The sequence below is a fragment of the Rhizobium giardinii bv. giardinii H152 genome, assembly GCF_000379605.1.
Classification (GTDB): Bacteria; Pseudomonadota; Alphaproteobacteria; order Rhizobiales; family Rhizobiaceae; genus Pararhizobium; species Pararhizobium giardinii.
In genome coordinates this window covers 307,511-365,181 of the sequence record NZ_KB902579.1, presented here as the reverse complement: position 1 = coordinate 365,181, position 57,671 = coordinate 307,511, and the positions used below count along the sequence as shown (strand labels likewise).

Annotated in this window: 46 protein-coding genes, 2 pseudogenes and 1 riboswitch (1 of these 49 cut by a window edge); of the genes and pseudogenes, 20 read left to right on the top strand and 28 right to left on the bottom strand. The window is 61.6% G+C overall.

The window, feature by feature from the left end; genetic code table 11:
* A protein-coding gene (hemF, locus tag A3AY_RS0105335; protein WP_018324657.1) for an oxygen-dependent coproporphyrinogen oxidase crosses the window boundary here: on the top strand, window positions 1-797 show its 3' portion. The gene continues 115 nt to the left of window position 1, outside the view; the window shows 797 of its 912 coding nt (coding positions 116-912); its start codon lies beyond the left edge, outside the window; it ends in the stop codon at window positions 795-797.
* A gap of 94 nt (window positions 798-891) precedes the next feature.
* Here hemF and A3AY_RS34505 read toward each other — a convergent pair whose 3' ends face one another.
* Complete coding sequence (locus A3AY_RS34505; RefSeq protein ID WP_018324656.1) at window positions 892-1,137, bottom strand: hypothetical protein; 246 nt, start codon at window positions 1,135-1,137, stop codon at window positions 892-894.
* A gap of 155 nt (window positions 1,138-1,292) precedes the next feature.
* On the opposite strand from A3AY_RS34505, the gene A3AY_RS0105325 reads away from it, so the two are divergent.
* Window positions 1,293-1,556: a BON domain-containing protein gene (locus A3AY_RS0105325; protein WP_018324655.1), complete on the top strand. Its 264-nt coding sequence runs from the start codon at window positions 1,293-1,295 to the stop codon at window positions 1,554-1,556.
* Here A3AY_RS0105325 and A3AY_RS0105320 read toward each other — a convergent pair whose 3' ends face one another.
* From A3AY_RS0105320 to A3AY_RS0105305, 4 genes are all read right to left on the bottom strand, one after another.
* Window positions 1,557-2,171: an ABC-type transport auxiliary lipoprotein family protein gene (locus A3AY_RS0105320; RefSeq protein ID WP_018324654.1), complete on the bottom strand. Its 615-nt coding sequence runs from the start codon at window positions 2,169-2,171 to the stop codon at window positions 1,557-1,559.
* Window positions 2,172-2,382: 211 nt separating this feature from the next.
* Window positions 2,383-3,753 (bottom strand): MlaD family protein, encoded by a 1,371-nt coding sequence (locus A3AY_RS0105315; RefSeq protein WP_018324653.1) that lies wholly within the window; start codon window positions 3,751-3,753, stop codon window positions 2,383-2,385.
* 70 nt (window positions 3,754-3,823) lie between these two features.
* A complete protein-coding gene (locus A3AY_RS0105310; protein ID WP_018324652.1) occupies window positions 3,824-4,636 on the bottom strand; it encodes an ABC transporter ATP-binding protein in 813 nt (270 codons plus the stop codon).
* A gap of 38 nt (window positions 4,637-4,674) precedes the next feature.
* Window positions 4,675-5,817 (bottom strand): ABC transporter permease, encoded by a 1,143-nt coding sequence (locus tag A3AY_RS0105305; RefSeq protein WP_026203133.1) that lies wholly within the window; start codon window positions 5,815-5,817, stop codon window positions 4,675-4,677.
* Window positions 5,818-5,957: 140 nt separating this feature from the next.
* On the opposite strand from A3AY_RS0105305, the gene dgcA reads away from it, so the two are divergent.
* A complete protein-coding gene (dgcA, locus tag A3AY_RS0105300; RefSeq protein ID WP_018324650.1) occupies window positions 5,958-6,941 on the top strand; it encodes an N-acetyl-D-Glu racemase DgcA in 984 nt (327 codons plus the stop codon).
* Here the strand turns inward: dgcA and A3AY_RS0105295 are convergent.
* A complete protein-coding gene (locus tag A3AY_RS0105295) occupies window positions 6,893-8,113 on the bottom strand; it encodes an MFS transporter (RefSeq protein WP_018324649.1) in 1,221 nt (406 codons plus the stop codon). The two genes, dgcA and A3AY_RS0105295, sit on opposite strands and share 49 nt — an antisense overlap.
* A 90-nt stretch (window positions 8,114-8,203) precedes the next feature.
* Window positions 8,204-9,043 (bottom strand): UDP-2,3-diacylglucosamine diphosphatase, encoded by an 840-nt coding sequence (locus A3AY_RS34500; protein ID WP_018324648.1) that lies wholly within the window; start codon window positions 9,041-9,043, stop codon window positions 8,204-8,206.
* Between the two features lie 202 nt (window positions 9,044-9,245).
* Between A3AY_RS34500 and A3AY_RS0105285 the strand changes: the two genes are divergently transcribed.
* The 4 genes from A3AY_RS0105285 to A3AY_RS0105270 all read left to right on the top strand — a co-directional run bounded on the left by A3AY_RS0105285 (window position 9,246) and on the right by A3AY_RS0105270 (window position 14,568).
* Window positions 9,246-11,558 carry an NADP-dependent malic enzyme gene (locus A3AY_RS0105285; RefSeq protein ID WP_018324647.1) on the top strand — a complete coding sequence of 771 codons (2,313 nt, stop codon included), beginning with the start codon at window positions 9,246-9,248 and terminating at the stop codon, window positions 11,556-11,558.
* Between the two features lie 174 nt (window positions 11,559-11,732).
* Complete coding sequence (locus A3AY_RS0105280; RefSeq protein ID WP_018324646.1) at window positions 11,733-12,470, top strand: LuxR C-terminal-related transcriptional regulator; 738 nt, start codon at window positions 11,733-11,735, stop codon at window positions 12,468-12,470.
* Window positions 12,471-12,666: 196 nt separating this feature from the next.
* Window positions 12,667-13,311: an acyl-homoserine-lactone synthase gene (locus A3AY_RS0105275; RefSeq protein WP_018324645.1), complete on the top strand. Its 645-nt coding sequence runs from the start codon at window positions 12,667-12,669 to the stop codon at window positions 13,309-13,311.
* 240 nt (window positions 13,312-13,551) lie between these two features.
* A complete protein-coding gene (locus A3AY_RS0105270) occupies window positions 13,552-14,568 on the top strand; it encodes a DUF2865 domain-containing protein (protein ID WP_210312485.1) in 1,017 nt (338 codons plus the stop codon).
* Here A3AY_RS0105270 and bluB read toward each other — a convergent pair whose 3' ends face one another.
* The 3 genes from bluB to A3AY_RS0105255 all read right to left on the bottom strand — a co-directional run bounded on the left by bluB (window position 14,569) and on the right by A3AY_RS0105255 (window position 17,664).
* Window positions 14,569-15,261 (bottom strand): 5,6-dimethylbenzimidazole synthase, encoded by a 693-nt coding sequence (gene bluB / locus A3AY_RS0105265; protein WP_018324643.1) that lies wholly within the window; start codon window positions 15,259-15,261, stop codon window positions 14,569-14,571.
* 44 nt (window positions 15,262-15,305) lie between these two features.
* Window positions 15,306-15,518, bottom strand: a riboswitch (cobalamin riboswitch).
* 41 nt (window positions 15,519-15,559) lie between these two features.
* Window positions 15,560-16,381 (bottom strand): SDR family oxidoreductase, encoded by an 822-nt coding sequence (locus A3AY_RS0105260; RefSeq protein ID WP_018324642.1) that lies wholly within the window; start codon window positions 16,379-16,381, stop codon window positions 15,560-15,562.
* A gap of 89 nt (window positions 16,382-16,470) precedes the next feature.
* Window positions 16,471-17,664: a phytanoyl-CoA dioxygenase family protein gene (locus tag A3AY_RS0105255; protein WP_018324641.1), complete on the bottom strand. Its 1,194-nt coding sequence runs from the start codon at window positions 17,662-17,664 to the stop codon at window positions 16,471-16,473.
* 101 nt (window positions 17,665-17,765) lie between these two features.
* On the opposite strand from A3AY_RS0105255, the gene A3AY_RS0105250 reads away from it, so the two are divergent.
* Window positions 17,766-18,794 carry a LacI family DNA-binding transcriptional regulator gene (locus A3AY_RS0105250; RefSeq protein WP_018324640.1) on the top strand — a complete coding sequence of 343 codons (1,029 nt, stop codon included), beginning with the start codon at window positions 17,766-17,768 and terminating at the stop codon, window positions 18,792-18,794.
* Window positions 18,795-18,895: 101 nt separating this feature from the next.
* On the opposite strand, the gene A3AY_RS36980 is transcribed toward A3AY_RS0105250, so the two are convergent.
* The 3 genes from A3AY_RS36980 to A3AY_RS0105235 all read right to left on the bottom strand — a co-directional run bounded on the left by A3AY_RS36980 (window position 18,896) and on the right by A3AY_RS0105235 (window position 22,276).
* Window positions 18,896-19,642 carry an NYN domain-containing protein gene (locus tag A3AY_RS36980; RefSeq protein ID WP_018324639.1) on the bottom strand — a complete coding sequence of 249 codons (747 nt, stop codon included), beginning with the start codon at window positions 19,640-19,642 and terminating at the stop codon, window positions 18,896-18,898.
* A 107-nt stretch (window positions 19,643-19,749) separates the two neighbouring features.
* Entirely contained in the window at window positions 19,750-20,574 is an 825-nt protein-coding gene (locus tag A3AY_RS0105240; protein WP_018324638.1) for a TolB family protein, read from the bottom strand.
* Between the two features lie 22 nt (window positions 20,575-20,596).
* Entirely contained in the window at window positions 20,597-22,276 is a 1,680-nt protein-coding gene (locus A3AY_RS0105235; protein ID WP_018324637.1) for an NAD+ synthase, read from the bottom strand.
* Window positions 22,277-22,565: 289 nt separating this feature from the next.
* Between A3AY_RS0105235 and A3AY_RS0105230 the strand changes: the two genes are divergently transcribed.
* Window positions 22,566-24,506 carry an LTA synthase family protein gene (locus tag A3AY_RS0105230; protein WP_018324636.1) on the top strand — a complete coding sequence of 647 codons (1,941 nt, stop codon included), beginning with the start codon at window positions 22,566-22,568 and terminating at the stop codon, window positions 24,504-24,506.
* 146 nt (window positions 24,507-24,652) lie between these two features.
* Here the strand turns inward: A3AY_RS0105230 and A3AY_RS0105225 are convergent, their stop codons facing one another.
* The 3 genes and pseudogenes from A3AY_RS0105225 to A3AY_RS41650 all read right to left on the bottom strand — a co-directional run.
* Entirely contained in the window at window positions 24,653-24,937 is a 285-nt protein-coding gene (locus tag A3AY_RS0105225; protein WP_018324635.1) for a hypothetical protein, read from the bottom strand.
* A gap of 51 nt (window positions 24,938-24,988) precedes the next feature.
* Window positions 24,989-29,805: pseudogene (locus A3AY_RS37380) on the bottom strand (DUF4082 domain-containing protein).
* Between the two features lie 52 nt (window positions 29,806-29,857).
* A pseudogene (locus tag A3AY_RS41650) lies at window positions 29,858-32,308 on the bottom strand (DUF4347 domain-containing protein); the annotation flags it as partial.
* Window positions 32,309-32,804: 496 nt separating this feature from the next.
* On the opposite strand from A3AY_RS41650, the gene A3AY_RS0105215 reads away from it, so the two are divergent.
* Window positions 32,805-33,767 (top strand): hypothetical protein, encoded by a 963-nt coding sequence (locus A3AY_RS0105215; protein WP_018324633.1) that lies wholly within the window; start codon window positions 32,805-32,807, stop codon window positions 33,765-33,767.
* Here the strand turns inward: A3AY_RS0105215 and A3AY_RS0105210 are convergent.
* From A3AY_RS0105210 to rpiA, 5 genes are all read right to left on the bottom strand, one after another.
* Complete coding sequence (locus A3AY_RS0105210) at window positions 33,756-34,154, bottom strand: GFA family protein (RefSeq protein ID WP_026203131.1); 399 nt, start codon at window positions 34,152-34,154, stop codon at window positions 33,756-33,758. The two genes, A3AY_RS0105215 and A3AY_RS0105210, sit on opposite strands and share 12 nt — an antisense overlap.
* A 118-nt stretch (window positions 34,155-34,272) precedes the next feature.
* Window positions 34,273-35,646 carry a class II 3-deoxy-7-phosphoheptulonate synthase gene (locus tag A3AY_RS0105205; RefSeq protein ID WP_026203130.1) on the bottom strand — a complete coding sequence of 458 codons (1,374 nt, stop codon included), beginning with the start codon at window positions 35,644-35,646 and terminating at the stop codon, window positions 34,273-34,275.
* A gap of 270 nt (window positions 35,647-35,916) precedes the next feature.
* On the bottom strand, window positions 35,917-37,308 hold the full coding sequence (gor, locus tag A3AY_RS0105200) for a glutathione-disulfide reductase (RefSeq protein ID WP_018324630.1): 1,392 nt from the start codon (window positions 37,306-37,308) through the stop codon (window positions 35,917-35,919).
* Window positions 37,309-37,504: 196 nt separating this feature from the next.
* Entirely contained in the window at window positions 37,505-38,050 is a 546-nt protein-coding gene (locus A3AY_RS0105195; protein WP_018324629.1) for a DUF2059 domain-containing protein, read from the bottom strand.
* 201 nt (window positions 38,051-38,251) lie between these two features.
* Entirely contained in the window at window positions 38,252-38,944 is a 693-nt protein-coding gene (gene rpiA, locus A3AY_RS0105190; protein ID WP_018324628.1) for a ribose-5-phosphate isomerase RpiA, read from the bottom strand.
* Between the two features lie 221 nt (window positions 38,945-39,165).
* Between rpiA and A3AY_RS0105185 the strand changes: the two genes are divergently transcribed.
* Window positions 39,166-39,843 (top strand): HAD family hydrolase, encoded by a 678-nt coding sequence (locus tag A3AY_RS0105185; protein ID WP_026203129.1) that lies wholly within the window; start codon window positions 39,166-39,168, stop codon window positions 39,841-39,843.
* A 48-nt stretch (window positions 39,844-39,891) separates the two neighbouring features.
* Here the strand turns inward: A3AY_RS0105185 and A3AY_RS0105180 are convergent, their stop codons facing one another.
* Window positions 39,892-41,769, bottom strand: a complete 1,878-nt coding sequence (locus A3AY_RS0105180; RefSeq protein ID WP_018324626.1) for a L,D-transpeptidase family protein — start codon at window positions 41,767-41,769, stop codon at window positions 39,892-39,894.
* A gap of 507 nt (window positions 41,770-42,276) precedes the next feature.
* On the opposite strand from A3AY_RS0105180, the gene fumC reads away from it, so the two are divergent.
* From fumC to A3AY_RS0105165, 3 genes are all read left to right on the top strand, one after another.
* Window positions 42,277-43,689, top strand: a complete 1,413-nt coding sequence (fumC, locus tag A3AY_RS0105175; protein ID WP_085995006.1) for a class II fumarate hydratase — start codon at window positions 42,277-42,279, stop codon at window positions 43,687-43,689.
* A gap of 185 nt (window positions 43,690-43,874) precedes the next feature.
* The gene (locus A3AY_RS0105170) at window positions 43,875-44,942 is read left to right on the top strand and encodes a GGDEF domain-containing protein (protein WP_018324624.1); all 1,068 of its coding nucleotides are present in this window, start codon (window positions 43,875-43,877) and stop codon (window positions 44,940-44,942) included.
* A 156-nt stretch (window positions 44,943-45,098) separates the two neighbouring features.
* Window positions 45,099-45,740, top strand: coding sequence for a L,D-transpeptidase (locus A3AY_RS0105165; protein ID WP_018324623.1), 642 nt, complete (start codon window positions 45,099-45,101; stop codon window positions 45,738-45,740).
* Here A3AY_RS0105165 and A3AY_RS0105160 read toward each other — a convergent pair.
* From A3AY_RS0105160 to A3AY_RS0105150, 3 genes are all read right to left on the bottom strand, one after another.
* On the bottom strand, window positions 45,724-46,566 hold the full coding sequence (locus A3AY_RS0105160; protein ID WP_420864889.1) for a M15 family metallopeptidase: 843 nt from the start codon (window positions 46,564-46,566) through the stop codon (window positions 45,724-45,726). The two genes, A3AY_RS0105165 and A3AY_RS0105160, sit on opposite strands and share 17 nt — an antisense overlap.
* A gap of 68 nt (window positions 46,567-46,634) precedes the next feature.
* A complete protein-coding gene (locus A3AY_RS0105155) occupies window positions 46,635-47,243 on the bottom strand; it encodes a pyridoxamine 5'-phosphate oxidase family protein (RefSeq protein WP_018324621.1) in 609 nt (202 codons plus the stop codon).
* Between the two features lie 76 nt (window positions 47,244-47,319).
* Window positions 47,320-48,225, bottom strand: coding sequence for an alpha/beta fold hydrolase (locus A3AY_RS0105150; protein WP_018324620.1), 906 nt, complete (start codon window positions 48,223-48,225; stop codon window positions 47,320-47,322).
* 48 nt (window positions 48,226-48,273) lie between these two features.
* On the opposite strand from A3AY_RS0105150, the gene A3AY_RS0105145 reads away from it, so the two are divergent.
* Window positions 48,274-48,759, top strand: a complete 486-nt coding sequence (locus A3AY_RS0105145) for a MarR family winged helix-turn-helix transcriptional regulator (protein ID WP_026203128.1) — start codon at window positions 48,274-48,276, stop codon at window positions 48,757-48,759.
* A 12-nt stretch (window positions 48,760-48,771) separates the two neighbouring features.
* Here A3AY_RS0105145 and A3AY_RS0105140 read toward each other — a convergent pair whose 3' ends face one another.
* Entirely contained in the window at window positions 48,772-49,146 is a 375-nt protein-coding gene (locus A3AY_RS0105140; protein ID WP_018324618.1) for a gamma-butyrobetaine hydroxylase family protein, read from the bottom strand.
* A 176-nt stretch (window positions 49,147-49,322) separates the two neighbouring features.
* On the opposite strand from A3AY_RS0105140, the gene moaA reads away from it, so the two are divergent.
* Window positions 49,323-50,372, top strand: coding sequence for a GTP 3',8-cyclase MoaA (gene moaA / locus A3AY_RS0105135; protein WP_018324617.1), 1,050 nt, complete (start codon window positions 49,323-49,325; stop codon window positions 50,370-50,372).
* A gap of 139 nt (window positions 50,373-50,511) precedes the next feature.
* Window positions 50,512-50,874, top strand: coding sequence for a nuclear transport factor 2-like protein (locus A3AY_RS40295; RefSeq protein WP_018324616.1), 363 nt, complete (start codon window positions 50,512-50,514; stop codon window positions 50,872-50,874).
* Between the two features lie 53 nt (window positions 50,875-50,927).
* On the opposite strand, the gene A3AY_RS34490 is transcribed toward A3AY_RS40295, so the two are convergent.
* Window positions 50,928-53,480, bottom strand: a complete 2,553-nt coding sequence (locus A3AY_RS34490) for a methyl-accepting chemotaxis protein (RefSeq protein ID WP_018324615.1) — start codon at window positions 53,478-53,480, stop codon at window positions 50,928-50,930.
* A gap of 451 nt (window positions 53,481-53,931) precedes the next feature.
* On the opposite strand from A3AY_RS34490, the gene A3AY_RS0105120 reads away from it, so the two are divergent.
* Genes A3AY_RS0105120 through mobB form a run of 3 tightly spaced genes read left to right on the top strand, consistent with a single transcriptional unit; the run spans window position 53,932 to window position 56,031 of the window.
* Entirely contained in the window at window positions 53,932-54,840 is a 909-nt protein-coding gene (locus tag A3AY_RS0105120; protein ID WP_018324614.1) for a DMT family transporter, read from the top strand.
* A gap of 25 nt (window positions 54,841-54,865) precedes the next feature.
* Window positions 54,866-55,513: a molybdenum cofactor guanylyltransferase MobA gene (gene mobA, locus A3AY_RS0105115; RefSeq protein ID WP_018324613.1), complete on the top strand. Its 648-nt coding sequence runs from the start codon at window positions 54,866-54,868 to the stop codon at window positions 55,511-55,513.
* Window positions 55,510-56,031, top strand: a complete 522-nt coding sequence (mobB, locus tag A3AY_RS0105110) for a molybdopterin-guanine dinucleotide biosynthesis protein B (RefSeq protein ID WP_018324612.1) — start codon at window positions 55,510-55,512, stop codon at window positions 56,029-56,031. The genes mobA and mobB overlap by 4 nt, the downstream gene beginning before the upstream one ends.
* A gap of 122 nt (window positions 56,032-56,153) precedes the next feature.
* Here the strand turns inward: mobB and A3AY_RS34485 are convergent.
* Window positions 56,154-57,671 (bottom strand): OmpA family protein (locus tag A3AY_RS34485; RefSeq protein WP_018324611.1); only part of this gene is annotated, 1,518 nt, incomplete at its 5' end.

Here is a 57,671-nt window from a genome sequence, read left to right as displayed (position 1 = left end):
TCGAGGACGAACTCACCGGTCCCTTGTCCGACCGCGAACCCGGCCGCTTCATCGGCAAGGACTGGCTGCGAGACGAAGGGTCAGGCGGTGGCGGCCGCATGTCGATGATGGAAGGCCGCGTTTTCGAAAAGGTCGGTGTTCACACCTCGACCGTCCATGGCGAATTCTCGCCGGAATTCCGCAGCCAGATTCCAGGCGCGAACGAAGATCCGCGGTTCTGGGCGTCCGGCATCTCGCTGATCGCCCATCCGGTCAATCCGAACGTGCCGGCCGTCCATATGAATACCCGCATGGTCGTCACCACCAGCCACTGGTTCGGCGGCGGCGCCGACCTGACGCCGGTGCTTGATCGCCGCCGAACACAGACCGATCCGGACACGATGCTGTTTCACAAGGGCATGGAAATCGCCTGCAAGCGCCATCCGGTTGCCGACTATCCGCGCTTCAAACAATGGTGCGACGAGTATTTCTTCCTGAAGCACCGCAACGAACCGCGCGGCATCGGCGGCATCTTCTATGACTGGCTGCATTCGGATGACGAGAAAGGCGGCTGGGATGACGACTTCGCCTTCACCCAGGACGTCGGCAAGGCCTTCAGCCTGATTTACCCGAAGATCGTGCGGACGAACTTCAACAAGCCATGGACGGAGGAGGACCGCGACGAGCAACTCGTGCGCCGCGGCCGCTACGTCGAGTTCAACCTGCTCTACGACCGGGGAACGATCTTCGGCCTGAAGACCGGAGGCAATGTCGAGTCGATCCTCTCATCGCTACCGCCGGTAGTGCGCTGGCCCTGACATACGTCCTGTTCTCCAAACGTACTGTTCTGCGAACGAATAACCCGGCCGCGCAAACGGCCGGGTTATTCGTTGGTGGGAACGCCCGCGTATTCTAGTCGCAGATTCTGATCCGCTTGATGCGCAGGTTGCCCCAGCGGTCCCAGCGCTTCACTTTCTTGATGTAGCAGGACGGCTCGTAGTAACCGCCATAGTAGCCGCCGTCATAGAAGCCGATCGAGAAGCCGCCATGATAGCCGTGGTGATGACGATGGTGGCCATAGTGGCCGGCGTAGGACGGCGCGGCGAACGAGATGGCGGCGATTGCGGCGACGGTGGCGGAAATGATGAACTTGCGCATGATGTTCTCCTCTGTTGGTTGCTGATGAGTGCGTCTCATCCAGTGACACAACATTCTCATGCGGCCCGCATTTGCGCTGTTTCGAATGGAACAGGGCCGAACAAAAGCCCGGCTGGCGCGTTGTCTTGCAAGCCCTGTTTCGGAGGATTGGCGCGATGGTGTTCAAGGAGCGGACGTTTTACGGCGAAACGCCGGAAGAGTTTTTTCCGCAGGACCAGGCGGACCTGGAGACACGCGTCGCCAATTGCCTGGCAACGGTTGACGGGCTCGACGCCTCGGATGTCTCCGTGATCTCCAAGGGAAACACGATCCTTCTGACGGGCAGTGTTTCGACCATCGAAGAGGTGGAAAGAGCTGAAGAGGCCGCGCGCACCGTCGAGGGCGTCGCCGAAATCGTCAACAGGATCTCGGTCGCCTGATCAGATCGCCGTCAGCGTCCAGGAGACGATATCGGCGGCGACCTGCGCAAAAGCGCCGTCCAGCGCAGCGACGAAAGCGAGTTGCCCGCTGCCACGCACCGGAACCGTCGCGCGAAACGCCTTTTGCCTGCTCACCGTACCGTTGCGGTCGTTGAGGAGCTTGGCGAAGATCTCGACGACGGCCGTGTCGGCGCCCTCTGTCGATATTTCGAACGACCGGATATCCGTGATCAACTGGTAATCGATGGCAAGCCCTTGGCCCGGCTTGCCGACGCCGGCGATCTTGCCGGTATTTTCGAAGGTCTGGAGCAGCTTCGCCTGAACCATCTTTGGCAGCCTGTCGCTCCATTGCGATTTGGCCAGATACTGGATTTCGGAGCCGGACAGCCGGATAACGATCTGATCGCCGTCGAGCGCCTTCAGTGCGGACGGCTCGGGAACGAGGATCTGCTTGCCGGTGGACGCCGGCCCCTCGATGACCGGCGTGGAAGAAAGGCTAAAGGTGTCGTTGCTGGGTTTTCCGGCGCAGGCTGAGATCATGGCGGCCAGGAAAAAAGCGGTGCAGGCCCGGATCAATCCTGCCTTTCGACCAAACAGCGCGTCCGGAAAATTCATTTTCAAACACTATCCTTCGCCAATCAGCAGCAACTTAAAGGCTCATCTGGTCAAAACAAGCCAAATTACTGCCAAGCCTCCGCAGGTACGGCAGAATTCCGGCAAGGCTTGCAGCCTTGCCACGCACAATCGACGTGTAGGAAGCCATACGCGATTCGCGGGCTAAGTCAGCGGGAAATATCGAAGCAAAAACAGAAACGACATGCGGAGATCAGCGGCGTGTGCGGCCGTCATATTGTTTGACGGTCTCGCCTCCGAACAACAGCCGCTGCGGATCCCTGTCGAAGGTCGAGATCGTGGTATCGAGGTTCTGGACCGTCCGGCGCGTCTCGGTGACCAGCGCCTCGACATCCCGCAACCCCGAGCTGGAGAACCGTTTCAGATTGTCGGCGATCGGACCGATCTGAGCGTTCAGATTGTCCGCCATCTTGCGGAAGGAGGCGAGCGTTGCACGGGCATCGGCCGACAGGGACGGCGCGTCGGCATCGCCGAGGAAACCGTCGAGCTTGACCAGAATGCCATCGACGCGGCTCGATGCGGCATTCAGCTTGTTGGCCATCTGGGTCACGTCGGTGATCGTCTGGTCGATGTCGTTCTGGCGGCCCTTGATCCGGTCGGCGAAGTCGCTGATGGAGGCGGCCGTCTTGCGGACATCGGCGCTTGCGGCCGACACGTCGTTGACGACGCCATTCACCTTCTGGCTGTCGACCGCCGCAAGCAGCGTATCGACGCGGCTCAGCGTCGTTGTGGCATTCTGGCCAAGGCGCTCGTAGGTCTCTGCGGTCTTGCGGAAGCTGGCGATCGTATCGGCCACGCCGCCGGAGGCCGCGCGCAGGTCGTCGCTCATCTTCTCGACGTTGCTGACGATATGATCGATTTTTTTCGTATCGACGGCTTTCACCAGTGCATCGGCTGACGTCAGCGTCGAATCGAGCTTGCCGGCTGCCGCCGTGATCGATGTCGACAAGGCGCTGACGCTCTTCAGGAACGCATCGATGCCGTCCGAGTTGTCGGCCAGGGCTCTGGAAAAGCGGTCGGCATTGGAGATCGTGCTGGTCAGCGGCCCGCGCACATCCTTGACGAATCCCTGGATATCGCCGATCGCAGCGTTCGCCCGGTCCATGATCTTGTCGGCTGTCGCCAGGAGGCTCGTGACACTGGACTGGTCGGCGGTCATCTGCGCCGACCTGCCCTCTTCCAGCGCCTTCCGCAGGATGTTTTCCTCACCCTTGTTACCACCGCTGAGCTCGATATAGGCCGCACCGGTCAGGCCCTGGATTTCAAGGGTCGCGGTCGTTGATTTGAGAACGGGTGCGTCCGCAGAGACTTCGGTCACGGCAACGGAATAGCGGGGATCGTTGGAATTGATTGCCAGACTGCGGACCGAACCGACGGGAATACCGTTGAACCGCACCGGGGAACCGACGCTCAATCCATTGGCCGAGCCAGGAATGCTGATCACCAGTTCCACCATCTCACCGCTGCGCCCATATTGCGACATCCAGTAGACGAAGCCGAAGGCCGCGAAGATGACCATGACGGTGAAAAAACCGACGATGGCGTAGTTGGCTTTTGTTTCCATTGCTACCGGTATCCTTCAGGGAGGCCGCAAGCGCGGTTCCTTGCTTCAATCAAAATCATGAACGGCGCACTCAGGAGGCCTTCTTGTCGCCGCCGCGGACAATCGAGCGCGCACGCTTGCCGCGGAAATAGGACTTCACCCAATCGTCGTCACAGGTCAGCATATCCTCGATCGTGCCTTCGACGAGAACCCGCTTCTGCCCGAGCACCGCGATCCGGTCGCAGACCGAGAACAGGCTGTCGAGATCGTGAGTCACCATATACACGGTCAATCCCAGGGTGTCGCGCAGTTTGGCGATCAGGTTGTCGAACTCGGCGGCGCCGATGGGGTCGAGGCCGGAGGTCGGCTCATCGAGGAAAACCAGGTCCGGATCGAGCGCCAGGGCCCGCGCCAGCGCTGCACGCTTGATCATGCCGCCGGAGAGCTCCGAAGGAAACTTGTCCGCAGCCTCCGGCGCCAGGCCCACCATGTCGATCTTCAGCCGCGCCAGTTCGTCCATCAGATCCTGCGGCAGGTTCAGATATTCCCGCATCGGCACCTGGATGTTTTCCATGACCGTCAGCGAGGAAAACAGCGCGCCGTGCTGGAAGAGCACGCCGAGGCGCATGTCGAGTTCCATGCGCTCCTCTTCACTGACCTCGTCATATTCTACACCGAGGATCTTGATCGAGCCGGAGCGGCGCGGGAGCAGGCGCAGGACGGTGCGCATCAGAACCGATTTGCCGGTACCCGAAGCACCGACGAAGCCGAGGATTTCACCGCGATAGATGTCGAGATTGAGCTTGTCGAGCACGATATTGGAACCGAACCCGACCGTCAGATCTCTAACGGACAGAACGATTTCCGCACCGTCTCCGCCGCGCACCTCTTTCTCGTCCATCATTGCGTCGTCTATCGGCTCCACCGGCCAAACCTCTTCCATCAGAAATCGATCGATGCGTAGAACATCGCAAACAGGCCGTCGACCAGGATAACCACGAAGATCGACTTCACCACCGATTGCGTCACGTGCCTGCCGAGCGATTCGGCACTGCCGCCGACTTTCAAGCCTTCCACGGCAGCGACAACGCCGATGATCAATGCCATGAACGGCGCCTTGATCATGCCGGCCAGCACGGAGGAGAAATCGACCGCCTCCTGCAACCGCGCCAGGAAGGTCGCGAAGGTGATGCCGGAGTAACCCCAGGCAACGACGGCAGCCCCCGTCAACGCGGAGAAATTGGCGACGATGGTCAACAGCGGCAATGCCACCGTCAGCGCCACCAGTCGCGGGAATACGAGTACCCCGATAGGGCTCAGCCCCATCACCTTCAGCGCATCGATCTCCTCGCGCATCTTCATCGAGCCGATTTCGGCCGTGATGGCGCTGCCGGACCGTCCGGCGATCATGATTGCCGTCAACAGAACGCCAATTTCGCGAAGCTGCAAGATGCCGACCAGATCGACGACGAACAGTTCGGCGCCGAAATAGCGAAGCTGGAATGCGCCCTGCTGGGCGATGATCGCGCCGATCAGAAACGACATCAGCATGATGATCGGAACGGCCTGCACACCCATCCGGTCGACCTGGTTGACGATCGCAGCCGGAGACAGGCCGCTGTGACGTCCCAACTTCAGTTGCGCGCCGCGAACGGCGGAGCCGAGAATGAACATCGCCGCCACGGTATCTTCCCAGGCAGACAGGACAGCCTCGCCAATAGGGGCGAAGAAGCGCGCGAAACGGGAGGTGAATTGCTTCGGCTCGGCGCCCGGCTCCGGCAATTCGTCAGGCAAGGCACCCAGAAGCTCCAGATAACGTGGATTGTTGCTGGTCAGCTTGACGTCCCCGATCTTGGACATAAAGCGGCTGATGATCCATGCGCCGGCCGTATCCATCGCCGTGATGTCACTCAGATCGACTTCGGCCGCTTTACCGTCTTTGGAAGCAAGCTCGCTCAACCGCGACATGATCGTATGCACGGATGCGCTGCGCCAATCACCGCTGAATCGGTAGATCCGGGTTCCGCTCTTGCCCGCCTCGTCCAGTTGCACGTCGGTGCCGGTTTTCATTTGCGAACGCGTCACGTCTGTTGGCTCTTTCGGAGATGGCTGCATTTGATAAAACGTCAGCGACTCATAGCCGCTCGAGCCCCATCTGTCACCGATTGAAACGTTTCTGAAACAAACGGTTGGTCGCTGCGCTATGGATACCACAGGAGATACCGATGACCCGTTTGCTTGCCACAGCCGTCGAGCACTTCCCGATCGCCGGAAGCTTCACCATTTCGCGCGGCAGCAAGACAACGGCCTCTGTGGTCACTTGCCGCATTTCACACGACGGCTTTGCCGGCATCGGCGAATGCGTGCCTTATGGTCGCTACGGCGAGACCATCGACAGCGTGATCGCCGAAATCGAAGCGATCCGTTCGGAAATCGAGGCGGACGTTGACCGTGAAGGGTTGCTGAGCGCGATGAAGGCCGGCGCGGCACGCAATGCCGTCGATTGCGCGCTCTGGGACCTTGAAGCGAAATCCTCCGGCAAACGCGCCTTTGTCCTTGCAAATCTCGCCGAACCGGCGCCGCTCACCACCGCCTATACCATCTCGCTCGGCGAGCCTCAGGCAATGGCAGCCCAGGCCGCGCAACACGCCCATCGGGCGCTGCTCAAGATCAAGGTGGGAACCGCCGACGATGCCTCCCGCATTCGTGCGGTGCGAGCAGCAGCCCCCGACAGCGCCATCATTCTCGATGCCAATGAGGGTTGGACGGAAGCCAATCTGGCCTATCATTTCGGCGTCTGCGCCGGAGAGGGCGTCGCTCTGATCGAACAGCCCCTTCCCGCCGGTCAGGATAGCCTGCTGGCGTCCGTCTCCCGTCCCGTTCCGGTCTGCGCCGACGAAAGCGTGCACAAGACCGAAGACCTGTCGAAACTGGCCGGGCTCTACGATGCCGTGAACATCAAACTCGACAAGACCGGCGGCCTGACGGAAGCGCTGCGCATGCGGGACGCGGCGCGCGCCCTGAACCTGAAGATCATGGTCGGCTGCATGGTCGGCACTTCGCTGGCGATGGCGCCGGCCGTTCTGCTGGCGCAAGGAGCCGAATTCGTCGATCTCGACGGCGCGCTGCTTCTTTCCCGCGACCGGGAGCCTGGCCTGCGCTACGAGGCCTCCAAGGTCTTTCCGCCGCTCGCCGCCCTCTGGGGCTGAAGAGACCAGGCCGCCAACACCGAGCCGCACCCGACAAGAGCGACCGCAGACATCGAATAGAAACCCTGGACGCCGAACCAGCTGTAAAAATAGCCGGAGGCAAAGGTGAAGATCGCCGTAAACACGCCGGTATAGAAGAAATACAGCCCCTGCGCAGAAGCCTCCTGCTCCTCCGGCACCCGCCGGACCAGCATGATCTGCATGCCCGTATGCATGATCGCATAGGTGAAGGCGTGAAAACACTGCAGCACGAAATAGCCCCAGAAGCCGAGATCCATCGGGAAGATGATCCATCGCACGACCGCAAGGCCGCAGCCGGAAAAGATCATCGTCCACAGGCTGAAGCGCCGGATGATCGCCTTGGCGCAGGCAAACATCACCACTTCCGCTGCGACGCCGGCACTCCACAACAGGCCGATCTGCGTGCCGCTGAAGCCGATATGCTGCCAATAGATCGCCGAGAAGGCAAACAGCATCGCATGGCTGCCGTTGACCAAGGTCACGCCGATCAGAAGCATCTGCAGGTCGAGTTTACGCAATGCCTTTGGCGGCGGCTCCGTCAGCGTCGTCAGCGTCGAGGGACGCCGCGGCCGGCCGACGCGCGGCGCAATGAGGGTCAACAGGATCATCAGCAGGAAAGCGCAGGCCATGGCCGGCAACACCATGGCGCCGCCATAGAGACCGATCATCACGCCCCCGAACATCGTCGCGCCGATGAAGGCAACGGAACCCCAGAGGCGCATGCTGGCGTAGTCGAATCCCCAGCGCCGCACGCCGGTCAGGGCGATCGCCTCGACGATTGGCAGATAGGGCGAATAGACCCCGCCCTGCAATGCGTAGATGACCAGCACGAACCAGAAACTGTGCGACACGAACAGCGCCAGCGCCGTCAGCAGCGACAGCACCGCCGACCAGATCAGCACGCGGGCTCGCTCGCCGATCCTGTCCGCCAGAAGCCCGGCCAGCGGCGCCGTAATGACGCGTATGAACATCGGCACCGCGAGAACGATGCCGATCTCGAAATCGCTGAGCGACAGCGTGCTGAGCCACACCGGAAAATACGGCATGGCAAAACCATTGACGATCAATGGCGCGCAGAACAGCAAGGCGATGCGCGGCACGAAATAGGCCGGCGCATCCTCTCGGTAAGGAGGCGGGGACGAGGGAATCATGGAGGGACCTGATTTATACGTCCATGATTTATCACAGCCGCCAAGCGAAGCTAGAAGCTAGATTTCCCTACAGCCGTTGCGCGGTCGTTTTTAAGCCGCCTGTTGCGAAAGTGCCCGCGCCATCATCGCTTCGACCTCGGTCGTATCCTCGCGAACGACGGGAACGCCGCTCAGCTCACGCCAGGTGATCAGTTCCATCGTACCGTCGTGATGTTCGGCAATCGCCGTACAGCTTTCCACCCAGTCGCCGGTATTGATATAGCGAACACCGTCGATATCCTCCATCACCGCATGATGGATGTGACCGCAGATGACGCCGTCGGCATTTTCCCGTCGCGCCTCGTCGGCGACCACGCGCTGGAATTCGCCGATGAAATTGACCGCATGCTTGACCTGCAGCTTCGCCCAGGCCGAGAACGACCAGTAAGGCAGTCCGAGACGGCGGCGCACGGCCGACAGCCCGACATTGATGAGGATCGCCATGTCATAGGCCCAGTCACCGAGATAGGCGAGCAGCCGCGCATTGCGCACCACGACATCGAATTCATCGCCATGCAGCACCAGATATGTCTTGCCATCGGCGCCCTCGTGAATATGCCGTTGGGCAACCTCGATGCCGCCGAAATGCACGCCCGGAAAATCGCGCATGAATTCGTCGTGGTTGCCGGGTATGTAGATGATGCGGCTGCCCTTGCGGGCTTTGCGCAACAGCTTCTGCACAACATCGTTGCACGACTGCGGCCAGTACCAGCTGCGTTTCAGCCGCCAGCCGTCGACGATGTCGCCGACGAGGATGATCGTTTCGGCTTCCGTGACCCGCAGGAAATCCAGAAGATAGTCGGTCTTGGCAGCCTTCGATCCCAGATGCACATCGGAAATGAACAGGGTCCTGAAACGACGGACGGGCGGGTCTTGCTCTTTCTCGGTCATGCTGCCTCGCGGATCTATCGGGCCTCTCTATTCCCTGTCAAAAACAGACTCTTGTTTCAGGAGAATGACAGGCGGTGGATCGGTCATTTTTCGATTGAAACGGCTGTCGCGGAGAACCAGGGATAATCGGGCAGTTCCAAACTGTACGGGGCGTCCGTTTCGTGCAAAAAGAGCCTCGACGATAAGGTAGGGATTCACGAATATGAGCACTGGCGACAAGGCCAAGACCCCAACGGTTCCAGCAAGCGGCGATCTCGACGAACAGGCGCTTTTCTTCCACCGCTATCCGCGCCCCGGCAAGCTCGAGATCCAGCCAACCAAGCCGCTCGGCAACCAGCGTGACCTGGCACTCGCCTATTCGCCAGGCGTCGCGGCTCCGTGCCTCGCCATCCGCGACGATCCGTCGACGGCCGCCGACTACACGGCCCGCGCCAACCTGGTCGCCGTCGTTTCCAACGGCTCGGCCGTTCTCGGCCTTGGCAATATCGGCCCGCTCGCTTCCAAGCCCGTCATGGAAGGCAAGGCCGTCCTGTTCAAGAAGTTCGCCGGCATCGATGTGTTCGATATCGAGATCGATGCACCCGAAATCGACCAGATGGTCAATGTCGTCGCAGCGCTGGAGCCTACCTTCGGTGGCATAAACCTTGAGGATATCAAGGCGCCGGAATGCTTCGAAGTCGAGCGCCAGTTGCGCGAGAAGATGGATATCCCGGTCTTCCATGATGACCAGCATGGTACTGCAATCATCGTTACCGCCGCCATTCTCAATGGCCTCGAACTGGCCGGCAAGGATATCGCCAAGGCAAAGATCGTCACGTCAGGCGCAGGGGCCGCGGCCCTTGCCTGCCTCAATCTCCTCGTCACGCTCGGCGCGCGGCGCGAAAACATCTGGGTTCACGATCTCGAAGGCCTCGTCTATGTCGGCCGCGAAGTGCTGATGGACCAGTGGAAGTCGATCTATGCGCAGGATAGTGCAAACCGGGTGCTCGCCGACAGTATCGCCGGTGCCGACGTTTTCCTCGGCCTGTCCGCAGCCGGCGTTCTGAAGCCGGAACTGCTGGTGCAGATGGCCGAAAAGCCACTCATCATGGCGCTTGCCAACCCCAATCCGGAGATCATGCCGGAAGTTGCCCGCGCTGCGCGTCCCGACGCGATGATCTGCACCGGCCGGTCGGACTTCCCCAACCAGGTCAACAACGTCCTGTGCTTCCCCTTTATCTTCCGCGGCGCGCTCGATTGCGGCGCCCGCACGATCAACGAGGAAATGAAGATGGCCGCCGTGCGCGCCATCGCAGCGCTTGCCCGCGAAGAGCCGTCGGACGTCGCCGCGCGCGCCTATTCCGGCGAAACGCCGGTCTTCGGTCCGGACTACCTGATCCCCTCGCCGTTCGACCAGCGGCTGATCCTGCGCATTGCGCCGGCCGTCGCCAAGGCTGCCGCCGACAGTGGCGTTGCCAACCGGCCGATCAACGATTTCGACGCCTATCTTGACCAGCTCAACCGCTTCGTCTTCCGCTCCGGCTTCATCATGAAGCCGATCTTCGCCGCCGCCAAGAACGCCCAGAAGAACCGGGTAATCTTCTCCGAAGGCGAGGACGAGCGCGTGCTGCGCGCAGCCCAGGTGCTGCTCGAGGACGGCACGGCACGGCCGATCCTGATCGGCCGTCCGCACATCATCGAGACACGGCTGAAGCGCTACGGCCTGCGCATCCGGCCGGACACGGATTTCGAGGTCGTCAATCCGGAAGGCGATCCGCGTTTCCGCGATTATGTCGACGAGTATTTCTCGCTGGTCGGTCGCCTCGGCGTCATTCCGGAAGCGGCCCGCACGATCGTCAGAACCAACCAGACCGTCATCGGCGCTCTGGCCGTCCGGCGCGGCGAAGCCGATGCGCTGATATGCGGCGTCGAAGGCCGCTACAGCGCCCATCTGCGTGCCGTTTCGCAAATCATCGGCAAACGTGAAGGCGTGCTCGACTTTTCGGCGCTCAGCCTGCTGATCTCGCAGCGCGGCACGACCTTCCTCACCGATACTTACGTGACCTTTGACCCGACGGCGGAAGAGATCGCCCAGAAGACGGTCATGGCCGCCCAGGAAATCCGTCGCTTCGGTATCACGCCGCGTGCAGCCCTCGTTTCCCATTCGAATTTCGGCTCGAGGGATTCCGACAGCGCCGCCAAGATGCGCAAGGCGATGCAGATCGTGCGCGAGCTCGCGCCGGACCTTGAAGCCGATGGCGAAATGCACGGTGATTCGGCGATTTCGGAGATCCTGCGCAAGCGCGTCATGCCAAACAGCACGCTCACCGGTGAAGCCAACCTGCTCGTCTTCCCCAATCTCGATGCCGCCAACATAACACTCGGTGTCGTCCAGACCATGACCGACAGCCTGCATGTCGGGCCGATCCTTCTCGGTACTGCCCTGCCAGCGCACATCCTGTCGCCATCCGTCACCTCACGCGGTGTCGTCAATATGGCAGCGCTCGCGGTGGTGGAAGCCTCGCATCCGGCGTGAGACAGGAGCGATTGAGCCGGACCAAAACCGGCTCAATCGAAACATAATTCTGCCCAAAAGCACAACTTTAAATTGAAAAATATGGAAACCTCTCATTAACCAAAGATTGCACTAGACAAAGAGTAGAAACAGTTATCATGGTAAAATCCCTTTAAATAACAGGGTATTTGCAACATGACTGACCAACAGGCGTTCTTTGACCTGCTGGACATTATGGAAAACGAGAAACTCGTTGAAGCAAAACGGTTTTTCGCCCTGATGCGCAGCACGTTCAGTATTGCAAATCTACTTTACGCCGATGTTGATATATTAACATCGGGCTTCGTCGTACACAGGCTCCACCACACGTTCAACGTCAGCGCGGTCAGAACCTATCTCGATGAAGGATTTCTGCGGATCGATCCGGTCCTTCGCTCGATCATGGGTGGCGTCAGGCCGGTGGACTGGGCATCCGTCCGCAAGCTTCACCCCGAAAGCGAACCGCTCTTTTCCGCGCTGAAGCGGCTCGGGGCTGGGACCGACGGCGTGACCCTGCCGCTCGCGACACCGACGCGCCGCCTCGCCTTTTTAGCCATCCACGCCGATGTCCCCGCAGAAGAGTGGCCGGCCTACCGGCGCTGCCATTTGCGTGATTTCCAGCTGCTCGCCAATCTTTTTCATGCTTCCCTTCTGGAAAACGACGACCAGATCCACCTCTCCGAGCACGGCGACAAGACACTGACACATCGGGAGACGGAAGTGCTCGGCTGGGCAGCGGCTGGCAAAAGCTACTGGGAAATCGGTACCATCCTCGGCATCTCCGAACGCACCGTCCGCTTTTTCATGACCAATGCCCGCCGCAAGCTGAACGTCGTCTCCAACACGCAGGCTGTAGCCCAGGCCGTCAGGCGCGATCTTATACCGACATTCTGACTCGACCGAGCAGCGTCGCCAGGCCGCTCCCAATCCCTTCCCAAGCCGGAATCGCCACCTCAGTGCGTCCCAAAGGACGCACTGGATTTCACCATATAACGACGTGCATTATAAACCTGTCACTACCGACAGTTTTGCCGGCCGCCGATCACTGACAGCATTTGCCCCTCGCATTGGCGATTACAGGAGCAAAAAAATGATCAGGATCTTTAACCGCAACAGCCGCAAACAGTTTCCCCAGGACATCGACGCCATGTTCAGGCTGCGCAAGCGCGTTTTCCACGATCTGCTGAAATGGGATGTGTCGGTACGCGGCGACTGGGAGATCGACCACTACGACGACGCCAACCCGCTTTACGTCCTGTCCTATTCGGATGAAACAGGAATGCTGCGCGGCGCCCTGAGGCTGCTCCCGACACTGGGGCCAAACATGCTCGACGACACGTTCCCGATCCTGCTCGGCGACAATCCCGAGATTCGCAGCGGCGCCATCTGGGAATCCAGCCGATTCTGCATCGATCCAACGATCTCGCAGGATCGCGGCTCCAACCAGGTAACGATCGCCGCGGCGGAGCTGATGTGCGGTGTCGGAGAACTCGGACTGTCCTCCGGCCTCAGCCATATCGTCACCGTAACGGACGTTTTCCTGGAGCGGATGTTTCGCCGCATGGGTTGCCCGGGAGAGCGCATCGGCGAACCGCAGCGCATCGGCTCGGTCCATGCCGTCGCGGTCGCCTGGGAGGTAACGACCGAACTGCTGGAGACGATGAAAGCCGTCGCCGAAATTGGTGGATCGGTTCTCGAAAGGCCGATGTCGCTCGAATACGCTCGCGCGGCCTGACGTCGGCCCCCGGAGCGCCGCAACCGCGGCTCTCCGGCCACATCGGCGGACTTTCCCCGGCTGGCGTTAACGCTGGCGAGCAGACTGCGTTGCGCCTCTTTCGAATGGCGGTATGATAGGCACATGGCTAGGAGCGCGGGCAGCCGCGCCCGCTGGATTGCCACTTCGCTCAGACGAGAGAAAACAGTGATTTTCCGATCGGTTCGCTTCGCGGCGCTCATCGCTCCGCTTCTTTTGGTCATGGCGTCCACGGCCGACGCCTCGACGGTGTGCGAACGGCTGAACGCTCGGCTGTCGAACCTGCCGAAGGTCGTCGCCTCCAATGCCAATCTGCGCGACTATGCCGCGGCCATTTCGCGGCAGAATCTCGAACTGCGCAAGGCGCGTAGCGACCGGCGACGTCTCGGATGCAGTTCCGGCAGCGTGATTATCGTCGGTGGCCCGAACGACGAGGCCTGTGCAAGTCTGGACTCGTTGATCGCTCGGATGGAGATGGATCTCGAAACGCTGAAGGCCCGCCGCCATATCGCCGCCGGCGGTGACATCGACATCAGCCGCCGCCGGATCATGGATGCCCTCGACGTCAATCGCTGCGCCGAGGAACAGGAAGAGATCCTGAGAGCGGCGGCGGAAGAACCCGAAATCCACCGCAACATTCTCAGAGACCTGCCGCCGATCGGCGACAGCGACCCGGCCTTGCGCGACGGTGCCGATTTCTCCGGTATTACCGACCCGGGCGATGGCTATGGCGGCAGCCTGCGGACATTGTGCGTTCGCACCTGCGACGGCGCATTCTTCCCGATCTCGTCGAGCGCCACGCCCGCCGATTTCCAGCGTGATGCCGAGGCTTGCCAGCGCCGATGCCCGGGTGCGGAAACGGCGCTCTACTACCATGCGCTTGAGACCGAAGAGACGGATCAGATGGTCTCGGCGTCGACGGGCGAGCCTTACAGCGTGCTGCCGACGGCTTTCGCCTATAAGACACGGGACTTCGGCAAACCCGGCCAGTGCGGCTGTGCACCCGCCCGGCAGACCGCGACGAACCAGAGCACGCCGACAGATGGCAGCGGCGTTGTTGAAGCCCGGACCCGCAAGGCTGACAAGGCGCAGGCAAAGACGACGATTGCTGACCGTCCCTATGATCCGCAGAACACCAAGGTACGCGTTGTCGGACCGCGCTTCCTGCCGGCTCAGGAGTCGTCGATCGACCTCAAGCATCCGACCGGCCCCGGATACCAGCCGCAGCAGACCAACTGATCAAGCGCCCTGTTTGATGCCCCAGGCATCGGCAAAGACCAGTTCGTCGAGCGGCAGACGCTGCCGCCAGCCCTTGATCGCCAGCTCGGGTTCCGCGTAGAGCTGATCGACATAGCCAAGGCAAAGCCAGGCAATGATCTCGATATGATCGGGTATGCCGAGCACCGCCTTGACGTCCTGTTCATGGAAAATGCTGACCCAGCCGACCCCCACACCTTCCGCCCGCGCGGCAAGCCAGAGGTTCTGCACCGCGCAAACCGTCGAAAACGCATCCATGCGCGGATTGTGCGTCCGGCCGAGAACGACCTTGCCGGCGCGGGTCGGGTCACAGGTGATGCAGAGGCTCACCGGCGCCTTGCGGATGCCCTCGAGCTTGAGCGAGCGGTAGGTGTCGCGTGCGGCGCCCTCGAACATCAGTGCCGCCTCCTCATTGGCCCGCTGGAAAGCTTCGAACACCTTCCGGCGCCTGTCTTCATCGCGCACGACAATGAAGTTCCATGGCTGCATGAAACCGACGGATGGCGCGCTGTGGGCGGCGGCAAGCAGCCGCGCGATCACATCGTCCGGCAGCGGTGTCGGAAGGAACTGATCGCGCACGTCGCGGCGGGTTTCGATGACGCGATAGACGGCGGCGCGCTCGTCCGGTGAAAATGCCTCCGCCCTCACAAGGCGGTCTTGCGGTTCCGTTTGCATCGTTTGCTCCCCAACAATGCGAAACCTCCCGCCGTCCGCGCGGGGCTGGTCTATCTCGTCAGGCCGGTCTTCTGACTGCGGATCAACCCGTCTTGCCGCCTTCCCAAATCACACGAGGATTCAGTGGCATATTTCTGAAAAAATTCAGAAATTCAATGTAGCAAGACGGTCCCCGTCACAGCGTTGGGCACGTCCCGGATTTTCGCCGGATTCCCGATTCTCCCGTTTTCACGGGCACCTGAACTGCCGTGATAAAGGCATAGCGGGCCGCCGAATGCAAGCGGCCCGCCCGTTCGCCTTACAGGGCGGCACCCGGATGCGGCGAGCCGTCGTAAGCGCCCCAGATCGACTGATCGAAGCAGATGACCGAGCCGGTCATCAGGCCGGATTCCGCCGACGACAGATAGGCACAGGCCCGCGCCACCTCTGCTGGATCGACCAGACGGCCGAAGGGCTGGCTCGCCGCCGCCTTTTCCAGCCAGTCGCTGGCCGCCCCATGAAACTCGCGCTGGATGCGATCCTCGCCTTCCGTCGCCATCCAGCCGATGTTGAGCCCATTGACGCGGATGCGGTTGCGCAGCACCGCATAGGCGGTGTTCTTGGTCAGCGTTTCCAGCGCCCCCTTGGAGGCGCAATAGGCCGAGATGAACGGCTGGCCGGCCTTGGCCGACATCGAGCCGATATTGACGATGGTACCCTCGATATGTTCCCGCCGCATGATCTTGATCGTCTCCTGCATCAGGAAGAACGGCGCACGCACGTTGACGGCGAACATGCGGTCGAACAGTTCCGGGCTTGTATCGAGGATCGTGCCGCGATCGGTAATCGCAGCCGCATTCACCAGTGCATCGACACGGCCGAACTCGGCGTCACAGGCCGCGACGACCTTGCGTGCATCCTCCACTTCGCCGAGATCCGCCTGGACGTAGATTACTTTCGCGCCGGTCGCCTTGCCGATCTCGGCCGTCTTGGCCTCGCCTTTCCTGGCATTGCGCCCGCAGATGACGATGCCCGCGGCACCCCGTTCGGCAAACAGCGTCGCAATCGTCGCCCCGAGCCCCTGCGTGCCACCGGTGACGATAGCGATCTTGCCGTCGAGCCGGCCATAATCCTTGCTCATTCCGTTTCCTCCGTTTTTAGATATATCAATGACGCGAAAACTTCCCTCCTGAAACCGGACGGAAGTTTGACCTGCCGGGTGCGCCGGCGTCAGCTCAGTTTCTTCCTCGCTTGCGCTGCAAGTGCCTCCGTGAAGGCCGCCGCCTCCCAGCCGCCGGCCAGCGCTTCATGCATCAACTGCGCCTGTGTCTTGGGTGCCAGACCGCCCAATGGCGGATCGCGGTCGAGATTGGTGGGAAAGGAGTACCCCTCGGCGCAGGACGCAATCGCATTGGCCGCTTGCGCGCCCGACAGCCGTCCATCCGCGAGCATGACTTTCAGCGCCGGATAAAGCCTTGCGCTCATCCGCTCGCGGTTGACCGTCTCCATCGCCCGGCCAAAGGCCGAGGAGACCTGCAGCAGGTTGGCGACGCGCTTGATATCGGCCGACCGGTTGGTGCCGGCGGCGTGGAAGAGCGCCGGGTTGAAGTACACCAGATCCCCTTTCGAGAGCGGCAGTTGCACGCAATGCCTGTCGAAATAGTCGCGAAATTCCTGTCGTTTCAGCGCGAGATAGCCGGGAATATAGGTCTGGCTGAAGGGCAGGAACAGCGTTGGCCCGCTTTCCAGCGGCATGTCGCAATGCGCAACCGCCCCCTGCAGCGTCAGCACAGGGGACAACCGATGCACATGCGCTGGAAACTGCTCGATCACGGCCGACGTCTGGAAGCCGAGATGATAATCGCGATGGGCCGATTGTGCCTGCCCGCCCGGATTGACCCGATTGACCTGCGCGGTCATCTGATAGCTCGGTCCGAGCCAGGCTTCGCTGACGAGCGCAATCAGCGCATTGCCATAATAGGCCGCGAAATTCTCCGCATCCTTCAGGCAGTGCTTTTCCAGCGAATTCCAGATGCGGTCATTGGCGCCCGGCTTGGCGAAGTGATCGCCGCCGCCCGCGCCTGTGCGGTGCTGCTCGTCGATGATCTCGTCGAAAATGCCGCTCGCCGTGTCGATGATCGCCGTATCCTCGAAAGCCCGCTTCAGGATGAAGACGCCCGGGCCCGTCGCGAAGGCCTCACAGATCTCTGCCAGCACCGCGCGGCGTCCCTCACCCGTGGCCGCCGTCTTCAGAACACTGGCACCATCATAGATCAGCACGTTTTTCTCGACGCTGGCCGCATGCGGATAGTCGCTAAGCTGCGTCGTCCGCTCCACCTCGCGTCGGAAATCCTCCAGGTCGCAGGCGGCCTTCGTCAGCCAGACCCGATCCGCCCGCTGCTTCGATACATTGTCGGTTTTCATCCTTTTCCTCCGCCGGATGCCGTTCGATGGCCTGACTATACGGGGTGGAAAAATCTGATATAGAGCAGAAACCCATCAAAAAACCATCAGAACGGGACCGAATGGCGCACGAGTTTCTGGTCAAGGACATTGCCTTCCAGGCGGGTCTGAGCACCGCGACCGTCGATCGCGTCCTGAACGGTCGCGAAGGCGTGCGCAAGCAGACCGAACTGCGCGTGCGCGCCGCCATCCGCGAACTGGAGAAGCAGCAGGTCGGCATGGAGGTTCAGGGGCGGAAGTTCGGCATCGATATCGTCATGGAGGCACCGCAGCGTTTCACCAGCACGGTCCGGGACGCCTTCGAAAGCGAGGCCCTGACTTTCCTGCCGACGATTTTTCGCTCGCGTTTTCATTTTGCCGAATCCATGCGGCCGCACGAGATCGTTCAGCTGCTCGACCGTATTCGCCTGCGCGGTAGCGATGGCATCGTGCTGAAGGCGCCTGACGTTGCCGATATCAGCGCCGCCGTCGCCCGGCTCCAGCAATCCGGCATTCCTGTCGTGACACTGGTGACCGACCTGCCGAACGCGCCGCGCATCGCCTATGCCGGAGCCGACAACAGGGCCGCGGGAGAGACGGCTGCCTACCTGCTCGGCGAGCGGCTCGCGGGGCACCCGGCGGTCGTCCTGGTGACGCTTTCAAGCAGTCGGTTCCGTGGCGAAGAGGAACGCGAGATCGGTTTCCGCCGAACCTTGCGCGACCGCTACCCGTCGATCGGCGTCGTGGAGGTCAGCGAAGGTCTCGGGCGCGACGAAGCGACCGGCGCCCTTGCGGCAGGGGCGTTGTCCGGCAACCCGGGCATCAACGCGGTCTATTCGATCGGCGGCGGCAACCGCGCAGTGCTTGGCGCTTTTGCGGCGGCGGCCAAGCCCTGCACCGTTTTCGTGGCGCATGATCTCGATGCGGACAATCTGGATCTGCTGCGGAGCGGACAAATCCACTTCATTCTCCACCACGATCTGAAAGCCGACGTGCGCACCGCCTTCCGCGCGATCATGAGCCGCCGCGGAGCCCTTGCTAGTTCGGCAGGATCACAACTCTCGGCGGTTGAGGTCATCACCCCCTACAACATACCTGCATGGGTGCGTTAGGGCCCCTGGACGCGATTGCTGCCACTGGCGGGACGAGCCCGCTTGATCAGCCGGCGGCACCCGTTCGCGGCCAATGCCGCCTTATGCAAGGCACGCCTGCGTCATGCGGAAATGACTGCGATCCCGGCCCTCACGCGGACGACGACCTTGTTTGGCCGCTGTTCCCATTCGAGTGACGGTTCCTGAAGAAGAAGCTTTTTCAAGCTGGCTGAGCCATAGGACTTCACTGTGAAGTTTGGCTCGATCTCGCGCAACGCCACTCCCAAGGTGGAAAGCGAAACCCATCCGTCGCCTTCGCCAGCACCCAGTCTCTTGAAGGCCTTGCTCAAAAGCGGCAGCGACATCTTTTGATTAGCCGGCTGATCCCCCGGTTTTGCTGGAGGCTTCGAGGTCGTGGCAACCACCACCGGAGGGGTCGCCGGCTGGCTGACAATGTGGAAGGCATCGCAGCTTTGACGAAACGATGCGGATGCCGGCTTCGCGCCGATGCCCACTACAAGCTTGCCGGCTCCACGCAGATGGATGGCAAGCGGCGTGAAATCACCATCCGAGGACACGAGACAGAAAACATCAACCCTGTTGGCAAGCATCAGTTCCACCGCGTCGATCGTCATGCGCATGTCGCTGAAATTCTTGGCCTTGTTGGGGCTTGAAACCTGGATGGTGTCGACCGCATGGGCCGCCGCCGCGACAAGCCAGCCTGTGCCTCGCCCTTGGGCAAAATCGCCGTAAGCGCGCCGCGCAACCGTCGCCCCATAGGCGCGAGCTTCACGCAGAACAGGCTCGGCCATATCGCCCGGTACATTTTCTGCATCGATCAGCACGGCAACTCGGTGATGAATGGCCATTCCTGCCCCTTGTTTTAGCAAGAAACAAAACAATAGGGGCCGGATTGATTGCGCGCAAGCCTCAACGCAACCCTAGAAAGAGGTATCTTATTACTTACTAAATACGATCATGCTGGCTGATACCGCACGAAGGCGAACGCCTTGCCGTCGGGCGACCAGTTGGGCACGTTGATGGTGCCCTGCCCGCCGAACAGCTCGAACAGGAGGCGGGCATTTCCGCCGCCCGGATCCATCAACCGCATCCGCACGTCGAGGTCGCGCGGATGGTCGAAGACGTCGCCGTCATAGGACAGCACAAGCAGGTGCTTTCCGTCGGGCGACGGATGCGGAAACCAGTCGCCGAATTCACTGTCGGTGATGCGCGTGACATCCGAACCGTCCGGGCGAACACGCCAGATCTGCATGCGCCCGGTCCGGCTGGAGTTGAAGTAGATCCACTCCCCGTCATGGCTGTAGTCGGGGCCGTCGTTGCGGCCCTCGCCAAAGGTCAGTCGCGTTTCGTCGCCGCCGGTCACCGGGATCGTGTAGATATCGAACACCTGGTCGCGGATACCGCAATAGGCAAGCGTCTTTCCATCCGGCGACCAGCCGTGCCAATAGGACGGCCTGTTCTGCGTTATCTGTCTCGGCTGACCGCCCGTCGCCGGAAGCGTATAGATGGTGGAGGCGCCGTACTCGGTCTTGTCGCTGATGACGATCGTCTTGCCGTCGGGCGAGATGCCGTGGTCGTTGTTGCAGGTGCGGGCAAAGCCGGTGTCGATCAACGCCGGCTCGCCACCCTCAAGCGGCAGCCGGTAGAGCAGCCCGTCGCCATTGATGACGAGCGACTGTCCGTCGGGCGACCAGTTCGGCGCCTCGACCAGTTGTTCCGTCTGCCAGACGACCCGGCTTTCGCCGGTCTCAAGCGTATAGATTTCGACCGAACTGCGCATGTCGCCTCCTGCGGTTCCTCGTTTAGCGGTCGCGGAACCGGTTGGTGATCGGGTAGCGGCGGTCGCGGCCGAAATTCTTCTTGGTGATCTTCACGCCCGGCGCCGACTGGCGGCGCTTGTATTCGGCGATATAGAGCAGATGCTCGATCCTGTGCACGGTCGCCTCGTCATGGCCGCGGGCGACGATCTCCTCGGTGCTCATCTCCTTTTCGACGAGGCATTCGAGAATGTCGTCAAGCACCGGATAGGGCGGCAGTGAATCCTGGTCGGTCTGGTTCGGACGCAGTTCTGCCGACGGCGCCTTATCGATGATATTCTTCGGGATCACTTCGCCGGAGGGACCGAGCGCACCGGGCGGCACCGTCGTATTGCGCCAGCGCGCCAGGCTGTAGACCTGCATCTTGTAGAGGTCCTTGATCGGATTGAAGCCCCCGTTCATGTCACCGTAAAGGGTCGCATAGCCGACCGACATTTCCGACTTGTTGCCGGTCGTCACCACCATCGAACCAAACTTGTTGGACAGTGCCATCAGGATGGTTCCGCGGGTGCGGCTTTGCAGGTTTTCCTCGGTGACGCCCTGCTCCGTACCCTCGAACATTTCCGAAAGCGCGCCCAGGAAGCCCTGCACCGGTTCCTCTATCGGCACGACGTCATAGCGGCAGCCGAGCGCCTTGGCGCATTCCTCCGCATCCTTGAACGAATCCGAGGACGTATAGCGGTAGGGCAGCATCACGGTGCGCACCCGCTCCTCGCCGAGCGCATCGACGGCAAGTGCCGCACAGATCGCCGAGTCGATACCGCCCGAGAGGCCCAGCACGACGTTCTTGAACCCGTTCTTGTTGACGTAGTCACGGAAGCCGAGCATGCAGGCGCGGTAGTCCGCCTCCTCCTGCTGCGGTAGACGCGACATCATTCCTTGCGAGCAAACCCAGCCTTCACTGGTCCGGCTCCATTCGGAGACGAATATGCCCTCTTCGAACTGGCTCATCTGGAAAGCGAGCTGCCGATCGGCGTTGAAGGCGAAGCTCGCGCCATCGAAGACCAGTTCGTCCTGGCCTCCGAGCTGATTGGCGAAGATCATCGGCAGGCCGGTCTCAATCACCTGGCGAAGCACGATCTGGTGGCGCACGTCGATCTTGCCGCGATAATAGGGCGAACCGTTGGGCACGAGCAGCATTTCGGCGCCGCTTTCCGCCAGCGTTTCGCAGATCCCCATGTCGTTCCAGATTTCCTCGCAGATCGGAATGCCGAGCCGCACCCCGCGGAAATTGACCGGTCCCGGCATCGCGCCTTCGGTAAAGACCCGCTTTTCGTCGAATTCGCCGTAATTCGGCAGATCGACCTTGTCGCGAACGACCAGAACCTGCCCGCCGTCGAGAACGGCGACAGAGTTGTGGCGCCCCGTTTCGCCCTGGCGCGGAAAACCGACGATGACGCCCGGCCCGCCATCCGCCGTGTCGGCAGCAAGCGCATCGACGGCCTTCTGGCACGCCTTGAGAAAGGCGGGCTTCAGCACCAGATCCTCCGGCGGATAGCCCGAGATGAAGAGTTCCGTCAGGAGAAGCAGGTCGGCCCCGCTGCGGGCGGCGTCGGCGCGCGCCTCGCGTGCCTTCGCTAAATTGCCGACGACATCGCCGACAGCCGGGTTGAGCTGGGCAACGGCGATGCGGAACGTGGTCGAAATGGTCTTTTGCGCGGTCATGAAACAGGCCCGTACTGAATTTTCCTATCGCGGATGCAGCAACACCGCGGAGAGATATCTAACGCATTCCGCGCCAAAAAAACCCGTGCCTGTTGCGAAAATGGAAAAAAAGCGTCCGCGTTGATTTCAGCCCGTTGACACAACCACATGGTGCGTCGGCACGCAGTTTTCGCGCCCTGGAACCCCCTAAAAATTGCGCCGGCAAGCCTGAACACACTCATTCATCCTCCGTTCAACATGACGCCTGTATGACATTGAGACGACAGTTTTATGAAAATTGGAGAAGGCCTTGGCCAGTTTCGAATCGGCAGTGCGCGCTGCCACCGCCACCGAGGTCTACGGCCCGCAAATCGCTTTCGGCGCCCGCTACAACAGGACGCTATCGATCGCGGGCCGCCTTTCCCTATCTCTGCTTCTGTCCATGGCACTGATCTTCGCGATCGAATGGATCACCCGCGATTCGGCGTCCGAGGCGCTATCGTACTTCCTTGATCCGATGCGCCCGGCCTGGACGACGGCCGGCATTTTCTTTTTCCTCTTTCTTGCAGTCGATGCGGCGTTCGGACGGGAAAATTATAGCGTCATCCTGATTGCGCCGCTGGCGCTGATCCCGGCGCTCGTCAGCCGCCAGAAACAGATTTTCCTCTCCGACCCACTCTATCCGACAGACTTTTTGTTCGGCCGACAGATCATGGAACTGATGCCCGTTCTGGTGCGTGACCGCCCCTGGACCGCGGTCGGCATCGTCGTCGGTCTCGTCGTCTCGATCATTGGCCTGATCTGGCTTTCCCATTTTGCCTGGCGGCGTTTTCCGGTGATGACGCGCCGCCAGCGGCTGACCCGGCTGGCAGTGGCCCTGCCGCTGCTCGCGTCCTTCTACCACATCATGGACTACAACAATTTCTCGTGGATCCGTGACCGGCTGAAGGTCATCCCGATCATGTGGGACCAGACGGAAAACTATCGCCACAACGGCTTCGTCATGGCTTTCGCCCTCAACCTGCCGATGGCCAACGTCACGGCACCTGCAGGCTATATGTCCGATGCCATCGACAAGATCCCGACGAAGCCGGTGCCGGCCGGAACGACGCATCGCGGCAAGCCGGATGTGATCGTGCTGATGAGCGAGTCCTTTTGGGATCCGACGCGCCTGCCGAACGTCAAGCTGTCGCCCGATCCGATGCCGACCATTCGCAGGATGCAGTCCGGCAACGTGTTCTCGCCGGAGTTCGGCGGCATGACCGCCAACGTGGAATTCGAAGCACTGACCGGCTTTTCGAATGCCTTCCTGCCCTATGGCAGCATTCCCTACCAGCAGTACATCCGCAACCCGATCCCGTCGCTCGCCACCTTCTTCCGTGGCGAAGGGTATGTTGCGCGCGCCGTTCATCCGTTCCAGAAATGGTTCTGGAACCGCAGCGCTGTCTACAAGGCCTTCGGCTTCGAGCAGTTCAAGTCCGAAGAGAACATGCCGGTGATGCAGAAGCGCGGCATCTTCGCCTCGGATGAATCGTTGACCAAGGAGATCATCCGCGAAGCCGATCAGCTGCGCGATCCGTTCTTCTTCTTCACCGTCACGCTGCAGGGCCATGGCCCCTATGAAGCGAACCGCTACGCAAAGAACACCATCAAGGTCGAAGGAAACCTTCCGGAGGCCGACAGGCAGGTCCTGGCGACCTATGCGCAGGGTATCAAGGAAGCCGACGACAGCCTGAAGATGCTGATGAAATGGGCGAAGAAGCGCGACCGCGAGACGATCATCGTGCTCTTCGGCGACCATCTGCCGCCGCTCAACACGGTCTACCCGAACACCGGCTACATGAACGACGTCACGGCCTCGCGCAAGGGCTCGCTCGAGCAGATGAAGAACCAGCACGAAACACCGCTGGTCGTCTGGTCGAACAAGACCGGCCCGGTCAAGGATATCGGCACGATCAGCCCGGCCTTCCTGTCCTATCATATCCTCAAGCAGGGCGGCTTCGAGCATCCCTATTACACGGGTTTCCTCGGCAACGTCTTTGACCAGTATCACGTCATCGATCGCTATATGCTCATCGATGACGCCGGCAAGGACACCGCCGCATGGTCGCGGCAGAAGACCACGCCGTCCCTTATCCGCGATTACCGCTTCCTGCAGCACGACATGATGTTCGGCAAGCGGTTCGGAACCGACCGGTTCTTCCAGTCGCACGCGGATCTGTTTGCGAACGCCATTGCGGTCGCTCCCTAGCAATTCCCCCGGCCCGCAGGCTTGGTCCGCGTTGGAAAGGTCGTCGATGTGTCAGAGGCGGCGACCGGCGGCAATTTCCCCACGGCGGCGCGTCGGAAAAATTGCTTTTGCCCGTGACGCAACGATGCTGATCGGTACGGTCGCGGCTAGGATCCGGCTACACCGTTGGTGGGGACAAGCCGCGGCACTTTCTGGACGTCGGAAAACCGATGAACCGCACCGGCTTCGACCAGGCCGTTCAATGCCTGCTGCATCAACTCGACGCCATTGGCGAAGGCATCGATCGGCATGATGATCCGCTGGCGGAAAACCGGTTTCGGATTGTTTTTCCCGTCCTTTTCGGTGGCCGAAAGGCTCATCATATCGATCCTAACGATCGAGTTGGTGATGGTGATTTCACCGATGCCGTCGACGTACAGTTCGCTGCTCATCGGTTCCTCCATCAATCACGCGACCGTCAGGCCTATTCTTCGGAAACGCACCTACGCCGCCAACTGCGGTCTGAACGCCACGTCGACATAGTAGTTGCTGCTATTGTAGCTGTTCGTCGGGAACAGCCCGGCCGAGCCGTAGGCATAGACACCGTTGCCGCCGCTGAGCGCCGATGACAGCGCGTGCAGATTGCCGTTCGAGACCTCTGAACCGAAGAAGTTGCCGGTCGCCGAATAGAACCCATTGGTGCTGTAGGAGACGACATAGGTCGTGTTTGCCTGGATCGCCACCTGCTGGGCGAGACTGACCGATTGCCAGCCGCTCGAGCTTTCGTTCGTAAAGGAAGCGCTCGCGAGCAGCGTGCCCGTCGACGTCCAGAGATATCCGGTATGCGGGCCCGTGTTGCTTGGGCCCTTGTAGAAGCGGAACCCGGTAATCCAGCCTGCGACATCCGCCTGGAACTTCATGCCGAGATTGACATCGGCGGAGTCGTTTTCAGTCACCGTCGTCGGCGTGGCGCTTGACGAGAACAGGTTCTGCTGGTCCTGCGGAACGACATTGAGCGAGACGAGGCCCGTGTCGGTTCCGCCCTGTCCGTCGGAGACCGAGTAGGTAAAGCTGGCAGAGCCGGTATAGCCGCTCGTCGGCGTGAAGGTGACGGCGTTCGACTGGCTGTTGAAGGCAACGGTGCCGTTCACCGCGTTTCCGACACCGGTAATGGCCATCGGATCGCCATTCGGGTCACTGTCATTGGCAAGCAGTGTGCTCGCCTGAACCGTGAACACGGTATCGGTTTGAGTAGAGAACCCGGAATCGTCCAGTGCGACAGGGCTGAGGTTTCCCGTCGCCTGTTCGTAGAGCACATCCACCCAGTAGTTCGTCGCGTTGTAGGACGCAGACGGGAAAAGCCCGCCCGCGCCATAGGCATGGACGCCGTTGCCGCCGCTTGCCGCGCTGGACGGCGCCGACAGCGGGCCGTTCGTGTAGCTGGTGGCGAAGAAATTCGGCGTCACCCCATAGAAGCCATTGGAATGATAGCTGGCAACGTAAGTCGTGCCTGCGGAAATCGACACCGGCTGGGTGAAGGTCACGGTCTGCCAGCCGCTGGCACTCTCGTTGGCAAATGTTGCAGACGCAAGCAGATTGCCGCCGCTGGTCCACAACGAGCCGGTATGTGTGCCGGTATCCTGGGCGCTCTTGTAGTAGCGCAGCCCGGTTATCAAGCCGGCAGACGAGGCGACGAATTTCACGCCCAGTTCCACCGCTTCGGGATCGTTGACGGAAGTCAGGCTCGGTGCGTTGGATGGAGAGAATAAGTTCAGCGTCGTCTCCGATTGGCCGACCGTTAGGCTTACGACGGCAGACGCCGTGCCACCCCGGCCGTCCGCGATGCTGTAGGAAAAGCTTGCTGGCCCGATATAGCCCGACGTCGGCGTGAACGTCACCGTGTTGGCCTGACTGTTGAACGCCACCGTGCCGTTTGTGGCACCGCCCACACCAGTGATCGTCAAAGGATCGCTGTCGGCATCATTGTCGTTTGCAAGCAGTGTCGCTGCGGCGATGGAAAGCGAGTTGCTGTTGGAGACCGTAAAACCGTTGTCGTTGCTGGCGATCGGCACGGTGTTGACAGTCGAGCGCTTGTAGACGACGTCGACCCAATAGTTGGCGGCCTGGAAGCTGCTCGTCGGAAATGCGGTGCCAGACGAATAGGTATAGACCCCGTTTCCGCCGCTTGCCGAAGATGAGGGAGCCGTCAGCGATCCATTGACCTTCGCGCTGTTGAAATAGTTCGCGGTGGCCGCATAGACGCCGGTGGTGTGGTAGGAGGCGACATAGGTCGTCCCCGCCGTGATCGCAACCGGATTCGAGAAGGTGGCGGTCTGCCAGCCGCTGGTAGACTCGTTGGTGAAGTTGACGGTGGCGAGCAGCGTGCCCGTCGACGACCACAGCGAGCCTGTGTGCGCTCCGGTCGCATTCGCCGGCTTGTAGAAGCGTATGCCCGTGATCGTCCCCACCACCGAAGCGGTGAACTTCATTCCAAGCTCCAGCGGTGCGGTATCGACGACCGCCGCCCCTGTCGGCCCCTCGGTCCACTGGAACAGCGAGACGCCGGCCGGATCCTGTTCGACCGTCAGGGTCACGGTGGCGCTCGACGTACCACCGCGCTGATCCGACGCCGTGTAGGTGAAGCTTGCCGGCCCGCTGTAGCCGGTATTCGGCGTGAAGATGACATTGCCAGTCTGGGTGTCGAGCGTCACGGTTCCATTGGTGGCATTGCCGACAGCACTGACGGTCATCGGATCGTTGTTCGGATCCGTGTCGTTCGCCAAAAGGGCGGTGAAGGAGATCGGAAGCATTCCGTCCTTGCCGACCGAGAACCCCGAATCGGCGACCGCCGTCGGTCCCTGGTTGGGATCTGGCGTGAAAACGACGTCGACCCAGTAATTTGCATTGGAGCTGTTACCCGGAAATGCGCCGTTGTTGTCGGCACTATACGCATAGACACCGCCACCGGGTTGAACATTGAGCAGGCCGTTCGTGTAGCTTGACGAGAAATAGGTATCGCTCGACGAATAGTATCCACCGGTATGGTAGGACGCCACATAGGTCGTTCCGGGAGTGATGCGCACGGGATTCGAGAACGTCACCGTCTGCCAGCCCGTTATGGATTCGCCGGAGGACGTGCCGGTGGCTATCCGCGTACCGGTGGACGTCCACAGGCTGACGACATGCTGGCCGACATTGTAGAAACCCTTGTAGAACCGAATGCCGTTGATGACGCCATCCGTCGACGCCTGGAAGCGGACGCCGAGTTCCACGCCGTCGCGATCGAGATTGGTTTCCACCTGCGGTTTGCTGGCAAGGGTCCAGAGGCTCGATGTCGAAGGCAGGTTGACCGTGACCTGGGTGCTCGGCGAAGGATTGCCCAGGTTGAGGCTGTCGTCCACCGCGCGCGACATGATGGTGTAGGTTCCGGACGCCTGCACGACCCAGCTGTAGCTCCAGCTTTCGCGGCCGGTTGCCTTCCACCAGCTCTGGCCGCCGTCAAGCGACACCTCGACGCCCGCGACGATGCCGCCGCCGGTATCCTGTGCAGTGCCGGTGACCGTGACCTTCTGCCCTTCGAGGAAGCTCGCGCCCACGCTCGGAGAAGTGATGGTCGAGGTCGGCTTGACGGTGTCGGTCGATTGCGTCGCCAGGATCAGGCTTGCGTCGAGCGTTCCGGGCTGAATGCCCATGTCGGCGAACATGTTGACCATCGCCTGCTGGACATTCGGATCGGTTGGCGTGGCCGCGCCCTCATGGTTCGAATCAAGACCCCAGGACCAGAAGACGGTACCCGCTCCGAAGACGAGCGCGCCGCTTTCCGCCCGATACATGGTCAGGCTGTGCGTGACATCGGCGGAGCCGATCGAAGTGCCGTAGTCGCGCAGATAGGTGTTAACCGAAACAGTCGACAGCGACATGTTGATCAGCCCGGCGGGCCGGTAGCCGTTCTCGACGTCGGAGTCCCACTCGTATCCGAGCAGGTTCTGGACGAGAGAGAAGGTCTGGCCCGGTTGCAGCTCAGCAACGTCGGTATTGCGCCAGAACCGCAGGTTGGAATAATCGTAAGGGATGGTGATCGTGTCGAGCCGGTAGCTGTCGACCGTGAACATCGTGCCGGTCAGCGAGTTTTCGGGCTCCTGACCGGGATCGGCAAATCGCGGGTCTCGCCAGGTACCGGTACCCGTCGAGGTTGGATCGGGTGTCCCGCCCCAGGTTTCCTTGTAGCAGACCATGGTGCGATAAGGCGTGCCGTTGCCGTCGATGCTGGTTTCCCAGCGAACCTTCCAGTAGACTTCGTTGCCGCTCCAGAAGGCGAGGTCGACGCCCGCGTCGCGCGCCGCTTCGACGTTGGTACGCTGCTCGGCCGACCAGTACTCGTCATGACCGACCGAAAGATAAGCCTCGTGATTGAGCAACAGGCTTCCGCTTCGCGTCGCATCGACGCCGGAGATGTAGGAGACGTCATAGCCGTTCTGCTCGAGCCAGCGGATCGCCGAATGCTCCGCCCCGAAGATGAAGTCGTGCGTCCCGCCCTTCACGCTCGTGTTGGTGACGAACGGACGATTGTAGCTCACCGCGGTGGCACGGCCGATCGAGTTTACCCCGCAGCCGCAATTGGGCGGCAGATAGCCGATCAGATTGGCGGGATCGACCGGCACGTCGCCGAAATAGAGGCTCGCCCCACCCCATTCATTGTAGGCCTGCCAGGTGGTATCGGACGTCTGGAAGACGATATCGCTGGCCGCATTGTCATCCCGGACAATGAAGGGAATGTGGCTGGCACCCACCGTGCCGTCCTCACGGACGAGCTTGGCGATGTAGACGCCGGAGACGGCATCGGAGGGAATAGCCCAACTCGCCGAGACTGCCCAGTTGCCCGCGTCGATCAGGCCGCGCGACATGTCGACGATTGGATGCGGCTGAACCTGTGCGGATGCGAGGTTGACGTCAACGGTCGCCACCTTACGGGCGCCGTCGCCACCGTAATAGCCGAGCCGGTAGATCTCGATCCGGTAGTTGGCGGAGTCGGTCGCGATCTTGAAACTGACCGTCTGACCGATATTGGTGCTGATCTCGGTGGCAAAGCCCTGGATGTTGCCGCTGCCGGAGCCGTCGATGCCCCATTCGCTGATCGGGTTGCCCTGCTTCAGGTTTTCCAGGACGATCTTGTTCTGGGCGGTCGGGTTGAGCTGGCTTGCGGTGCGCGTTCCGTCGGAGAACTGGAAATTCTCGACACCGGTGACTGTGTCTGCACCGTCTGGAGAGCCGCTGCGGGTGTCGGCAATCGTGTAAGTGACCCCCGAAAGCGAGATCGTATAGTTCGCCCGCGCGCCGCTGAAGATCACGGTGTCGCCTGTTCCGGCCCCGCCATCGATCGTATCATTGCCGCCGCCGCCGTTAAGCGTGTCGTTTGCGGACCCTCCCGTGAGCACATTGGCGCCACTGGCGCCCGTCAGGCTGACCGCCGCGCTCGATCCGCTCGCATTCACGTTCTCAAAGCCGGTCGTATTGGCCGTATCGCCGGAACTCTGGTCCGCAGACGACAGGTTGATCGTCGCTGCACCGTTGACCAGCAGCGTATCGATATCGGCCCCGCCGCCAATGGACACGTCCGAAGCGTCATAGGTTACCAGATCGTTGCCGGCTCCGCCGGCGAGCGTATCGACGCCGGCGCCGCCAATGATCGTGTCGGCGCCGCCGCCGCCCGTGAAGATGTTGGCATTGCCGTCGCCGGTGAGGCTGACGGCCGCGCTTGAGGCGCTCGCGTTCACGTTTTCAAAGCCGGTCGTGTTTGCGGTATCGCCGGAACTCTGGTCCGCAGACGCGAGATTGATGGTTGCCGCTCCGGTGACGACCAGGGTGTCGGTGTTTGCCCCGCCGGCGATCGACACATCCGAGCCGTCATAGGTGACCGTGTCATTGCCTGCGCCACCGTCGAGCGTGTCAGCGCCGGCACCGCCGACGATCGTATCGGCCCCGGCTCCGCCGGTGAGTGTGTTGGCATTGCCGTCGCCAGTGAGGTTGACGGCTGCGCTCGCTCCGCTCGCAGTCACATTCTCAAAACCGGTCGTGTTTGCGGTGTCGCCGGAACTCTGGTCCGCCGACGCGAGATTGATGGTTACCGCTCCGGTGACCACCAGGGTGTCAGTGTTTGCCCCTCCGGCGATCGACACGTCCGAGCCGTCATAAGTGATCGTATCATTGCCTGCGCCGCCGTTCAGCGTGTCGGCGCCGGCACCGCCGACGATCGTATCGGCTCCGGCTCCACCGGTGAGTGTGTTGGCATTGCCGTCGCCGGTGAGGCTGACGGCCGCGCTTGATCCGCTCGCATTCACATTCTCAAAGCCGGTCGTATTTGCCGTGTCGCCGGAACTCTGGTCCGCCGACGCGAGGCTGATGGTTACCGCTCCGGTGACCACCAGGGTATCGGTGTTTGTCCCGCCGGCGATCGACACGTCCGAGCCGTCATAGGTGATCGTATCATTGCCTGCTCCGCCACTTATCGTGTCGGCTCCGCCGCCGCCGACGATGGTGTTGCCCCCCGACCCGCCGGTGAGCGTGTCGGCCTGAGCGCTGCCGGTAATCGCGATCGCTTCGCTCTGGCCGCCCAGCGCGATCGTGACGCCGGTTGCGGCGCCTGAAGCCGAGACCGCTTCGACGCCCTGAATCGATCCATCCGTCGCGCCAAGCGTATTGAGGTCGCTCGATGTCGAGGTCAGGTTGATCGTATCGCCGGTTCCAGAGCCGAGATTGACCGTGCCGGAGCCGATGAGGATCGCGTTCAACTGGGTGCCGCTGAGCGTCACCGTGTCAGTGCCGGACGTACCGGTGAGGTTACCGGTCTCGACATTGCTGACAGTCGGCATGGTGAGCGCCGAGATGTTTCCGCTGGCAAGGACGTTCAGCACGTCTGTCGTCAGCAAGCCGCTGCCGAGATCGATCGTGGCAAATCCGGCCCATTGCGTCGCGGTCATCGTGACGGTATCGCTGCTCGTATTTCCCGTCAGCGTTTCGATGCCGGAAACCGTGCCAACCGAAAGGTTGGTCGTGCCGCCGGCCGTCAGGACGATCTGGTCGCGGGTGCCGCTGGCGCTGTTGGCACCACCTTCGATCGACTCGCCGGCAACGAACTGGCCGGCGCCCAGGTTGATCGTGTCGTCGCCGCTACCGGCAACGATTTCGTCTGCGCCGCCGCCGCCATTGAACGTGTCGCCACTGGCGTCCTGAAGCTGAGCGACCGTGCCGCCGGTGAAACCGGTGAGCGTCCCTGTCGTCGCGTTCGCTCTGTCGGTGCCGCTGGTACCCGTGAACGTTGCCATGATCCCGGCATAGGCGATCATTCCTTCCGCCGACAGCGGCGGACGACCGGCGCCGACGCCGCGATCCAATGACCAGGTTCCACCGCAACGTTCCGAGCCGACGATACCGCTTGCAGCCAGGATGCGAACGCCTGCCCTAGCTGCAAGAGTGTCAACGAAGGCAGCACCCCGTTCCTCGGCGCCGGTCTCGCAGGCCCAGACCAACAGGGCCTTTTCCGTTCCAAGAGCGGCGCCGAAGGCGGGAAGCTCGGCAGCATCGTCCTTGATCGTCTCATACGACACCGCACCTGCCGCAAAACTCAGTTCACCGGGCCGGCCATGGGCGATCACGTGAATCGCGTCGAGATTGGCCCGCCCCTCCAGCATTCTCGCCATCTGAGCCAACGCCGGTTCGTCGCGCGAAAGCACGACTGGCTCGACATCGGGGCGGAGACCGGCAACCAGTGTCTCGAAATCCGTTACGGCGGGGTCGATGAAAGCGATCTCGCGAGTGTGGGTCATAGTGTTTCTCGGACGGTTTGGAGGATGTTGGGATGTCTGGTCTGGCCTTGCGGCCGCGTCGAATTTCTCAAACCACGTAGCTGCCGCCCAAGATGGACCGGCCATATCAAGCTTCTAAAAGCGCATCCTGCCAGCTTTTAACCGGTCACAAACCTTGGCAATCGGTCTGCACGACACTCCTAAAGGTGGTAAGAGGGGCAGGTACCATCCTCCAATGTGATGATGGATCAAAGGGGCTCTCGGCAGTTGAAAAGGTCAGGTTTCGCTTCTGCCGCTCCCTGTCGAACTTCAACGATGACGCGCGGGTGGAGCAAGCCAGCCTCGTCGGCTCGCCTTGTTTCAGGAGAAACGCATGATGCATGTCGCGAAAAGCAGCCCCAGTATTCAATCGGCCGATCCTTGAACCAAATATGGACTTCGCGCGTTTGACGAGCAACGTAACGTGCGCTCTTCTCGCTAAGCGGATACATCCATCCATTGGACCTTCGTCAAAGCCATGACCGGTGTGCCACCATCAGAGATCGAAAGCCCGCAGACCGGCTCCGCCGCCCAGATCGAGGCATTTGCGTCGAATCCGGCCCTGTTCGCCGTCCTGCAACAGGGCGCACGGCACATGATCGAGCTGTATCACCATTTTCCACGGATCGGTCGCCTGGTCGCCGCCCAGCAGAAATGGCTCCTCACGCAGGCCGCATATGCGCTGCACTTGCAGCGCAATCCGGCTGATCCCCTCTCCGGCATCACGGCGTCGCGGCTTCTCGACATCATCGGCGAATTCGGCGCGGCCAGCCGCAACACGGCGACAGCCTTTCTGGCCGAGTTGCTTGCGTACAAGCTGATCCGCGATACACCGAGATCGCCCAGCAAGCGCAGCCGCCCCCTGGAACCGACGGAGATCAGCCACGAGGCGATGATGCTGTGGTTTCGCGGGCAGATGCGCAGCCTTGATCTTCTCGATGGCGGCGAGCGCGTCGCACGGCTGGAGGCCAATCCGGAGCTTTTTCGCCGCGCCCAGCCGATCGCGGCCAAGCGGCTGATTGCCGACAGGGCATGGCGGGAGCCGCCACCCAGCATCTCCTGTTTCGTCTGGACCGAATATGGCGGCCTGATTCTCGACGATTTCTTCTCGCGGATCGTCAATGCCGTGCCAAAGGAAGGCTACCACTGGGTCGAAGACCTGCGCTTTGCAGAATTGTCCAACCACTATTCTCTGTCGCGCACGCATATCCGACGCCTGTTCACGCGTGCCGAAGCGCTCGGATCGCTGGGCTGGCAGGATCGGAGCAACAATCGCAACAAGGTCTGGGTCACGGTCTCGTTCGTTGAAGACTACAAGCGCTGGCAGTCGATCAAGTTCTGCGCACTGGACCAGGCCTTTGGCGAAGCAGCCCGCTCGATCGAGGCGGAGAACCACGCCTCTGAGACAACGGCTCCCGGCGCGCCTCCGTCAGACCTTTGACTGCCTGTATCGCGGCAGCCCGTCGTCGATCTCGTAGAAATCGCCCTTGTCGGCGCAGAAAATGTGATAGCCGAACGCCAGACCGGTGGGGGGATCGAAGGCACCGGCCATGATCGAGGTGTAATCAAGGCCATCCCTTTTCCAGAACAGCGCCGAACCGCAGGTCTTGCAGAAGCCGCGCTGCGCCTGCGGGCTCGAGCGATACCAGGTGATATTGCCCGCCCCTTCGAGGTCCAGTTCGCTGTCGAATACGTTGGTGGCCGCATAATAAAACCCGGTCTGCTTGCGGCACTGCGAGCAATGGCAGCCGATCACCTCCCGCAGCTTCCCCCGCGTGCGAAAACGGACCGCGCCGCAATTGCAGGAACCGCTGTGCTCCTCCGCCATGTTCATCCCTCACTCGATTATTGACCCGTCTTGCGGGCATGAAAAAACCGGGCCAGCATCTTGAGCCGGCCCGGTTCTGTCAATTTCAATAGATTCAGCCGAAGATCAGCGGCGCTGATCAGCCGTTGACCACCATCCGCTTCTCGTCACGGCCACCCTTCATGCGCTCGGCAAGAAGGAAGGCCAGTTCAAGTGCCTGGTCGGCATTGAGACGCGGGTCGCAATGCGTGTGGTAGCGATCGGCGAGATCGGCGCCGGAGAGCGCCCGGGCGCCGCCGGTGCATTCGGTCACGTCGTTGCCGGTCATCTCGACATGGATGCCGCCCGGATGCGTGCCTTCGGCGCGATGGATCTGGAAGAAGCTCTCGACTTCCGACAGAACCCGCTCGAACGGCCGGGTCTTGTAGTTGTTGAGCGTGATCGTGTTGCCGTGCATCGGATCGCAGGACCACACGACCTTGCGGCCTTCCTTCTCGACGGCACGGATCAGGCGCGGCAGATGCTCTGCAACCTTGTCGTGGCCGAAGCGGCAGATCAGCGTCAGTCGGCCGGCTTCGTTCTGCGGGTTGAGCAGATCGATGAGTTCGATCAGCCCGTCACCCGTCAGCGACGGCCCGCATTTGAGCCCGAGCGGGTTCTTGATGCCGCGGCAGTATTCGATATGCGCGTGATCGGGCTGACGTGTACGGTCGCCGATCCAGATCATGTGGCCGGAGGTCGCGTACCAGTCGCCGGAGGTGGAATCGACGCGCGTCAGCGCCTGCTCATAGCCGAGCAGCAGTGCCTCGTGGCTGGTGAAGAAATCGGTCTCGCGCAGGCTCGGATGGTTCTCGGAGGTGATGCCGATCGCCTTCATGAAGTCCATGGTTTCGGAGATCCGATCCGCGAGCTTGCGGTAGCGTTCGGCCTGCGGGCTTTCCTTGACGAAACCAAGCATCCACTGGTGCACGTTTTCGAGGTTGGCATAGCCGCCCATCGCGAAGGCGCGCAGGAGGTTGAGCGTCGCAGCCGACTGCCGGTAGGCCATGAGTTGGCGCTCCGGGTCCGGGATACGCGCCTTCTCGTTGAACTCGATGCCGTTGATGATGTCGCCGCGGTAGCTCGGCAGTTCGACGTCACCCTGGCGTTCGATGTTCGACGAACGCGGCTTGGCGAACTGGCCGGCGATGCGCCCGACCTTGACGACCGGCTGCTGGGCGCCGAAGGTCAGGACGACGGCCATCTGCAGGAACGCGCGGAAGAAGTCGCGGATCGTATCGGCGCCGTGTTCGGCGAAGCTCTCGGCGCAATCGCCGCCCTGCAGCAGGAAGCCACGACCTTCCGAAACATTGGCAAGTGCGCTTTTCAGGCGGCGCGCTTCCCCTGCAAAGACCAGTGGCGGATAGGTCGCAAGCTGCGCTTCGGTCGCGCTCAGCGCTGCCAAATCCGGATAGTCCGGCACCTGCTGGATAGGCTTCTGCCGCCAGCTGTTCGGGGTCCAATTCTGTGCCATGTCGATCACCTGTTCTCTTGCGCAAGGTCCGCCCCGGCCGTCGCATCGCCTGACCGTCCCATACAATGCCGCCATAAACCGGATTTGGGTCGCTTGTCAGCGAAACAATTCCCGCCCGCAGTTCTCCCTGTGGGAAGAACGCCGATTTCGCGGATGCGGGCTTATAAACGTTAACATGGGGATTGAAAAGCGATTGTTCCAGCAAAGTGCGGGCCGCAGGATTTTAGCGCGCACTTTGCCGGCAAACACATCCATTGCCGAGGTGAAGGTCTAGCCGACCCTCTCGCCGCTCTTGATGCGGTAGCTCGGCGCATACATCGTCACCAGCTCTTCCGCCGCCGTCGGATGCACGGCCATGGTGCGATCGAAGTCGTCCTTGGTGCAGCCGGCTTTCAGCGTGATTCCAAGCAGTTGTGCCATTTCTCCCGCCTCATGGCCGAGAATGTGGACGCCAACGACCTTCCGATCGGCGGCGGTGACGATCAGCTTCATGATCGTCTTTTCGTTGCGTCCCGACAGGGTCGCCTTCATCGGCCGGAATTCCGCGCGGTAGACTTCAAGCTCGTCGTATTTCTTCGTGGCGTCCTCCTCCGAGAGCCCAACGGTGCCGATTTCAGGCTGCGAGAAGACGGCGGTGGCGATCAGGTCGTGGTCCGGCGAAACCGGATTGTGCTTGTATTCCGTTTCGATGAAGCACATGGCCTCGTGGATGGCGACCGGCGTCAGCTGAACGCGGTCCGTGACATCACCGAGCGCGTAAATGCCCGGCGCGCTGGTGCGGGAAAACGCATCGACAACGATCGCGCCGCGCTCGTTGACCGCAATCCCCGCCGCCTCGAGGCCGAGCCCCCTGGTGTTCGGCACGCGGCCGAGCGCCAGCATCACCTGATCGACAGTCAGCGTCCCGTGCTTCATCGTTTCGGCAGCCAGCCGGCCGTCGCCGGTCCTGGTGATGGACTGCAACAGGTCCTCGCACAGGATGCGGATGCCCTTCTGTTCCATCGCGGCATGCAGGCCGCGTCGCATATCCTGGTCGAAACGCGACAGGATTTCCTTGCCGCGATAGATCAGCGTCGTCTCGACGCCGAGACCATGGAAGATGTTGGCGAATTCGACCGCGATATAGCCACCGCCGGCAATGACGATCGATTTCGGCAGTTCCGGCAGGTCGAAGGCTTGGTTCGAGGTGATGCACAGCTCATGACCGGGCAGCGCCTCATGCGGCGTCGGATGGCCGCCGACGGCGATGACGATGCGCTCTGCCGTCACGGTCTTTCCCGTGGCGATGAGCCGGATGCTGTTCGGCCCGGTCAGTTCCGCCCGCGTGTTGAGGATTTCCGCGCCGGCATTGGCGAGCCCCTTCCGGTAAAGGCCTTCCAGCCGCGTGATTTCCTTCTCCTTGGCGGCGACGAGCTTCGTCCAGTCGAATGCGCGCTCGCCAACGCTCCAGCCGAACCCCTCCGCGTCTTCGAAATGCTCGGCAAACTGCGACGCATAGACATAGAGCTTCTTCGGCACGCAGCCGCGAATGACGCAGGTGCCGCCGTAGCGGAATTCCTCGGCGATGGCGACCTTCTTGCCCATGGCAGCTGCGAGGCGACCGGCGCGCACCCCACCGGAGCCGCCGCCAATCACGAAAAGGTCATAGTCGAAAGACGTCATGCTGAAAAACTCCCGGACGGGTCGTGAGCGAGGAAGCGGATCGTCTGCGAGGTGCGGTCGGATGACCACACAGCGCCAGTGCAGCGATTCCCGCCATGTGATGCTGATATAGGGTCGAGCGATATCAAATGAAAAGCCCGGAATGATCCGGGCTTTGCAATTCGACGTGAAGCTTGTATCGCAACCGGCAGGCTGCTTATTGAGCGGGCTTCTCGGCGTCCGGCAACGGCTGCTGTCCGGCCGTCAGGGTAGCGTCAAGCTCCTTGGTCGCAGCCGCGTTGAGGTCGCGCGAAATGCCCGCCGCCCAGATGTCCGCAGCCTTCATCATTTCGCGAGACGCGATCGGGCCATCCTTCAGGAGCTTCTTGCCGGCATCCGACGTATAGAATGCCGTGATTGAATTCAGCTGCTCGACGGTAAAGGTCTTGGCATAGATCGTCGCTGCCTCGCGTTCCAGATCAGCGCGGCGCACGGCAAGCTCGAGCGCCTTTTCATCGACCGTCTTGGTGATCAGTTCCTGATGGTTCGGCGAAGACTGGATCAAGGTCGTCTTCAGGCGTTCGGCCAGATTCGGCAGAATATTGTCAAAACCGTTGGTGGCGCCGACCGCCTCGATCGCGGCGCGTGCAGCCTTGACCTGCTCATCCGTCACATCCTGCGCCCGCAAGGCAGGAACCATGACGGCGGAAAGAATGATGGCAGTTGCAGCCATTGTGCGGCCGAGACCTGCGAGATTGATCATATCTGAAACGCTCCTGTCAGTTAGATGCCGGTCCGTGCGCGTCTGCACCTGCGAACCCCGCATAATCCAATTTCAAAGCCGCCGCCACCATCGGGTCTCAGCCCCGCCTTGGGACGGCAACCTTGTTGTAACACTCTGCCGGGCCTGCTTCCGCCGCGACTGGAAATTCCGCCAATATCGCCTGGCGCCCGAAGAGACAGGCTAAGCCGTCATCACCCTCGCCCCTGCCGCACCGGCAATGATGGCAAGCGATGCGATGCCGATGAAAAGCCCGTGTTCGACCACGCCCGGAATAGCATTGAGTTCGTGTGCCAGCGCATCTGCATCAGGAATACGGCCAAAAGATGCATCCAGAATCAAATGTCCACCATCGGTCATGAAGGTTCCATCGCCGGAGGCGCGCACCGTGATTTCGCCGGAAAGACCGAGCCGCGCGGCGAGCTTTTCAACAGCGATACGCGTTGCGGCAAGTCCGAAGACATTAACTTCGATCGGCAGCTTGAAGGCGCCCAGCGTGTCGACCACCTTCGTCTCGTCGGCGATCACGATCATCCTGGACGACGCGCAGGCAACGATCTTTTCCCGCAGCAGCGCGCCACCGCCGCCCTTGATGAGGCGCAGCCTGCCGTCCACCTCGTCGGCGCCGTCGATTGTCAGATCCAGTTCGGGAAGCTCGTCCAGCGATTTCAGCGGCACACCGAGTTCCACGCAAAGCCGCGCGGTCCGTTCCGACGTCGGCACGCCCTCGATGCGAAAGCCGGACGCCACTTTTTCGGCGAGCAGACGAACGAACTCCTCCGCCGTCGAGCCCGTGCCGATGCCGAGCCGCATGCCGTCTTCGACATAGTCTAGCGCTGCCGCAGCAGCCTTGATCTTCATTTCACGGGCGTCCATGCGCCACGCACTCCTCAACATCTTATCCCACGGACACCGCAAAAAGCCTTGGGTCCTTTGTTCCGATGAGACGTTTACACGCCTGCCACGGCAAACAAAAGCCCAAATAGCGGCCGCGACGCAAATGGCCGTCGCAGCTTATCGGAAAGTGGCGATTGCTTTTTCCCGCCGGTTCCCCTACCCGAACAGCAATCTTTTCGCAGTTCCCCCAAGAGGTATTCGTGTCCGCCCCCGTTGTCGTCTTTGATCTTGATGGAACCCTGGTCGATACCGCACCGGATCTCGTCGCAAGCCTCAACCACGCCGTTACCCAGGCAGGCCTTGCGCCCGTTACCTATCACGACCTGACCCACCTCGTCGGACACGGCGCCAAGGCGATGATCGAGCGCACGTTCACCCTGCGCGGCAAGCCGCTGAGCGCCGGCGATCTCGATTGGCAGATGAAGGAATTCGTCGATTTCTACCACGGCTCGATGCCGGGCGACTCTATTCCCTATCCTGGCGTCATCGCGGCCATGGACCGGCTCTCCGAAGCCGGCTACACCCTCGCCGTCTGCACCAACAAGCTGGAAATGCTGGCAAAAAGCCTGCTGGAAGGGCTCGCACTCACCTCTCACTTCGCCGCAATCACCGGCGGCGACACGTTTCATGTGCGCAAGCCGGATGCCGAACACCTCTTGTCCACGATCCGCCTTGCGGGCGGGGCGCCGGAAAAATCGGTGATGATCGGCGATAGTCTCAACGACATCCTCGTTGCCCGCAACGCATCCGTCCGCTCGATCGGCGTGCCCTTCGGCTACTCCGATGTGCCGGTCGAAAGCCTGGCGCCCGATCTCGTCATCCGCCATTTCGACGAACTGACACCGGACCTGATCGAGCGACTGATCGCCCAGGCATGAAAAAGGCGGCCTTCACGCCGCCTTTCTCCAATCATCGATCTTCCGCTCTCAGCCTTCGGCGCGTCGCGCAAGCCGCGTCGCTTCGAACGCACGCCCCATATACATGTCGCGCTCATAGACATCGTCGAAATATTCGACGGCGCCGTCCTTGTTCGGCCAGGCGGTGAAATAGGCGACATAGACCGGAATCCGCTGCGGCACCTGAACGCCCTTGTTGCGACCGTCGGCGATCTGTTCGGCCACGTCGTCGACCGTCGTGCCGAGCACGGCGGCGGCCATCCGGCGCGGATCGGCAAGACGCACGCAGCCATGGCTGAGCGCGCGCTGGTCCTTCTTGAAGAAGCTCTTCGACGGCGTGTCGTGCATGTAGATCGCGTGACTGTTCGGGAAGAGAATTTTCAATTCGCCAAGTGCATTGTCGCTGCTTGGCGGCTGGCGCACGGCAACGCCGTTGGTCGAACCGTTCCAGTTCACGTCATACGACGAGACGGCACGGCCGCCCACTTCCACCTGGTAGCCGAGGCGGTCGAGATAGCCGGGGTCGCTCCTGAGCTTCGGCAGCATCTCGTTGATGATGATCGACTGCGGCACGCCCCAATAGGGGTTGAACTCCACCGTCTGGATCTCGTCCTCGAAGAAATAGGTCTGGTTCGCCTTCGAACCGACAACCACGCGCATCGAGAACTGTTCGGTACCCTGGTCGTGGTAATAGACCATGAAGGCGGGCTGGTTGATGAAGACGTAGCGGCTGCCGAGGTCGGCCGGCAGCCAGCGCGCCTGCTCCATGGCAATGCGCACCTTCTCGATCTTGCTCTGGGTCGTATCGCCACCGGTCAGGATGCGGATCGATGCCTTGCCGACGACGCCGTCCGGCTTCAAGCCGTTTTCCTTCTGGAACCCTTCGACCAGTGCGACCAGCTCCGGCGTATAGTCCGGCGTTCCTTGATAGGCGGAAAGTGTGAGCGCGTGCTCGACCTTCAGCGCGTCGGATCCCTTTTGCCGGATGCCGGCGATGATGTTGGCCAGTTCGGGATTGCTGATGCCAGGCTTCAGCAGCGTGCCCGGCGCAATCGTGATCCGTGGCGCATCGCCCGTCTTTACATTGAGCGCTTCCAGCTCCCGCTTCAGGGCCAGGAATTCCGGACCTGACGGTGTCTGGGAATTGAGGTAGGCCGCAACATCATGGCTGCGGCCAATGTTCTCGAGCTTGCCCTTCAGATTGACGCTCTTGCGCTTGAAGTCGTGATAGCCGGAAATCTTGTTCGGATCGATGCGCCCGCGAACAGTGTCCTGCACATAGGTCAGCGTCGCAGCCGACAGGCGGATCTCGAAATCCACCAGCGACTTCTCACGCGCCGTCGTGTCGGCGCTGTCGAAAGTATCGGACGGCACGGAAACGGCATAATCCTGCGGATCAAGCCCGACGCTGGCCGCGTCACCGAGGACAGTGAGCGCAGCCTTTGCCGCCGCGTTCGGGCCATTCGCGTCAATCCAGATAAATCCTTCGCGGCCTGCGTAGAACGCCTCGACGGCCTTGGCCACGTCCGGCGGCGCATAGGCGGTCACATCCGGCAGAAACCGGCGGGAGTCGGCAAGCGACGCGCCCTGTGTCGGCTGCACATCGCTGCCCACGGAACCCGTCACGACCGGATCGAGGAGCTTTGCCGTATCGATCCGCCGCAGCGCTTCGGCCTTGTAGGTATAGTAACGCGGCGAGGTCACGCGCGGCAGGGCAACGGGCTTTTCCGCCGGGCGCGTTTCCTGCATGCCGCCGTAGCCCGGGAATACCTGCATCTCTTCCACAGGCTGCCTCTTCCTGCGGAAGAGATCCATCAAGGTATACGCCTCTGCGCCCTGGACGCCGAAAGAGGTGAACGCGCACCCGGCCAGGAGTGTCACGATCGCTGCAGTTTTCATCAATTTCATTGGCTCACACGTCCCCGTATCGCATTGCCGCCATCAGCGGTCCGCGCCCGATGCCCTTCATGTCACCGAGCTTCGGTACTTATAAGAAAGGATGGTGAATGAAAAGGAAACGCCACGCCTTTCCAGACCATCGCGACCCGTCGTGAGCCGCAGAAGATCTCGGTCAGGGAGACGGATGAGCACCGCCAAAAATTTGAATTCCTTGCATTATTTTTCTGCGCCTTGAAAAGGTCGCGGCGGCTCGGGAAAATTGCAGAAAAGCGCGGCGAAACTATCCGTGCGCTTGTGTCTGAAAAGGCACAGCGCCGCCGTGGCTCGGGCTCGCCACCGTCATGACGCGTACCGACCGCGGGGCTCGGGCAAGGGGCCGCATTTTAAACGATTGTAGCATGCCCCGGCTCCTCGCAACCTCTTTACAAGCACCGCGCACCTGGGCCAGAGAGAACCGCATCACAGCTTCAGAAGGCCGCCGGACGACGGCCGCATCACCTCCGGTCTCGACACCGCATGACGAAAGCAGGGATTACCATGACATCAACGCGCACGGAAACAGATACGTTCGGCCCGATCGAAGTCGCCAGCGACCGCTATTGGGGCGCGCAAGCGCAACGTTCGCTCGGCAACTTCAAGATCGGCTGGGAAAGACAGCCGCTGTCGATCGTTCGCGCACTCGGCATCGTCAAGCAGGCCGCCGCCCGCGCCAACATGGAACTGCAGGGCCTCGACCCGACAATCGGCAACGCGATCATCGATGCGGCCCAGGAGGTCATCGACGGCAAGCTCAACGATCATTTCCCGCTCGTCGTCTGGCAGACCGGCTCCGGCACCCAGTCGAACATGAACGCCAATGAAGTGATCTCCAACCGGGCGATCGAAATGCTCGGCGGCGTCATGGGCTCGAAGAAGCCGGTGCATCCGAACGACCACGTCAACATGAGCCAGTCGTCGAACGACACCTATCCGACGGCCATGCACATCGCCTGCGCCGAACAGGTCGTCCACCACCTGCTGCCCGCCCTGAAGCATCTGCACGCCGCTCTCGAAGCCAAGGTGAAGGCCTTCGATCACATCATCAAGATCGGCCGCACGCACACGCAGGACGCCACGCCGCTTACCCTCGGCCAGGAGTTCTCCGGTTACGCGGCCCAGGTCGCCTCCTCGATCAAGCGCATCGAGATGACCCTGCCCGGGCTTTGCGAACTGGCACAGGGCGGCACCGCCGTCGGGACCGGCCTCAACGCGCCGATCGGCTTTGCCGAGAAGGTCGCCGCCGAAATCGCTGAGATCACCGGCATCGGCTTCGTCACCGCGCCGAACAAGTTCGAGGCGCTGGCCGCGCATGATTCGATGGTGTTCAGCCATGGCGCCATCAACGCTGCTGCCGCCGCCTTGTTCAAGATTGCCAATGACATCCGTCTGCTTGGTTCCGGCCCCCGCTCCGGCCTCGGCGAACTGTCGCTGCCGGAAAACGAGCCCGGCTCGTCGATCATGCCGGGCAAGGTCAACCCGACCCAGTGCGAGGCGCTGACACAGGTTTGCGTCCAGGTGTTCGGCAACAATGCGGCTCTGACCTTTGCCGGCAGCCAGGGCCATTTCGAGCTCAACGTCTACAATCCGCTGATGGCCTACAATTTCCTGCAGTCGGTGCAACTGCTAGCCGATGCCGCAGTGTCGTTCACCGACAATTGCGTCGTCGGCATCGAGGCCCGCGAGGACAACATCAAGGCGGCGCTCGATCGCTCGCTGATGCTGGTCACCGCCCTTGCTCCGAAGATCGGCTATGACAATGCCGCCAAGATCGCCAAGACGGCCCACAAGAACGGCACGACGCTGCGCGAGGAAGCCGTCGGCGGCGGCTATGTCACCGACGCGGAATTCGACGCCATCGTCCGCCCGGAAACGATGATCAGCCCTTCCTGAGCCATCGCCGGAAGCCGTTCAGCAAAATACCGTCAGGCAGCGAGGCATCGCTGCCTGAATGCGTTTTAGATCCGGCCGGTGTCAGATCGGTCCAATCTGAGCGACTGATTTCGCAAAACGTTAAGCCTTCCAAAATCTTTTACCCCTAGAACTTGCAGGCGGTGACAATAAGACAGGAGCCCGTGATGCAGGCGGCTTTGAGCAAGGCGCAGATACCGGATATCGCCGCGCAGGTGACCTATGCGATGCGCATCATGGGGATTGCTCCCCTGCCGCGAAACTACGAGCTCTATTACGAAGCCTATATCGGCTCCAATCCGAAGCTGACCAAGGAACTGGCAGCGCTCGGCAGCCGCGCCAACCAGGAAGAACTGGACGAGATCGGCGCGCGCTACTTCGCCCATGTGCACCACGCCGCAGGCATCGACCGCGCGCACACGCATCTGGCGAGCGAACTGGGTGATCTTCTCAGGCTTCTGCGGGAGGAACAGTCCGCGCTTGAAAACTACAATCGGCTGCTCGACGAAACCTATCAGAACATAACCGGCAGGAGCAACGCCAGCGCCGAAATCCTGCGACAGGCCGTCAGCATCCTGACGGAAGCGACGGCCGATACGATGAACCAGGGCAAGGAACGCGCCGAAAACGTCTCGCTGAAATCCTTCGAGATGGAGGTCATCCGACAGGAACTGGATGAGTACAAGCGCATCGCCAACACCGATTCGCTGACGCGCCTTGCCAACCGCCGGGCCTTCGACGAGAAACTCGCGGCCATCTACAATTCCGAGCAGCTCCGCTCGCAAACGAGCCTTCTGGTCGCCGATATCGACCATTTCAAGAAGATCAACGACAGCTACGGCCATCCGGTCGGAGACAAGATCCTGGCGACGGTCGGCACGGTCATCCGCGCCAATCTGCGCCGAGACGTCTTCGTCGCCCGCACCGGCGGCGAGGAATTCGCCATTATTCTCAACGACAACACGCTCGAGGAAAGCCTGCAGGTGGCCGAGCGCATCCGCACCGCGCTTGCAACGACCCCTTTCAAGAACTCCAAGACCGGCGTCAATTACGGCCCGATCACGCTCTCCGTCGGCGTCTGCCAGGCAACGCAGGCCGACGATCCGGTCGATCTCTACAACAAGGCCGACATCGCGCTCTACTGCGCCAAGAATGCCGGCCGCAACCGATCCATGCTGTTTGAAGAGGGCATGAAGAAAGACACCGGCAAGAGCTGGCTGATCTATCGCAAATAAAATCCTGAAGGCGCCCAAGTGGCGTCTTTCGCCGTTCTCTTCTTGCGTTCCCCAGGAAACAGCCGCTCGCCCGGTGATTGTCTAGAAAGGCTCCATACAAGGGAGCCAACCGGAAGAAACCGGAAAAATCTCCCGCACAAACCGGGAGATACGGACATGAAAACCATCATCGCAGCCCTGATCGCCACCGCCCTGCTTGCCCCCTCTGCAAAGGCAGCCGGCGAAAGCGGATCCTTCGAAGTCGCCTCACTCCAGTCCTCGACCGAAAAGACCGGCTGGCTGCAGGTTCTGTCGCAGGGCAAGCCGGCAAAGGCGAAGACAGCGAAGAAGAACATCAACCAATCGCCGATCGCGCGCGAACTGGTCGCCTTCGGCGAAAACGTCGCGCCCGGCACCATCATCGTCGACAATTCCGACCGCCGCCTCTACCACGTGCTCGGCAACGGCATCGCCATGCAATACGGCGTCAGCGTCGGCCGCGAGGGGTTCATCTGGACCGGCACCAATACGGTGAGCCGCAAGGCCGAATGGCCGAGCTGGAACCCGCCGGCAGAGATGCGCGCCCGCGAAGCCAGGAAAGGCCACATCCTGCCCGTCAGCATGAAGGGCGGCATCGAAAACCCGCTCGGCGCCCGTGCGATGTATCTCGGCTCGACCATCTACCGCATCCACGGCACCAACCAGCCGTCCTCGATCGGCAAGGCGATGTCCTCCGGCTGCATCCGCATGGCCAACGAGGACGTCGAGCACCTGTACGCCAACGTGACGATCGGCACCAAAGTCATCGTCCGCGACTGACCGAATTCTCACTTGGAAATGTTTGGCGGCAGGCCGATGCGCCTGCCGCCTTGGCGATGGCCAGGAGTTCGGGCCGGTATTCGAAATGCATGGTGTCGTAGTGATACCAGCGCCCGCCCCAGATGAAGCCGTTGCGCTCGAAAGCATCGACGATCGACATCGGAATTCTGTTGTCGCGTCCCTGCACCCGGCCCGGCTTGCCGCCCGCCCAGATCCAGTAGTCCGCGTAGCGGCTGTTGAGATCGATCGCCGCACCAAAGCTGTGCACGGACAGGTTCGAGGCGCCGGCAACCTTGCGCCAGTTGAAGGTACCGGCGGAAGGCGTCAGAAAGATCGTCAGGTCGGGCATTGCTTTCAGCGCGTCACGAACTTTCTCCAGCGCCTGCGCGACGCCCTGCCTCTTCGTCACCGGCAGCTTGCTGCCGAACCATTCGATCTCCACCAGCGACGCCTCCACCTCGCGCGCCGATCCGCCGTAAAGGCGCTTCATCAGGGCCTCGCTGCGAATGCGGCCCGGATCGAAATTGACCTTTGGGCGGGTTTCGCAGGGTCCCTCCGGATAGATCTGCGACAGGCTGTCCTCGATATCGCCGGACGCGAGTTTCCGCGTGTGGTCCTTGGCCTTGCCGTCATCGATCGGCAAGGCCGGTTCGCCGTCACCAAAGAGGATTGATCCACCCTCGCTCCCGACAAGGGTTTGCGGATAGGCGTCGATGAGCAGCTTTACTTTTCGTGCAAGACTGAGGTCGTCCGCCTGAGCCGGGACAGCCAAGAGCAGCATCGCGGCGAAGACCAGCGCCCGGTCAATCGACGGTGACAATGTCACCGCCGGCGCCGCGAAAGACCTGCACGTTATCAGCACGTTGCCTCGTTTCATTCGAAGTAAAGCAGCGGTTACCACATCGTCTTGGCGGCACGCTCCGGCCATTCGCGATCGTAGGACTCCCGATCGAAATCGGCCTTGGCCGCCTTCAGCAGCGCGCCCGGCGTCGGCAGCGACTGTGGATCGATGAAGCGCTCGGGGTTCCAGAGTTGCGAGCGGATCAATGCACGGGCGCATTGGAAATAGACCTCGCCGATGGTAACGACGATGACGCTGCGCGGGTGCTTGCCGTCGATCTCGAAGGATTTGGTCAGGTCCGGATCGACGCTGACGACGGCCGTGCCGTTGATCCGCATGGTCGTGTTCGAGCCGGGAACGATGAACATCAGCGCGACGCGTGGGTCGCGGACGATGTTGGCGAGCGAATCGACCCGGTTGTTGCCGCGCCAGTCCGGCATCAGCACGGTCTTCTCGTCTACTATCCTGACGACACTGCCGTCGTCTCCACGCGGCGAACAATCGAGCCCCTCGGGACCGACGGTGGCAAGCGCGGCAAATGGAGAAGCCTCGATCATCTGCGCATAATCCGGCGTCAGCTTGCTCGTCACCTTGACCAGCGACGCCTCTCCGGCTGCCCCATAGAGCGCGTTCAGTTCCTCGACCGAGCGAATGATCGTCATGCTGTTCTCCCAGAAATCCGAGGGATCCTTTCGACGGATAGCATGACGCCGTCATGACGGCACCCGCAAAAAATTGCTAGGCTGCAGCCCTTCTATCTTCCGCATGAATGAAAGCATTGATCCGATCGATCACCGGCGGCGCCGAAACGATGCGGCGGTGGCCAAGACCGTTGGCCCAATGGAGTTCGACATTCGCCCCAGCCGCCGCATAGCGGCGCGCATGATCGGCAGAAACCTCCTTGTCGTCTTCCGCATGGATGACCAGCGCGGGCACGGTCAGCCGCCCGAGTATCCGAGCTGCGTCGAAGTCCTCAACGCGCCGGCCCGACAATTGGACGACCATGCCCTCAAGAGCCGCCTGGGCTTTGTAAGAAAGTCGAAGAAGCTTCCCGAACCCTTTGAAAAGCCATGTCATCTCGCTTGGTGCGCCGATCAGCACCATGCTTTTGGCAATCCGCGACGGCACGTCGCATACCAGACCGCCGGCAGCACAGGCGAGGCTTGCACCGCCAAAGGAATGACCGACGGCAACATCAAACCCACCGAAATGCCGCCAGGCGGCGTCGATCGCGCGCACGGCAGCCGGCATCGTCAGCGTTCGTCCCGGCGACCCGCCGTGGCCGGGCCAATCGAGCGCGACCACCTCGGCGCCGCCGGCCACGAGCCCTTCGATCATCTTCGCCAGATAGTCGCTGCGCGATCCCCAGCCATGGACCAGAAGCACGCGCTTTGCCACGCCGTCGCCCTGCGCCCGAAAGTGCCTGGCCATAACCCAGCCGCCGGCGTAGGAAAGCGTAAGCGGATGGGCTCGTGCCATGACCGGTCCTGCCACCGCGAGCGCTGCCTTTTCCTTGCCGCTCGACGGCTTGCGCGAGGGCGTGACGCTGAACAGCCGAAACGCCAGCCGTGCCGCCATCTCCGGAGAAAAGGCCGACACGCATTTGAGTGCATGACGGGTGACCTCGATCGTAAAGGATGTCATAGTGGGTTTCCCCTTTAAATGTTCAATGATGAACATTATTGTACAACGATGAACAAAAAGCAAGCGACGATCGAACAGCATCATTTTCCCTGGGACCATCCCCGTTTCCGCAGCTGGATCGCGGTCGCCCGCGCCTGCCAGCTGATGCAGCAGACGCTGACGCGCGCGCTTGCCGATCTCGACATCAAGCCGCCGCATCTCGACATCCTGATCAACCTCTATCGCTTCGAGGGCATCTCGCAGCAGGAACTCGCGCGAAAACTTCTGGTCGGGCGATCGAACATGAGCATGCTTCTGCCCCAGCTCGAAAAACGCGGGTTGATCGAGCGGCGCGGTGACGAGAAGGACAAGCGCGTTTTGCGGCTCTCGTTGACGAAAAGCGGCCGGGAACTGACGGAGCAGGCGATGGAAATCCAGACCACGCTGATCGAGAAGTCGCTGGACAACGAACCGATCGAGGAGTGCCTGATTGTCGCCCAGTCGATGGAGCGATTGATCGCCCGCCTTTTGAAGGAGGAAACCGATCTCGACTGACGGTGCCGGCCGTTAGCGCGGTTTTTCCGCCTTGTCGCGGGTCATGCCCTTTTCGGCGAGATCGCGCTCATAGGCGGCGAACAGGGTTTCGCCGTTCTCTCCCAGCTCGCGCAGGTAGGTCCAGGTGAAGATGCCGGTATCATGGAAATCGTCAAAGCCGATCCGCACCGCATAATTTCCGGTCGGCGTCATCGAGATGATCGAGACGTTGCGCTTGCCGGGCACCGTCAGTCCCTGCCCCGGCCCATGGCCTTGAACCTCGGCGGATGGCGACAGCACACGCAGCATCTCCGCGGACAGGTCATAGGAGGAACCATCGTTGAAGGTCACCGTCAGCCGGTGGCGGTCCTTCGAGACGCGCAATTCGGTCGGCCAGATGTCGCTCATGATTTCGGTCTCCCTGCTTTATCCGAGCACTAGCGCAGATTTTTGCCGGAGGAAATCATGACGTTGCTTCCCTCGCCTGAAAGATAGTATTTCGCTGGTTTTCGGATGGTTTTTAAGGGCTTTCGCCTTGACGCCGCCCGTTTTGCTCACGACATTGATGCAACAGGAGAATTTCGTTGAATACCGTCACCATCGACCAGGCCGGCGCTCAGAAGCTCATCGACGCCAAAGCGCCGATGATCGACCCGTTCGGGCGCGCCGTCACCTATCTCCGGGTTTCGGTGACGGATCGGTGCGACTTCCGCTGCACCTACTGCATGGCCGAAAACATGACCTTCCTGCCGAAGAAGGATCTCCTGACTCTGGAGGAATTGAACCGGCTCTGTTCCGCCTTCATCGCCAAGGGCGTTCGTAAGCTGCGACTAACCGGCGGCGAACCGCTGGTGCGCAAGAATATCATGTTCCTGGTCCGCGAGCTCGGCAAGCACGTCCATTCGAGCACACTCGATGAACTGACCCTGACCACCAACGGCTCGCAGCTGTCGCGCTTTGCCTCTGAACTCGCCGATTGCGGCGTCCGGCGCATCAACGTCTCGCTCGACACGCTTAACGCCGACAAATTCAAGCAGATCACCCGCTGGGGTGAGTTCTCGAAGGTCATGGAAGGCATCGACGCGGCGCAAGCCGCAGGCATCCATGTCAAGATCAACGCGGTTGCGCTGAAGGGCTTCAACGATGCCGAGATTCCAGACATGCTGCGCTGGGCGCACGGCCGCGGCATGGACCTGACGCTGATCGAGACCATGCCGATGGGCGAGATCGACGAGGACCGCACCGACCACTACATGCCGCTCTCGGAAATGCGCGATCGCCTCGCACGCGAGTTTACGCTGTCGGACATCGCCTACAAGACCGGCGGCCCGGCGCGCTATCTAAGCGTCACTGAGACCGGCGGCCGGCTCGGCCTGATTACTCCAATGACCCATAATTTCTGCGAGAGCTGCAACCGCGTGCGCCTCACCTGCACCGGCACGCTCTACATGTGCCTCGGCCAGAACGACGCCGCCGACCTGCGCACGCCGCTGCGCGCCTCCGACGACGACGCCTACCTTTCGCGCGTGATCGACGAGGCAATCACCCGCAAGCCCAAGGGCCACGACTTCATCATCGACCGCACCCGCAACAAACCCGCCGTCGCCCGACACATGAGCGTCACCGGCGGCTGAGCGTGCTTGGCCAGAGTCACATCCAGGATACCGGGAAAAGCCACCTCGTCCCTCACGGCGGCGGATGCAAAATACGGAACAAACCTCCCTGCAATCACGTTCGGTTAGAACCGATCAACGCAGTCTGTGGAACGCCGCCATGTTCGCTTCCATCGAGGAATTGGTACGCAGCAGTTTCGATTGCTACCTGACGGCCGACAGGCTTCGTCTTGAAATGCTGCTCGCACAGGACTTCACCTTCACCAGCCCTTACGACGACCACATCGACCGTAAAACCTATTTCGAGCGCTGCTGGCCCGTCGCCGGCACGTTCGAAAAGCTGGACCTGCAGCATCTCGTTGTTTCTGAAAACCGATGCTTCGTGACCTACGATGCGACGTGGAAGAACGGAAACCGGGCGCGGAACACCGAACTTTTCGAGGCATCGGAAGGCCAGATCCATTCGGTCGAGGTGTTCTTCGGCCTGCCGTCCGGCGGACCGGTCTCACAGCCGCCCGGCTGAAACGACAAAACCCGCGCATACTGGCGCGGGTTTTGATCTTCGTTGAGAGGCACTCAGGCTGCGTAGCTTCTGGCGTATCCCTGGACCCGGCCACCGCCCATCGAACGGCTGGTCCCCGTCTTGAAGCGCTCGATCTTCTCGTTCAGCGCCTCCACTTGATGGCGCAGACCGTGGATTTCGGCGGTGTTCTCCTCGACCATCGCCGCGTTCTGCTGGGTCAGCAGTTCGACCTCATGGACGGCCTGGTTGACCTCGTTCAAGCCGCGATACTGGTCGGCGGCGGCCGATTCGATGTTGCTGACGAGCTGGTGGATCGTCGAGATATGGTCGTTGATGACGGTCAGGGCATTGCCGGTTTCCTGCACCAGCTCGACGCCGCCGCGGACCTGCGCCGAGCTTTCGGAAATCAGCCCCTTGATCTCGCGGGCAGCACCGGCGCAGCGCTGGGCAAGCTCGCGGACCTCCTGGGCGACGACCGCAAAGCCGCGGCCGGCCTCGCCGGCACGGGCCGCCTCGACGCCGGCGTTCAGCGCGAGCAGGTTGGTCTGGAAGGCGATCTCGTCGATGACGCCGATGATCGTGCTGATCTTGTCGGACGAACGGTTGATCGCTGCCATCGCTTCGATCGCCTTGCCGACGACTTCGCCGGAATGCTTGGCGTAGCTTTGGGTCTCGTCGACCGACACCGTCGTCTTGCGGGCGCTTTCGGCGGTCGAGCGGACGATGTCGGTCAACTGGCCCAGAGCGCGCGAGCTTTCCTCCAGGGCGGCGGCCTGCTGCTCCGTACGGCGGGCGAGATCGTCGGCGGAGGAAGCCAGATTGCCCGTGCCGCCCGTGATCTCGTCGGTCACCGTGCGCACCTCGATCAGCGTCGCGCGCAGCGCCTCGACGGCATTGTTGTAGGTGCGGGCCATGACGATGTAGTCCTCGGAGAGGTTTTCCGCCATCCCTTCTTCCAGGTTACCATCGGCAAGCTTGGCCAGCACGTCGGAGAGAGCGGTCAGCGCCGCCATCTGCTCGGCCTCGATGCGGGCGCGCTCCTGGCGGCGGCGGGCCTCTTCTTCGGCCGACAGCGTGCGGGCGGCCTCGGCTTCCTGTCCGAGCCGGACGTTCTCCACCGCATTGTCGCGGAACACCGCCACCGAGCGCACCATGTCGCCGATCTCGTCGCCGCGGTTGCGGCCTTCGATCGCGACTTCGAGGTCTCCTTGCGCAAGCCGCGTCATCGTCTCCGTCACGCGCTTCAGTGGGCCACGCAGGGTTTCGATCAGCATCAATCCACCGATGATGGCCAGCAGCGTGCCGGCGACCATGGCGATAATCGAGACATCGGCGGAGCGCTGGCTGTCCTGCTTGCCCGCTTCCTGGGCGCTGCTGACGAAGCTTTCCAGCGTCTGGCTGGCATCGGCAACCAGCGTCGAAGCTTCGGCCTTGGCGGCCTGCCAGCGTGCGCCGACGTCGATCAACTGTGCGGTGCCCGTGTCGATGGCTTCAAGCGAAGGCTTGAGCTTGCTGGCAAGGTCGCGCAGGGCTGCGTTCTTGCCGCCCATTTCCGAAAGCCTCGTGACGGTCGCACGCACGGCAGCAATGTCGGCAATGACGCTCTCGCGGCTTGGTTCATCGAGCTTGCGATGCAGCTCGCTGATGTGCAGACGCGTATCGTCGAGCCGCTTGAAGGTTTCATTCATCAGACCGATCAGCGTCTTCAACTGAGAGATCTCGTTGTCCATGCCGACGAAGCGCTTGGCAGCTGTGTCTGAATTGGTCACCGCCTCCTTGGCGAAATCGGCTTCGTATTTCGAGAATTTGATCAGCGCCGTGCTGAGCAGGCCCTTCTTGATGTCGTTGGTATCGGTGCTCTTCAGGATAGCTTCGATTTTCTGCGTGTCCGCCTTCACCTCGGCGATCTTCTTCTGCACCTTGTCGGACGCGATCTTCTCTGCTTCGGCAATCTGCTTCAACAGATGCGGCAGGAGATTTGTCGCCTGCTGCACCTTGGCATCGGGGGCGATCGCCATGGTCACCGGCAGGCGGAATTTCTTGATGCGCTCGGCAAGCCCCTGATAGGCCGCAGCATCGAACAGCAGCGCCTTGGCGAAGGATTCCTTCTCACCCGATTCCTTGCGCAGGATATCGATCTGCTTGAAGGCGGCATTGCCCTGCGCCGTCATATCGGCAAGGGCGGCATCGAGGGATGCCGTGACGCTGTCCCGTTTGGTCTTGATCGCCCAGAGTTTCTCCTGCTGCTGGCGCATTGCGTCCGCAAGGGCAACGACAGAGCTGATCTTGGCCTTGTCGGCTTCAGCCGTCAGCAGGTCGTTCACCGCGCGGATGCCCCCTTGCTGCTCATCGATCCGGCCGACCAGCGTTGTGCGCGTCTCTTCGGTCGGATTGTCGACGAAGCTCTGCAGTCCGCTGCGCAGCGCCTGGAAATTGGAGAGGTTGTTAATCGTTTCGCGCGTCACGGTCATGTGTCCGTTGAGCGTGCTTGCGGTGAAATAGCCGACAAGGCCGATACCGGCGATGAGGGCCACAAGCGGCACGACGAACAGGAGAACCTTGGTGACAATGCGAAGACGCTGCAGCGAACGATCGATCAGGGACATTCCGAACTCCAGATGTTGAGCAAATCGGACATTCCCGCCAGACTGCTCTCACGGTGGAGAACGAACATGCCGGGGCGCGACCATGGCGCGTGTCCGGCGAGTCACCCGGCGACCGGAGCGGAAACAGAAGCGCTCAATCGACCATATCGCATCATGCGAAGGGCAGCGGAATATCGGCACGATAGGCAGCGAAACTTAATATTTCCCCAAAAAATCCGGTGGTTTAGGCTGTGGCGCGAAATTGCGCCCAGTCTTGTTCGTACATTCTAAAATATTAGTGGAAACGGCTAGTGTTGCAGATATGCCCATAAACGGGACAGCCGCCCGATAGACGTTGCACAAAAGGCATGCCGATGCTTTAGAGATAGGCAAGCCATCCCATGTGCTTTCGAATCAGCTGCATTCCATCACCGCGAGGCTGGATGCCAGCGAGAACAGGCCAATAAAAATAATGCAATCCAATGCCAATTTTCGCGGTGCAATCTTCATGTGCCTCGCCATGGCAGGCTTCACCTGCAACGACGCTTTGGTGAAATCGGTCACTGGCGTCATGAATGTCGGCCAGATCATGCTGGTGCGCGGCTTCTTCACGTCCGTGCTCGTGCTGCTGCTTGCCCGTCATTTCGGCGCCCTGCGTTCGGTCCGCCTGGTCCTGAACCCCGTCATCGCGCTGCGCATTGTCGCCGAAGTCTTTGCCTCCATCACCTATATCATGGCGCTCGGCCAGATCCCGCTTGCCAACGCCTCGGCCATTCTGCAGGCCCTGCCGCTTGCCGTGACGCTCGGCGCCGCCCTGTTCTTGTCGGAACCGGTCGGCTGGCGGCGCTGGCTGGCGATCCTTGCCGGCTTCGTCGGCGTGCTGATCGTGCTTCGCCCCGGGCCTGAAGGGTTTACCGGCGCGGCACTCAGCGTGGTCGCATCCGTCGTCTGCGCAGCGATCCGCGATCTGTGCACCCGGCGGATCGATCCGGCCGTGCCATCCCTGTTCATCTCCGTCATCACCGCAGTGGTCATCACCCTTGTCGGCGCCGCCCTTGTCGTGCCGCTCGGCGGCTGGCAGCCGATGTCGCTGGTATCCGTCGGCCATCTCGGCGCCGCAAGCCTGCTGCTCCTCGTCGGCTATCAGTGCATCGTGCTTGCCATGCGAAACGGCGAAATCGCCATCGTCGCTCCCTTCCGCTATACCAGCCTCGTCTGGTCGATCGGCATCGGCGTCCTGTTCTTTGCCGAGGAACCGGATTTCTGGATGGTCACCGGCGTTGCGGTTATCATCGCCTCCGGCCTCTACGCCTTCGCCCGCGAAAACAAGCGTCGGGCGGCGGCCGTGGCGCAGCAATCGGACCCTGGATCGCCAAAATGAGCGGACGCAACGACAGAGGCATTCGATGAACGCATCGCCAGATCGCCCGCCCGCCGTGATTCTTGCCGGTGGCAGGTCGTCGCGCATGGGCAGCGACAAGGCGGCTGTACTGCTGGGCGGCAGGCCGCTTCTCAGCCGCATCATCGATCGCCTCGCCCCACAGGCTGCCACGGTCTGCGTCAACAGCAACATCATCGCGCGATTGGACTTCGCTCCCGGCATTGCGGTCTTTGCCGATACGGTTGCCGGCCATGCCGGCCCCATGGCGGGCGTGCTCTCGGCCATGCGTCACGCAGCTGCGTGCTTTCCCGCCGCAAGCCACGTCGTCACGGTCCCGACCGACACCCCGTTCGTCCCACGCGACCTCGTCGAGCGCCTTCAACGAGCGCTCACTGAGCCCGCGCAGATCGCCGTCGCCTGTTCGGCCGGCATCATGCATCCGGTCTTTGCGCTGTGGCCGATCAGCCTTGCGGATGAGCTTGAACACTGGCTGCTGACGGACGAGAAGCGGCGGGTGCGCAGCTTTATCGAGAGCCATCGCATGGCGGTGGTCGATTTCCCTTTGATCGACGCCGCGGCAGGTTCTATCGACCCCTTCTTCAACATCAATACGCCGGCGGACCTGGAAACGGCCGAGCGCTGGCTGCCGCTCATCGAGGACATGGAAAGATGACGTCCCCCAAGATCTTTGGAATCGCCGGCTGGAAGAATTCAGGCAAGACCGGCCTCGCCGTCCGGCTGGTCACCGAACTGACGCGGCGCGGCTACCGCGTGTCGACCGTCAAGCACGCCCATCATGACTTCGATATCGACAAGGTCGGCGCCGACAGTTTTCGCCATCGCGAGGCAGGCGCCCATGAGGTGACCATCGTTTCCGGCACGCGCTATGCCATCATGCACGAATTGCGCGGCGCGCCGGAGCCGAGTTTTTCGGAGATTCTTGCTCGCCTCGCCCCCTGCGATCTCGTCCTGATCGAGGGCTATAAACGCGAGCCGATCCCCAAGATCGAGGCGCGGCGACTGGAAGCGGCCAACCGCGAACCGCTCGCCCCCACCGATCCGCATATCGTCGCCATTGCGTCCGACCATCCGGTCGAGGATCAGGGTCTGCACCTGTTCGATATTAACGACACCACGGCGATCGCCGATTTCATCGAGGCCACTACCGGGCTTTCCAGACAGCCACAGTGATCGCCGCACTTCGATTTGCAAGGCCATGTCCACGGTCTGGCTGCGGCGCACACGCAAAACGGCCCGGTGCTCGATGCACCGGGCCGTCCGCAGCGGCATCTCGATGAGAGGCCGGACTATGGTTAGTTCTGGGCCACAGGACGGACGAGCGGCGTCACGCGACGGATTGTCACGCGGCGGTTCTCCTGTTCGGCTTCCAGCGTGCGGACCTTGAGGAAGCGCTCGCCATAGCCCTGGGTTACCAGGTTTTCGGCCGGAATGTCGTAGACCTCCGTCAGCAGCGACGCGACCGATTCGGCCCGCTCGTCCGAAAGAACGAGGTTCGATTCGTCGCTGCCGACCGCGTCCGTGTGACCTTCGATGAAGAAGGTCTCGCCCGGATCCTTCTCGATCACCTGCAGCATGGCGTCGGCAACCTTGCGCAGGGTTTTGGCCTGCGACAGCGGCACCTCGGCGCTGCCGGTCGCAAACGTGATCGTATCGAGGTCGATGCGGCGCACCTTGTCGCGGATTCGGGCCGAATTCCTCACCTCGTCGATCGAATAGACGCGCTCGACCTGCTCCACCGGCGGCTCGGCCAGGAAGTCGTAGTAGTCGCGGTCCGGCTCGCTCGATGTGTCGATGATATAGTCGCGAACCGGCACGCGCAGCCGCATCGGCGGCAGGTCCTCACCGACGTCGTAAATCCGCGGACGGGGGCCCTCATCGACCTCCGGCGCATAGATCATCAGATATTCGCGTCCGTCCCGATCGATGCGCGAACGCTGCACGATGTCACCGTAGCGATTGTAGATCGTGATGATGCGCACGCCGTTCGGCCGCTCGATGACCTCGCGGGACCGGCCACGCGACAGTTCTTCATAGTAGGTTTCCTGGGCATTGCGGCGCAGACGCGGACGATCGTCGCCGCGCACGATGATCTGGTCGCCGAAATCGAGAACGGTGCGGTTGTCACGCGTCTCATCGATCCGCGGCCGGCGGCTGCTGTCATTGCCGGTAAAGGCATCGATCAGGTCATTCGCATTGAATTCCGGCACCCGCTCGACGCGGCGGCCTTCTTCCCTGATGTTGGCTCCCAGTTCCTCCTGGGTCGGACGGCGGTCCCTGCGGCTTGACTGGGCTTCCTCGTCGCTCTTCGGAACCTCGACGTTTTCTTCCTGGGCACGTGCCTGTTCACGACGCTTGCGACGCTTCTCGCGCACACCCTCGTCACCGGCATTGTCGGCGTCCTTGTCGCTGTCGAGAACGGCAGCGCCCTTCTCGACCGGCAGGACGACGGTGTCATCCGTCGCAGCCGGATCGCGGGCAATCTCCTGCTTTTCTTCCTCGCTGCGCGTATCGACGATTTCCGGGATGGGCTGGCGGCGGTCGCGCCGCTTGCGCGGCGTTTCGGTCGCTTCGGCGTCACCGTCGATCGCCGGGCGCAGTGCGTCCTCGGCAGCCGGCTGCTGGCCTTCTTCCTGCTGCTGCCCTTCGGCCTGCTGGCGCTTCCTGCGCTCGGCGCGGATCTTTGCCCGTTCCTCGGCGGTCTTTGCAGCCTCATCGTCGGCGGAAGGCTGGGCCTCTTCCTGCTGCTCTTGTTCGGCCTGCTGGCGCTTCTTGCGCTCGGCGCGGATCTTTGCCCGTTCCTCGGCAGCCTT

Excerpts from the sequence above, each read along its gene's own strand:
- A3AY_RS34505 (WP_018324656.1), bottom strand. The coding sequence starts at position 1,137 with ATGCGCAAGTTCATCATTTCCGCCACCGTCGCCGCAATCGCCGCCATC.
- A3AY_RS0105325 (WP_018324655.1), top strand. The coding sequence starts at position 1,293 with ATGGTGTTCAAGGAGCGGACGTTTTACGGCGAAACGCCGGAAGAGTTT.
- A3AY_RS0105320 (WP_018324654.1), bottom strand. The coding sequence starts at position 2,171 with ATGAATTTTCCGGACGCGCTGTTTGGTCGAAAGGCAGGATTGATCCGG.
- A3AY_RS0105315 (WP_018324653.1), bottom strand. The coding sequence starts at position 3,753 with ATGGAAACAAAAGCCAACTACGCCATCGTCGGTTTTTTCACCGTCATG.
- A3AY_RS0105310 (WP_018324652.1), bottom strand. The coding sequence starts at position 4,636 with ATGATGGACGAGAAAGAGGTGCGCGGCGGAGACGGTGCGGAAATCGTT.
- dgcA (WP_018324650.1), top strand. The coding sequence starts at position 5,958 with ATGACCCGTTTGCTTGCCACAGCCGTCGAGCACTTCCCGATCGCCGGA.
- A3AY_RS0105295 (WP_018324649.1), bottom strand. The coding sequence starts at position 8,113 with ATGATTCCCTCGTCCCCGCCTCCTTACCGAGAGGATGCGCCGGCCTAT.
- A3AY_RS34500 (WP_018324648.1), bottom strand. The coding sequence starts at position 9,043 with ATGACCGAGAAAGAGCAAGACCCGCCCGTCCGTCGTTTCAGGACCCTG.
- A3AY_RS0105285 (WP_018324647.1), top strand. The coding sequence starts at position 9,246 with ATGAGCACTGGCGACAAGGCCAAGACCCCAACGGTTCCAGCAAGCGGC.
- A3AY_RS0105280 (WP_018324646.1), top strand. The coding sequence starts at position 11,733 with ATGACTGACCAACAGGCGTTCTTTGACCTGCTGGACATTATGGAAAAC.
- A3AY_RS0105275 (WP_018324645.1), top strand. The coding sequence starts at position 12,667 with ATGATCAGGATCTTTAACCGCAACAGCCGCAAACAGTTTCCCCAGGAC.
- A3AY_RS0105270 (WP_210312485.1), top strand. The coding sequence starts at position 13,552 with ATGGCGTCCACGGCCGACGCCTCGACGGTGTGCGAACGGCTGAACGCT.
- bluB (WP_018324643.1), bottom strand. The coding sequence starts at position 15,261 with ATGCAAACGGAACCGCAAGACCGCCTTGTGAGGGCGGAGGCATTTTCA.
- A3AY_RS0105260 (WP_018324642.1), bottom strand. The coding sequence starts at position 16,381 with ATGAGCAAGGATTATGGCCGGCTCGACGGCAAGATCGCTATCGTCACC.
- A3AY_RS0105255 (WP_018324641.1), bottom strand. The coding sequence starts at position 17,664 with ATGAAAACCGACAATGTATCGAAGCAGCGGGCGGATCGGGTCTGGCTG.
- A3AY_RS0105250 (WP_018324640.1), top strand. The coding sequence starts at position 17,766 with ATGGCGCACGAGTTTCTGGTCAAGGACATTGCCTTCCAGGCGGGTCTG.
- A3AY_RS36980 (WP_018324639.1), bottom strand. The coding sequence starts at position 19,642 with ATGGCCATTCATCACCGAGTTGCCGTGCTGATCGATGCAGAAAATGTA.
- A3AY_RS0105240 (WP_018324638.1), bottom strand. The coding sequence starts at position 20,574 with ATGCGCAGTTCGGTCGAAATCTATACGCTTGAGACCGGCGAAAGCCGG.
- A3AY_RS0105235 (WP_018324637.1), bottom strand. The coding sequence starts at position 22,276 with ATGACCGCGCAAAAGACCATTTCGACCACGTTCCGCATCGCCGTTGCC.
- A3AY_RS0105225 (WP_018324635.1), bottom strand. The coding sequence starts at position 24,937 with ATGAGCAGCGAACTGTACGTCGACGGCATCGGTGAAATCACCATCACC.
- A3AY_RS0105215 (WP_018324633.1), top strand. The coding sequence starts at position 32,805 with ATGACCGGTGTGCCACCATCAGAGATCGAAAGCCCGCAGACCGGCTCC.
- A3AY_RS0105210 (WP_026203131.1), bottom strand. The coding sequence starts at position 34,154 with ATGGCGGAGGAGCACAGCGGTTCCTGCAATTGCGGCGCGGTCCGTTTT.
- A3AY_RS0105205 (WP_026203130.1), bottom strand. The coding sequence starts at position 35,646 with ATGGCACAGAATTGGACCCCGAACAGCTGGCGGCAGAAGCCTATCCAG.
- gor (WP_018324630.1), bottom strand. The coding sequence starts at position 37,308 with ATGACGTCTTTCGACTATGACCTTTTCGTGATTGGCGGCGGCTCCGGT.
- A3AY_RS0105195 (WP_018324629.1), bottom strand. The coding sequence starts at position 38,050 with ATGATCAATCTCGCAGGTCTCGGCCGCACAATGGCTGCAACTGCCATC.
- rpiA (WP_018324628.1), bottom strand. The coding sequence starts at position 38,944 with ATGGACGCCCGTGAAATGAAGATCAAGGCTGCTGCGGCAGCGCTAGAC.
- A3AY_RS0105180 (WP_018324626.1), bottom strand. The coding sequence starts at position 41,769 with ATGAAATTGATGAAAACTGCAGCGATCGTGACACTCCTGGCCGGGTGC.
- fumC (WP_085995006.1), top strand. The coding sequence starts at position 42,277 with ATGACGAAAGCAGGGATTACCATGACATCAACGCGCACGGAAACAGAT.
- A3AY_RS0105170 (WP_018324624.1), top strand. The coding sequence starts at position 43,875 with ATGCAGGCGGCTTTGAGCAAGGCGCAGATACCGGATATCGCCGCGCAG.
- A3AY_RS0105165 (WP_018324623.1), top strand. The coding sequence starts at position 45,099 with ATGAAAACCATCATCGCAGCCCTGATCGCCACCGCCCTGCTTGCCCCC.
- A3AY_RS0105155 (WP_018324621.1), bottom strand. The coding sequence starts at position 47,243 with ATGACGATCATTCGCTCGGTCGAGGAACTGAACGCGCTCTATGGGGCA.
- A3AY_RS0105150 (WP_018324620.1), bottom strand. The coding sequence starts at position 48,225 with ATGACATCCTTTACGATCGAGGTCACCCGTCATGCACTCAAATGCGTG.
- A3AY_RS0105145 (WP_026203128.1), top strand. The coding sequence starts at position 48,274 with ATGAACAAAAAGCAAGCGACGATCGAACAGCATCATTTTCCCTGGGAC.
- A3AY_RS0105140 (WP_018324618.1), bottom strand. The coding sequence starts at position 49,146 with ATGAGCGACATCTGGCCGACCGAATTGCGCGTCTCGAAGGACCGCCAC.
- A3AY_RS40295 (WP_018324616.1), top strand. The coding sequence starts at position 50,512 with ATGTTCGCTTCCATCGAGGAATTGGTACGCAGCAGTTTCGATTGCTAC.
- A3AY_RS34490 (WP_018324615.1), bottom strand. The coding sequence starts at position 53,480 with ATGTCCCTGATCGATCGTTCGCTGCAGCGTCTTCGCATTGTCACCAAG.
- A3AY_RS0105120 (WP_018324614.1), top strand. The coding sequence starts at position 53,932 with ATGCAATCCAATGCCAATTTTCGCGGTGCAATCTTCATGTGCCTCGCC.
- mobA (WP_018324613.1), top strand. The coding sequence starts at position 54,866 with ATGAACGCATCGCCAGATCGCCCGCCCGCCGTGATTCTTGCCGGTGGC.
- mobB (WP_018324612.1), top strand. The coding sequence starts at position 55,510 with ATGACGTCCCCCAAGATCTTTGGAATCGCCGGCTGGAAGAATTCAGGC.